At 62.7% G+C, this 57,671-nt stretch carries 40 protein-coding genes and 3 pseudogenes (2 of these 43 cut by a window edge); 27 read left to right on the top strand and 16 right to left on the bottom strand.

Annotated elements, in window-relative coordinates; all coding sequences use genetic code 11:
• Positions 1–1,289, bottom strand: the 5' portion of a protein-coding gene (nifD, locus tag AC15MQ_RS05760) for a nitrogenase molybdenum-iron protein alpha chain (protein ID WP_483079603.1). Its footprint begins 196 nt before the window's first position; the window shows 1,289 of its 1,485 coding nt (coding positions 1–1,289); it begins with the start codon at positions 1,287–1,289; the stop codon falls past the left edge of the window.
• A gap of 91 nt (positions 1,290–1,380) precedes the next feature.
• Complete coding sequence (nifH, locus tag AC15MQ_RS05755) at positions 1,381–2,280, bottom strand: nitrogenase iron protein (RefSeq protein WP_287655631.1); 900 nt, start codon at positions 2,278–2,280, stop codon at positions 1,381–1,383.
• Positions 2,281–2,460: 180 nt separating this feature from the next.
• Here nifH and AC15MQ_RS05750 point away from each other — a divergent pair, with 180 nt between their 5' ends.
• A complete protein-coding gene (locus AC15MQ_RS05750) occupies positions 2,461–3,330 on the top strand; it encodes an NAD(+)--dinitrogen-reductase ADP-D-ribosyltransferase (protein WP_483079602.1) in 870 nt (289 codons plus the stop codon).
• Positions 3,331–3,924: 594 nt separating this feature from the next.
• Here AC15MQ_RS05750 and AC15MQ_RS05745 read toward each other — a convergent pair.
• Positions 3,925–4,257, bottom strand: coding sequence for a hypothetical protein (locus AC15MQ_RS05745; RefSeq protein ID WP_483079601.1), 333 nt, complete (start codon positions 4,255–4,257; stop codon positions 3,925–3,927).
• Between the two features lie 607 nt (positions 4,258–4,864).
• Between AC15MQ_RS05745 and AC15MQ_RS05740 the strand changes: the two genes are divergently transcribed.
• Together AC15MQ_RS05740 and AC15MQ_RS05735 are read left to right on the top strand one after the other, a co-directional pair.
• The gene (locus AC15MQ_RS05740; RefSeq protein ID WP_483079600.1) at positions 4,865–5,137 is read left to right on the top strand and encodes a hypothetical protein; all 273 of its coding nucleotides are present in this window, start codon (positions 4,865–4,867) and stop codon (positions 5,135–5,137) included.
• 34 nt (positions 5,138–5,171) lie between these two features.
• A complete protein-coding gene (locus AC15MQ_RS05735; protein ID WP_483079599.1) occupies positions 5,172–13,010 on the top strand; it encodes a Calx-beta domain-containing protein in 7,839 nt (2,612 codons plus the stop codon).
• Between the two features lie 56 nt (positions 13,011–13,066).
• Here the strand turns inward: AC15MQ_RS05735 and AC15MQ_RS05730 are convergent, their stop codons facing one another.
• The gene (locus AC15MQ_RS05730) at positions 13,067–13,507 is read right to left on the bottom strand and encodes a hypothetical protein (protein WP_483079598.1); all 441 of its coding nucleotides are present in this window, start codon (positions 13,505–13,507) and stop codon (positions 13,067–13,069) included.
• Positions 13,508–13,995: 488 nt separating this feature from the next.
• Between AC15MQ_RS05730 and AC15MQ_RS05725 the strand changes: the two genes are divergently transcribed.
• The 11 genes from AC15MQ_RS05725 to AC15MQ_RS05675 all read left to right on the top strand — a co-directional run bounded on the left by AC15MQ_RS05725 (position 13,996) and on the right by AC15MQ_RS05675 (position 32,135).
• Positions 13,996–18,105, top strand: a complete 4,110-nt coding sequence (locus tag AC15MQ_RS05725) for a Calx-beta domain-containing protein (protein WP_483079597.1) — start codon at positions 13,996–13,998, stop codon at positions 18,103–18,105.
• Positions 18,087–18,341: a Calx-beta domain-containing protein gene (locus tag AC15MQ_RS05720; RefSeq protein WP_483079596.1), complete on the top strand. Its 255-nt coding sequence runs from the start codon at positions 18,087–18,089 to the stop codon at positions 18,339–18,341. The genes AC15MQ_RS05725 and AC15MQ_RS05720 overlap by 19 nt, the downstream gene beginning before the upstream one ends.
• 175 nt (positions 18,342–18,516) lie before the next feature.
• A complete protein-coding gene (locus AC15MQ_RS05715) occupies positions 18,517–18,906 on the top strand; it encodes a Calx-beta domain-containing protein (RefSeq protein ID WP_483079595.1) in 390 nt (129 codons plus the stop codon).
• Positions 18,812–19,144, top strand: coding sequence for a Calx-beta domain-containing protein (locus tag AC15MQ_RS05710; protein ID WP_483079677.1), 333 nt, complete (start codon positions 18,812–18,814; stop codon positions 19,142–19,144). Before AC15MQ_RS05715 ends, AC15MQ_RS05710 begins: the two co-directional genes overlap by 95 nt.
• A 117-nt stretch (positions 19,145–19,261) precedes the next feature.
• Complete coding sequence (locus AC15MQ_RS05705; RefSeq protein WP_483079594.1) at positions 19,262–19,522, top strand: hypothetical protein; 261 nt, start codon at positions 19,262–19,264, stop codon at positions 19,520–19,522.
• A 70-nt stretch (positions 19,523–19,592) separates the two neighbouring features.
• A complete protein-coding gene (locus AC15MQ_RS05700; protein ID WP_483079593.1) occupies positions 19,593–23,087 on the top strand; it encodes a beta strand repeat-containing protein in 3,495 nt (1,164 codons plus the stop codon).
• Between the two features lie 149 nt (positions 23,088–23,236).
• Positions 23,237–27,565: a DUF4347 domain-containing protein gene (locus AC15MQ_RS05695; RefSeq protein ID WP_483079592.1), complete on the top strand. Its 4,329-nt coding sequence runs from the start codon at positions 23,237–23,239 to the stop codon at positions 27,563–27,565.
• 64 nt (positions 27,566–27,629) lie between these two features.
• Positions 27,630–27,890, top strand: a complete 261-nt coding sequence (locus tag AC15MQ_RS05690) for a hypothetical protein (protein ID WP_483079591.1) — start codon at positions 27,630–27,632, stop codon at positions 27,888–27,890.
• Between the two features lie 408 nt (positions 27,891–28,298).
• Entirely contained in the window at positions 28,299–29,102 is an 804-nt protein-coding gene (locus AC15MQ_RS05685) for an ABC transporter substrate-binding protein (RefSeq protein WP_483079590.1), read from the top strand.
• Entirely contained in the window at positions 29,099–31,456 is a 2,358-nt protein-coding gene (locus AC15MQ_RS05680; protein WP_483079589.1) for a bifunctional diguanylate cyclase/phosphodiesterase, read from the top strand. The genes AC15MQ_RS05685 and AC15MQ_RS05680 overlap by 4 nt, the downstream gene beginning before the upstream one ends.
• Complete coding sequence (locus AC15MQ_RS05675; protein WP_483079676.1) at positions 31,338–32,135, top strand: CZB domain-containing protein; 798 nt, start codon at positions 31,338–31,340, stop codon at positions 32,133–32,135. The genes AC15MQ_RS05680 and AC15MQ_RS05675 overlap by 119 nt, the downstream gene beginning before the upstream one ends.
• 126 nt (positions 32,136–32,261) lie before the next feature.
• Here AC15MQ_RS05675 and AC15MQ_RS05670 read toward each other — a convergent pair whose 3' ends face one another.
• Together AC15MQ_RS05670 and AC15MQ_RS05665 are read right to left on the bottom strand one after the other, a co-directional pair.
• Positions 32,262–32,531, bottom strand: coding sequence for a DUF4351 domain-containing protein (locus AC15MQ_RS05670; RefSeq protein WP_483079588.1), 270 nt, complete (start codon positions 32,529–32,531; stop codon positions 32,262–32,264).
• Positions 32,532–32,545: 14 nt separating this feature from the next.
• A pseudogene (locus AC15MQ_RS05665) lies at positions 32,546–32,689 on the bottom strand (ISL3 family transposase); the annotation flags it as partial.
• 4 nt (positions 32,690–32,693) lie between these two features.
• Here AC15MQ_RS05665 and AC15MQ_RS05660 point away from each other — a divergent pair.
• Positions 32,694–32,831 (top strand): annotated as a pseudogene (locus AC15MQ_RS05660) (IS110 family transposase); the annotation flags it as partial.
• On the opposite strand, the gene AC15MQ_RS05655 reads toward AC15MQ_RS05660, so the two are convergent.
• On the bottom strand, positions 32,765–32,941 hold the full coding sequence (locus AC15MQ_RS05655) for a hypothetical protein (protein WP_483079587.1): 177 nt from the start codon (positions 32,939–32,941) through the stop codon (positions 32,765–32,767). The pseudogene AC15MQ_RS05660 and the gene AC15MQ_RS05655 overlap by 67 nt on opposite strands.
• Positions 32,942–33,016: 75 nt before the next feature.
• On the opposite strand from AC15MQ_RS05655, the gene phoU reads away from it, so the two are divergent.
• The 7 genes from phoU (at position 33,017) to AC15MQ_RS05620 (ending at position 41,377) form a co-directional block, all read left to right on the top strand.
• The gene (gene phoU / locus AC15MQ_RS05650) at positions 33,017–33,718 is read left to right on the top strand and encodes a phosphate signaling complex protein PhoU (RefSeq protein ID WP_483079586.1); all 702 of its coding nucleotides are present in this window, start codon (positions 33,017–33,019) and stop codon (positions 33,716–33,718) included.
• A complete protein-coding gene (phoB, locus tag AC15MQ_RS05645) occupies positions 33,715–34,440 on the top strand; it encodes a phosphate regulon transcriptional regulator PhoB (protein WP_287654756.1) in 726 nt (241 codons plus the stop codon). The genes phoU and phoB overlap by 4 nt, the downstream gene beginning before the upstream one ends.
• Positions 34,441–34,448: 8 nt before the next feature.
• On the top strand, positions 34,449–35,801 hold the full coding sequence (gene phoR, locus AC15MQ_RS05640) for a phosphate regulon sensor histidine kinase PhoR (protein WP_483079585.1): 1,353 nt from the start codon (positions 34,449–34,451) through the stop codon (positions 35,799–35,801).
• An 89-nt stretch (positions 35,802–35,890) separates the two neighbouring features.
• Positions 35,891–36,934: a hypothetical protein gene (locus AC15MQ_RS05635; RefSeq protein WP_483079584.1), complete on the top strand. Its 1,044-nt coding sequence runs from the start codon at positions 35,891–35,893 to the stop codon at positions 36,932–36,934.
• A gap of 34 nt (positions 36,935–36,968) precedes the next feature.
• Entirely contained in the window at positions 36,969–37,700 is a 732-nt protein-coding gene (locus tag AC15MQ_RS05630) for a S1 family peptidase (RefSeq protein WP_483079583.1), read from the top strand.
• Positions 37,701–37,744: 44 nt separating this feature from the next.
• Complete coding sequence (locus tag AC15MQ_RS05625; protein ID WP_483079582.1) at positions 37,745–40,273, top strand: ABC transporter permease; 2,529 nt, start codon at positions 37,745–37,747, stop codon at positions 40,271–40,273.
• Between the two features lie 132 nt (positions 40,274–40,405).
• Positions 40,406–41,377: a histidine phosphatase family protein gene (locus tag AC15MQ_RS05620; protein WP_483079581.1), complete on the top strand. Its 972-nt coding sequence runs from the start codon at positions 40,406–40,408 to the stop codon at positions 41,375–41,377.
• An 84-nt stretch (positions 41,378–41,461) separates the two neighbouring features.
• Here AC15MQ_RS05620 and AC15MQ_RS05615 read toward each other — a convergent pair whose 3' ends face one another.
• From AC15MQ_RS05615 to AC15MQ_RS05605, 3 genes are all read right to left on the bottom strand, one after another.
• Positions 41,462–41,620: a hypothetical protein gene (locus AC15MQ_RS05615; protein ID WP_287654763.1), complete on the bottom strand. Its 159-nt coding sequence runs from the start codon at positions 41,618–41,620 to the stop codon at positions 41,462–41,464.
• Positions 41,621–41,789: 169 nt separating this feature from the next.
• Positions 41,790–42,962, bottom strand: coding sequence for a phosphoglycerate dehydrogenase (locus AC15MQ_RS05610; RefSeq protein WP_483079580.1), 1,173 nt, complete (start codon positions 42,960–42,962; stop codon positions 41,790–41,792).
• A gap of 43 nt (positions 42,963–43,005) precedes the next feature.
• Complete coding sequence (locus tag AC15MQ_RS05605) at positions 43,006–44,121, bottom strand: phosphoserine transaminase (RefSeq protein WP_483079579.1); 1,116 nt, start codon at positions 44,119–44,121, stop codon at positions 43,006–43,008.
• Positions 44,122–44,367: 246 nt separating this feature from the next.
• Here AC15MQ_RS05605 and AC15MQ_RS05600 point away from each other — a divergent pair, with 246 nt between their 5' ends.
• The 4 genes from AC15MQ_RS05600 to AC15MQ_RS05585 are packed head-to-tail and all read left to right on the top strand — an operon-like array spanning position 44,368 to position 50,060.
• Complete coding sequence (locus AC15MQ_RS05600; protein ID WP_483079578.1) at positions 44,368–46,602, top strand: CHASE domain-containing protein; 2,235 nt, start codon at positions 44,368–44,370, stop codon at positions 46,600–46,602.
• Positions 46,599–48,230, top strand: coding sequence for a sensor histidine kinase (locus tag AC15MQ_RS05595; protein WP_483079577.1), 1,632 nt, complete (start codon positions 46,599–46,601; stop codon positions 48,228–48,230). Before AC15MQ_RS05600 ends, AC15MQ_RS05595 begins: the two co-directional genes overlap by 4 nt.
• A 25-nt stretch (positions 48,231–48,255) precedes the next feature.
• Positions 48,256–48,705 carry a response regulator gene (locus tag AC15MQ_RS05590; protein ID WP_287668780.1) on the top strand — a complete coding sequence of 150 codons (450 nt, stop codon included), beginning with the start codon at positions 48,256–48,258 and terminating at the stop codon, positions 48,703–48,705.
• Positions 48,706–48,740: 35 nt separating this feature from the next.
• Complete coding sequence (locus tag AC15MQ_RS05585) at positions 48,741–50,060, top strand: diguanylate cyclase domain-containing protein (protein WP_483079576.1); 1,320 nt, start codon at positions 48,741–48,743, stop codon at positions 50,058–50,060.
• Between the two features lie 33 nt (positions 50,061–50,093).
• On the opposite strand, the gene AC15MQ_RS05580 is transcribed toward AC15MQ_RS05585, so the two are convergent.
• The 5 genes from AC15MQ_RS05580 to AC15MQ_RS05560 form a co-directional block, all read right to left on the bottom strand.
• Positions 50,094–51,590, bottom strand: coding sequence for a metallophosphoesterase (locus AC15MQ_RS05580; RefSeq protein ID WP_483079575.1), 1,497 nt, complete (start codon positions 51,588–51,590; stop codon positions 50,094–50,096).
• 39 nt (positions 51,591–51,629) lie between these two features.
• Positions 51,630–52,205, bottom strand: coding sequence for a DUF4337 domain-containing protein (locus AC15MQ_RS05575; RefSeq protein WP_287654772.1), 576 nt, complete (start codon positions 52,203–52,205; stop codon positions 51,630–51,632).
• A 51-nt stretch (positions 52,206–52,256) separates the two neighbouring features.
• Positions 52,257–53,069, bottom strand: a complete 813-nt coding sequence (locus AC15MQ_RS05570) for an SIR2 family NAD-dependent protein deacylase (protein ID WP_483079574.1) — start codon at positions 53,067–53,069, stop codon at positions 52,257–52,259.
• Complete coding sequence (locus AC15MQ_RS05565; protein ID WP_483079573.1) at positions 53,070–53,969, bottom strand: radical SAM protein; 900 nt, start codon at positions 53,967–53,969, stop codon at positions 53,070–53,072.
• 133 nt (positions 53,970–54,102) lie between these two features.
• Positions 54,103–55,848, bottom strand: a complete 1,746-nt coding sequence (locus tag AC15MQ_RS05560) for a cation:proton antiporter domain-containing protein (protein ID WP_483079572.1) — start codon at positions 55,846–55,848, stop codon at positions 54,103–54,105.
• 279 nt (positions 55,849–56,127) lie between these two features.
• Here AC15MQ_RS05560 and AC15MQ_RS05555 point away from each other — a divergent pair, with 279 nt between their 5' ends.
• Complete coding sequence (locus AC15MQ_RS05555; RefSeq protein ID WP_483079571.1) at positions 56,128–56,577, top strand: hypothetical protein; 450 nt, start codon at positions 56,128–56,130, stop codon at positions 56,575–56,577.
• Between the two features lie 188 nt (positions 56,578–56,765).
• Here AC15MQ_RS05555 and AC15MQ_RS05550 read toward each other — a convergent pair.
• Positions 56,766–57,671 (bottom strand): annotated as a pseudogene (locus AC15MQ_RS05550) (ISAzo13 family transposase) (it continues 209 nt past the right edge of the window).

The raw sequence follows: 57,671 nt of genomic DNA, 5'->3' as shown, positions 1-57,671 counted from the left end.
AAGACGTATTTCTCCTTGATGCCGGAACCGACCAGGTCGGGCTTGATGCGCTTGATGAACTCTTCGAGCTCGAAGCCGGTGGCATCGTCGTAGAGTAGCGTGGCGTTGCCCATTTCCTTGATCGTGCGGTCGTAGTCGTCGTTGTGCGCGAACTCGTAGCCGGTGCCGATGACCTTCATGCCGAGGTCCTCGTAGGCGCCGATGACGTGCCGCGGGCGCAGCCCGCCGACGTAGAGCATCACCGTCTTGCCCTGCAGGCGCGGCTTGTACTTGGCGATCACCGCCTCCATCATCGGCTGGTACTTGGCGATCACCCGCTCGGCACCTTCCTTGATGGTGTCGTCGAAATGCCCGGCGATGGCGCGCAGCGACTCGGCAATCTTGGTCGGGCCGAAGAAGTTGTACTCCAGCCACGGAATGCCGTACTTTTCCTCCATGTGCCGGCTGATGTAGTTCATCGAGCGGTAGCAGTGCAGGAGGTTGAGCTTGACCTTCGGGGTCTTTTCGATTTCCGCCAGCGTGCCGTCACCGGACCATTGCGAGACCACGCGCAGGCCCATCTCCTCGAGCAGGATGCGCGAAGACCAGGCGTCGCCGCCGATGTTGTAGTCGCCGATGATCGACACGTCGTAGGGCGTGGCTTCGAAGGGCTGGCCGTCGCGCTTGTCGAGGACCCAGTCGCGGATCGAATCGTTGGCGATGTGGTGCCCGAGCGACTGCGAAACGCCGCGGAAGCCTTCACAGCGTACCGGCACGATCGGCTTGTTCATTTCCTTGGCGCCCTTCTTGGCGACCGCCTCGATGTCGTCGCCGATCAGGCCGATCGGGCACTCGGACTGTACCGAGATGCCCTTGTGCAGCGGGAACAACTGCTCGATTTCGGTGATCAGCTTGGCCAGCTTCTTGTCGCCGCCGAAAACGATGTCCTTCTCCTGGAAGTCCGAGGTGAAGTTCATGGTGCCGAAGGTATCGACACCGGTGGTGCCGACGTAGTAATTGCGGCGTCCGGCACGTGAATACTGGCCGCAGCCGATGGGACCGTGCGAGACGTGGATCATGTCCTTGATCGGACCCCAGACCACGCCCTTCGAACCGGCGTAGGCACAGCCGCGGACGGTCATCACGCCGGGCAGCGACTTGCGGTTGGAGGTGATGCACTTTTTCGATTGCTCGACCGACTGGTCGTTGACCGCCAGGTGCTTGGCGCGGTCCTTCCTGGCCTTCTCGGGATAAACCTCGAGCACTTCCTGAATCAGGGCCTCGGTTTCTTCGCGTGTCAATTCAGACATCCTGCTTCTCCTTGTGGGGTGCCGGCACTCATGCGTACACGGCACCCGAGGGTTGCGATGGTGTTGCCGGGTCAAACCCGTGCGCGACGACTCAAGCGGCGGCGAGGGCTTCGGCGGCGAGCTGCGCCGCGGTCTTGCCGATGATCGACTCGTCGTCGGCTTCCATGATCCCGAACTCCATCAGCAGTGCTTCGAGTTCGTCCATGGTCACCGGCGTCGGGATGACGAAGTTCTTGTTGTCGACGATCTTCTTGGCCAGCGTGCGATACTCGTCGGCCTGCGGCGCCGTCGGGTCATACTCGATCACCGTCATGCGGCGGATTTCGGCGTGCTGCACGATGTTGTGGCGCGGGATGAAGTGGATCATCTGGGTGCCCAGCTTCTCGGCCAGCGCGATGATCAGCTCGTCTTCGCGGTCGGTGTTGCGGCTGTTGCAGATCAGGCCGGCGAGGCGCACGCCACCCGAGTTGGCGTACTTCACGATGCCCTTGGCGATGTTGTTGGCGGCGTACATGGCCATCATCTCGCCGGAGCAGACGATGTAGATTTCCTGGGCCTTGTTCTCGCGGATCGGCATCGCGAAACCGCCGCAGACGACGTCGCCGAGCACATCGTAGAACACGAATTCGAGGTCGTCGTCGTAGGCGCCTTCCTCTTCGAGGAAGTTGATGGCCGTGATCACGCCGCGACCGGCGCAGCCGACGCCGGGCTCAGGACCACCGGACTCGACGCACTTGATGCCACCGTAACCGACCGACATCACGTCTTCGAGTTCGAGGTCCTCGACCGAACCGGCTTCGGCGGCCAGACCCATCACCGAGTTCTGCGCCTTGCTGTGCAGGATCAGGCGGGTCGAGTCGGCCTTCGGGTCACAACCGACGATCATCACCCGCTTGCCGATCTCGGCCAGGGCGGCGACGAGGTTCTGGGTGGTGGTAGACTTACCGATACCGCCTTTGCCGTAGATGGCGGCCTGACGAAGTTTTGCCATGATGCAATCTCCTTTGTTGAAATGCTGCGTTGAACTCATGTGAAGCAAGGAAAAATCCCGCGCTCCTGACAGGGCTTGTGCACGGAGCGTGCCAGCTTCCGAAAAAATGCCTGAAAGCCAGACGTGGCCAGCCTTTCAACGATTTCTGCAGGGCTCCGGCGGGAGCCCGACGAGGCGCCGATGTCTGACATTTCCGCGAATGTTTGTCGCGCTCCCGACAAGGAGGAGGGCGACGGCGCCCCGACGCTGCCGCGCCTGGCCCGCCTGCCGATCAACCGCTGCAACCTGCCGGCGGCGATCCTCGGCGGCCTGACCTACCAGCGGCACCCGACGCCGCTGCAGATCGACGGCGTCGCCGACCTGCACAAGCCGCTGTGGGCGCTGCTCGACGACATCCCCGAGGCCCCCGAGCGCGCCGCGCGTTTCGTCGGCTACATGCAGAACCACTTTCGCCTGCAGCAGCCGGAAGACGCCGGGCTCGCTGCCGGCCAGGCCGGCGCCCGCGCCCGCGCCACCTACCTGCGCGTCGTGCGCGGCTGGGCCTTCGACGCCGAAAGCCGCGAGGCGGCGGTGTTGAAGGGCTGGGTCGAATCGCGCTTCGGCCTCTGCCCGCGCCATCACGGCGAAGCGCTGCGCGAACCGGGCAGCCGCGCCTGGCAGCGCTACGTCGAGAGTCGCGCGCAGGGCCTGCGCGGCACCAACGCCCTGGAGGCGCAACTCGACCTGCTGTATGCCTACAGCCAGTACGAACTGGCACGGCAGTTCCCGCTGCGCACCCACCTGCGGCTGTACCGGGGCGTCAACCGCCTCGCCGAGCACGAGACCATCCACCACGACCCGGGTGGCGACAAGGTGCTGCTGCTGAACAACATCAACTCCTTCTCACGCTCGCGCGAGCGCGCCGGCGAATTCGGCGACGACCTGCTGGCCGTCGACGTGCCGCTGCCCAAGCTCGCCTTCTTCAGCCACCTGCTGCCCGGCATGCTGCGCGGCGAAGATGAATACGTGGTCATCGGCGGCCTCTACCGGGTGCGGCTGGCGCGCTTCTGAAGCGCGCATCGCGAGGCGAGGTCTGTGGCGATCGGACACGCTGTTCGCGCGCGCCGCCTCGCGTCCCAGCCCTGGAGGCTGGCGGGCTAATCAAGGGATCATCTGGATGCGCTTCGCAGCGACGCGGCCAGGGCTCGGAGAGTCGTGCGCGAGGCTCGCAGCCTCAGTGTCGAGATTCAGGGACTCGGGCACGTGGCGCGCAGACTCTTCGTCGAACTTCGGAACGTCACGCGTGAACCTCGAAGAGTCAAGGTCGAGGTTCGAAGCGTCGTTGTCGAGGTTCGGCGAGTCAATGGCGAGGTTCAAAGCGTCGCGCGTGAACCTCGAAGACGCGCGTCCGAGCTTCGGAGACTCAAGGCCGAGTTCCGGAGACTCGCATGTACGTCGCGAAGACTCAAGCTCAAGGCGCGGAGAGTCATGCTTCTCTCCCCAGGACTCAAGGCCGGGGATCCAAGACGCGTGACTGCGCCGCGGGGGATCAACACCGAACCTCGATGAGTCGTCGTCGAGCCGCAAAGCCTCGCCGACACGGCGCAGAAGCTGGCGCGCCCGCATCAGCGGCGGGCGTGCGTGCAAGTGGGTGCGGCGCAGCGCTCAGCCAGCGGCGACTTCGCTGCTGCGGCGTCGGCGGCTGTAGCGGCTGCCCATCGATTCGCGCAAGGCATCGAGCGCCGCGCCCTTGCCGATCGCCTTGGCCAGCGCATAGCCTTCGAGCGAGGCACTGAGAATGTCGCTGCAGAGCGCCATCTCGGTGTCGTCACCCCGGGCGGCAAGCTGCCGGATGCGCGCGAAAACCGGCCGCAGTTGATCGAGCGTGGCGAGGTCGCGTTCGGCTTCGGGGAGATCGAAACCCGGCGGCAGGAGCTGCCGATTCTGTGCCAGCACGATCAGCGTCTGGCGACACGCCGCTTCGGTCTTGTCCCCCATCTTGTTGAGACGGCGGCGCTCATCGACCGACAGTTCGATGAGCGCCGCCAGTTGTTCTTCGAGGGTCCTGACGGCGGCGTGGATCGCCGCGAGGACTTCGGCTTAGAAAGTCAGCGAGATCAGATTCTGGGTCATGACGGAGTTTCCTTGGCATAAACAGTCATCAGAAAATGCGCGGAAAAGGATCGCGCCGCGGAATCAGGCCTGTCAATCGGCAGGGGCAGTCTGCAATGAAGTCAATGCGATGCGGTGCCGAAAATTGAGCAAGCATCGCCTGCCTGCCGATCTAACCGTACGCGATCTGTGCCGCTGCACGGTGTTTTCTCGACGAGTGTTGCACGCCGGCCTCGTCTTCAGATTTGAGTCATCCCGGATCCGATGCCTGAACCGCGTCGCGAGTGTCTCGCGGTACGCATCAAACACGAATTTTCTGAAACAAACTTGATTTAGATCAAAAGTTTGCATTATATTTTCGGTCAATCTATGGGTGTAGGAAAAGGGGCGGGAGACCGACGGGCCATAGCCTGGACATGGCTATGGCTGTGATGAATAAAGGGATGTAACCCCGTCGATTGTCGCCGTTTCGACTCCTCAGGGAGTATCTGGGATGGCAAAGCGCGATCCGGACTTGATAAACAACCTGGCAGTGATGACGAAGAACATGGTTTTTATCAATAAGGGCAATTTTGAAAACCAGATCGGCGAACTGGCGAAAATCAAACTGTCGCTGGACAGCGCGTGCGCTATGCAGCGCTATGCCCGCGAAGTGGGCCAGGTTGGCGCCGGACGCTCCTGCGCGCGCTTTGCCATTTCCCTGAGTAACCCCGGAGGATATTTCAGCCCGGCAGAAATGCCCATCGGCTCAAATCCAAGACAGTAAGCCATATGAATCCCACCAATCGTTGGAGAAGGTCATGCCCATCGTCATCACCGTCAGCCACATCGTCGTCAGCGAATACAACACCAACGCAGTGTTCACGGTTCGGCTTTCCGAAGCCGATCCGCTGAACCTGGTGACCGTCAACTGGAGCCTTTCCGGGATGACCGCAGACAGCGGCTCCGATTTCACGTACCTGTCCGGCTTGCTGAGTTTTGATCCAGGGGTCGTTGAACAGACCATTTCGGTTCCGATCATCGACGATGCCTTTGCCGAGTCGCCGGAGACATTTCAACTCAATCTGTATGCCCCGAGCACCAATGCGGAAATTGGCAATTCGGTCGCAGTGGCGACGATCATCGACAACGACGCGGCGGCGGGGACGCCGGTGGTACAGGTTGGCGATGCGGTGGTTGACGAAGCCACCGGACTGGTGCAGGTCGCGCTGCTGCTCGATAGACCCAGCCTCGATGCGGTGACAGTGAACTGCGCCGTGCAAGAAGCCACGGCGGCCGCGGCCTCGGATTTCACGGTGTTCCCGGCCGCAACCATCGCCTTCGCACCGGGCGAAACGGTCAAGCTGGTCACCGTCGGCATCCTCGACGATGCCACGGTCGAGTCGACCGAAGTCTTCGACATCGTCCTGAGCAACGTGATTGGCGCCACTGTCGGCGACGGCAGGGGCCACGTTTTCATCAACGGCAACGACCAGCAACCGGAGCTCTCGCCCGTCGTCGATCTCAGGAACGCGGTGGCGGTTGAAGGACAGGGCTATGTGGATTTCCTGGTGACCCTGTCCTCGCCAGGCGCAAGCGTGGTCTCCGTCAATTACCAGACCGTCGCGGGCACCGCCGCCAGCTATGATGACTTCATCAGTCAAGCGGGCACATTGACTTTCAGTCCCGGCGAAACGATCAAGACCGTCAGGGTGAGCACCGTAGACGACGCTGTGGTCGAAGGGCAGGAAGCCTTCACGCTGCAACTGTACAGCCCGACCAACGCGACCCTGGGCTCCGCCGTCGGCACTGCCACGATCCTCGACAACGACGGCCCACCGCCGTCGTCGGCAAACCTCGACGGTGGCACCGCCGCCGACATTTTGCGAGGCACTTCCTTCGCCGATGCGATCACCGGCGGCGATGGCGACGATGTCCTCGACGGTGCCGGTGGTGACGACAGCCTGAGCGGTGGAGCGGGCGACGACACTTACCTCATCGAAGACGCCGGCGACAGCTACAGCGAAGCCGTCGGCGAAGGCACGGATCTGGTGATCAGCTATCTGCCCACGCTGACCCTGGGTGCCCACGTCGAGAATCTGCAACTGGCCGGCAGCGCGGTGACCGGCATTGGCAATGCACTCGACAACCGAATGACCGGTTCCGTCGCCAACAACACCCTCGAAGGCGGAGCGGGTAACGACACACTGGATGGCGGGGCCGGTCTGGATACCGCATCGTATGCCGGTGCGGCCGGCGGCGTGAGCGTCACCCTGGCTTCGCCGGGAGTTCAACAGAACACCATCGGTGCCGGCCTGGATACGCTGCTCAGCATCGAGAACCTCACCGGCAGTGCCCTCGATGACCAGCTCACCGGCACCACCGGCGCCAACCGCCTCACCGGCGGTGCCGGCAACGACCTGCTCGACGGAGGCAGCGGAGCAGACAGCCTGCTGGGCGGTCTCGGCAACGACACCTATATCGTCGATGACGCCGGCGACGTCGTCGTCGAAGATCCCGGCGCGGGGACGGACACCGTCCAGAGTTCGGTCGGCAGATCGCTGGGCGCCAATCAGGAAAACCTCACCCTGACCGGCGTCGGCGCCATCAACGGCTTCGGCAACAGCCTCGACAACCTCCTGCAGGGCAACAGTGCCGCCAACTATCTCGATGGCGGCACCGGCGCCGACACGATGGCGGGCGGCCTGGGCAACGACACCTACATCGTAGACAACGCCGGCGACGTCGTCACCGAGAGCGACAGCGCAGGTACCGACACGACCAGGACCTCGGTCGACGGCTACACCCTCACCAGCAACGTCGAATGGCTGGTGCTGACCGGCACGGCCAACATTTCCGGAAACGGCAACGGCCTCAACAACTACCTGATCGGCAACACCGGCCACAACACCCTCGATGGCGGCGTCGGCGCCGACACCATGTCCGGTGGCGCGGGGAACGATACCTACCTCGTCGATAACGCCGCCGACGTCATCAGCGAACTCTCCGGAGAAGGGACGGATACCGTGCGCAGTTCCGTCACCAGAACCCTGGGTGCCTATCAGGACAACCTGATCCTCACCGGCAGCACTGCCATCGACGGCTCGGGCAACAGCGAGGCCAACGTCCTGACCGGCAACGCGAACAACAACGTCCTCGACGGCGGCGCCGGCGCCGACACGATGACCGGCGGCGCGGGCGACGACACCTACGTCGTGGACCACACCGGCGACGTGATCACCGAATACGTCGGGCAAGGCATCGATACGATCCAGAGCACGGTCAGCCGCGGCCTGGGGTCGTACCAGGAAAACCTCACGCTCACCGGCAGCAGCGCGACCAACGGCTATGGCAACAGCCTGGCCAACGTGATCACCGGCAACGGCGCAGCCAACTACCTGGACGGCGGCACCGGCGCCGACACCCTGTCGGGCGGCCTGGGCGACGACACCTACATCGTGGACCACGTCGGCGATGTCGTCACCGAAAACAGCGGCGCCGGCAAGGACACCGTCCGGACCGCACTGGACGGCCATCTTCTGGAGAACAACGTCGAATGGCTGGTGCTGACCGGCACGGCCCACCTTTCCGGATACGGTAACGGCCTCAACAACTACCTGATCGGCAACACCGGCAACAACACCCTCGACGGCGGCGTCGGTGCCGACACGATGACCGGCGGCATCGGCGACGACACCTACTTCGTCGACAACACCGGCGACATCATCAGCGAACTGGCCGGACAGGGAATCGATACCGTCCGCAGTACCATCAGCCGATCCCTGGGATCGAATCAGGAGAACCTCACGCTGACCGGAGCGAGCGCCATCAACGGCTATGGCAACACGCTGGCCAATACCCTGATCGGCAACGACGCGGCCAACTACCTGGACGGCGCCACCGGCGCCGACACGATGTCGGGTGGCCTGGGCGACGACACCTACATCGTGGACAACGTCGACGATGTCGTCACCGAAGGCAGCGGCGCCGGCAAGGACACCGTCCGGACATCGCTCACCGGGTATATCCTGACCGATGATGTGGAGTGGCTGGTTCTGACAGGCACAGCCCACATTGCCGGCTTCGGTAACGGGCTCAACAACTACCTGATCGGCAACACCGGCAACAACACCCTCGACGGCGGTGTCGGAGCCGACACGATGACCGGCGGCGTCGGCAACGACACCTACTTCGTCGACAACACCGGTGACATCATCAGCGAACTGGCCGGCCAGGGCACCGACACCGTGATCAGTTCGGTGACCCGATACCTGGGGTCCAATCAGGAGAACCTCACGCTGACCGGGGCCAGCGCCCTCAACGGCTACGGCTCGAACGACGACAATTTCCTGCAAGGCAACAGCGCCGCCAACCTGCTTTCCGGAGGGGGCGGGGCGGACACGCTGGCGGGTGGCGCGGGTAGCGACACCATTGATGGTGGCAGCGGTGACGATCGGGGGGTTTACAAGCCTTCGGCAGCCGGTGAGGGCGATACCGACACCTACAAGGGCAATGTCGGCAGCGATACACTCTCGCTGGAACTGACGCAAGCCGAGTTGAACAGCGTCGAAGTGCAGGCGGATCTGCGCGCCTATGAAGAATTCCTCAGGCTGAATGCCAATGCGGCGGTAGCGTCCGGCGCCGAATTCCAGTTCACCGCCTTTGCACTCAAGGCGAGTGGGTGGGAGCATCTGGAGGTGACGGGCATTGACGGCATGGTCTGGCGGAACGGGACCGCCGGAGTGACCATCGGCAGCGCGGCGGCACCGACGAGCTTCGACATCGGGACCAACGCGGGAACGCCCACCGGGGACATCTGGACAGGCGCCTTGCCGAGCGGCAACGACAACTGGAGCATTCTCGACAACTGGCAGGATATCAGCGTCCCGTCCGAGACCGAAACGGTCATCTTCAACGCGATTGACTCCGGCGGTCGCAGTGTGGTCGATCCGGCGTTTCAGGGGACCATCGCCGGCCTGGTGGATACCGGCGAAGCGGCGCACGCCCTCGAATTCGAGAGGATGTTTCAGGTCAATGGGCCGGTTTCGATTCACACCGCGAACGCCGAGGGTACAGGAGCGCTGACGGTCCTTGATACCCAGGTCACTCTCCATTTGACGGACTTCAACGTCGGCTATAACCCTGCGGGGTCCGGTACGGCAACGGGCTACTTGATACTCAATGGCGGCGCGGTCATTGATGCGACGGATGTCGACGTGCTTTCCATCGGCCGCGAGGCTGGGGCGTCGGATTGGAGCGGGACGACCGCCAACGGCAGCCTGACGCTGGCAAGCAACTCGGCGTTACATCTGGGCACTGCGGCATCGTTGGCGATGCTCAATATTGGCTGGAGCCAGAACGGCAACACCTACTACGCCAGCGGCAGTGCCACCGGCGTGCTCGATGCACTGGTCAGGGAGGCCGATGTCGACCTACATCTGAGCGAACTGAATGTTGGCCGTGGCAGCTTCAACGGGTTCGGGACAGGTACGCTGAAGTGGGATCAGACTGAAGTTATCGCCGCACAGGACGTTTATTTCGGACGCGGCAATGCCACAGGCAATCTGGAAGTGGCAGCGGGAGGCGAATTCCACTTGGGGACCGACACCGAATGGATTGCCAATTTGTGCATCGCCTACAACGACGCTGCCAGGGGAACCGCTACGGCCGACCTTGACTTCTCGGTCAGCAACCCGACCGTCACGGCGTTCGTCTTGGACGATCTGTCGATCGGTCGTGAAACCGGGGCGGCGGATTGGAACGGGACGACCGCCAACGGCAGCCTGACGCTGGCAAGTAACTCGACGTTGCATCTGGGCACTGCGGCATCGTTGGCGACGCTCAATATTGGCTGGAGCCAGAACGGCAACACCTACTACGCTGGCGGCAGTGCTACCGGCGTGCTCGATGCAAGTCAAGGCAGTTTCACCGCAGACCTGAGTACTCTCATTGTTGGCCAAACGGCCAATGTGGGTACCGCTTCTGGAACATTTGTCATGGGAGCGGGATCCTCAGTCAACACCAATGTCGCGAATATTGGTTTGGGCGCTGGCGCCAGTGGAACCCTAAGGGTGGAAGGGGGCGCTCTCAACTTTACCGGTACCGACTCGGCTTTAAACTTCGGTACTGCCATTCTGCAGGTACCTAGTGCCTATTTTGAAATAGGGTCTGCGGCCGCTCCTATTTCCAATCTACGCATTGGCTACAACGCGGTGGCTACCGGTACGGCTACTACCCACATCAACTTCGCCACCACAAATCCGAGTTTGGCTGCCTTCGTCGCCAGCGATTTATCAATCGGTCGTGAAACCGGGGCGGCGGATTGGAACGGGACGACCGCCAACGGCAGCCTGACGCTGGCAAGCAACTCGGCGTTACATCTGGGCACTGCGGCATCGTTGGCGATGCTCAATATTGGCTGGAGCCAGAACGGCAACACCTACTACGCCAGCGGCAGTGCCACCGGCGTGCTCGATGCACTGGTCAGGGAGGCCGATGTCGACCTACATCTGAGCGAACTGAATGTTGGCCGTGGCAGCTTCAACGGGTTCGGGACAGGTACGCTGAAGTGGGATCAGACTGAAGTTATCGCCGCACAGGACGTTTATTTCGGACGCGGCAATGCCACAGGCAATCTGGAAGTGGCAGCGGGAGGCGAATTCCACTTGGGGACCGACACCGAATGGATTGCCAATTTGTGCATCGCCTACAACGACGCTGCCAGGGGAACCGCTACGGCCGACCTTGACTTCTCGGTCAGCAACCCGACCGTCACGGCGTTCGTCTTGGACGATCTGTCGATCGGTCGTGAAACCGGGGCGGCGGATTGGAACGGGACGACCGCCAACGGCAGCCTGACGCTGGCAAGCAATTCGGCGCTACATCTGGGCACTGCGGCATCGTTGGCGACGCTCAATATTGGCTGGAGCCAGAACGGCAACACCTACTACGCCAGCGGCAGTGCCACCGGCGTGCTCGATGCACTGGTCAGGGAGGCCGATGTCGACCTACATCTGAGCGAACTGAATGTTGGCCGTGGCAGCTTCAACGGGTTCGGGACAGGTACGCTGAAGTGGGATCAGACTGAAGTTATCGCCGCACAGGACGTTTATTTCGGACGCGGCAATGCCACAGGCAATCTGGAAGTGGCAGCGGGAGGCGAATTCCACTTGGGGACCGACACCGAATGGATTGCCAATTTGTGCATCGCCTACAACGACGCTGCCAGGGGAACCGCTACGGCCGACCTTGACTTCTCGGTCAGCAACCCGACCGTCACGGCGTTCGTCTTGGACGATCTGTCGATCGGTCGTGAAACCGGGGCGGCGGATTGGAACGGGACGACCGCCAACGGCAGCCTGACGCTGGCAAGTAACTCGACGTTGCATCTGGGCACTGCGGCATCGTTGGCGACGCTCAATATTGGCTGGAGCCAGAACGGCAACACCTACTACGCCGGCGGCAGCGCTACCGGCATGCTCGACGCCGCCGAAGGTGCGATGACCGCTCATCTTTCCGATCTCAATGTCGGTATCACCGCCAGCGCCGGAACGGCAAAAGGTACGCTGGTAATGGGCAGCGGCACCTCGGTCGACGCCCAGTCCGTAAACATTGGCGTTGGCGCCAGCGCCACCGGCCTTGTCGACATTGTTGGCGGTACCCTGCAAGCGACGACGCTGACCCTCGCCAGCGGCACCCTCGATCTGAACGCCAATCCGCTGACGGTCGGCGCCACCGGTACGCTCAATGCACAGACGCTCGACCTTGCGGGTGGCCTGCTCACCGGTCAGTCGGTCTCTCTCAATGGCGGTACATTCAACTTCTCGGGTGGCGTCTTGTCGGTCGATACCTTCAACGGCCTGCTTGACCAGAACGGCGGCGTACTGGCCCCCGGCAACTCGGTCGGCCAGACCACCGTCAACGGCAACTATGATCTGGCGTCAGCGGGAACGGTGAAGATCGAAATATTCGGCAGCACCTTCAACACCACGACCAAGCTGTACGATCGCCTGGCGGTGAACGGTACGGTCAATCTGAATGGCGACAGCAACCCTGATGGTGGCGGCACGCTGGACGTGGATCTCGGTTACAGCCCGAGCGTCGGGAGCAACTTCACCATCCTCGACAACAATGGCACCGATGCGGTCAGCGGGCGGTTCAACGGTTTGCTTGAGGGAGCGAGCTTCAATACCGCCTATGGCAGCCAGACGGTGACCTTCCAGATCTCGTACTCGGGAGGAACCGGCAACGATGTCGTGCTGACGGTCACCGGCAAGACCGGTGTCGCGCCGACCGGCCTGACGATCGACGGGTCGGCCGACAACGATCTATTGAGCGGCAGTGTGGGTGCGGACACGTTCACGGGTTTCGCCGGAAACGATATCTTCACCGGGGGCGCTGGCAACGATCTGTTCATTTTTGATGTCGGTTGCGGTTTCGACCGCATCAACGACTTCAGCCCGGGCGGCGACGACATCCAGTTGAGTCTGGCACTCGCTGCCGACTTTGCTGCGCTCGACAGCAACGGCAACAGTGTGCTCGATGATGCGGATGCCAACGTGATCGTCGCCGGCAGCGATACGATCCTGCTGTTCGGCAGCGATCAGATCGATATCGTGGGGCAGACCGCGCTGCACAGTAGCGACTTCGTCTTCGTATGATGGGTGCTTGAGGTGAGGTGGCCATGGCGCGACGTTTCGCTCAGGTCGCCATGGCTCTACCTCAAGCCCCTGGACGACAGGATCTGGTAGTACCCGCAGTTCAACGCAGGTTCTCCTGCAACATCTGCACAGTCCTGGTGGACAGATTTCGGAGCTTCGCCTGACGACACGCTTTTCGACCCGACCCGTCGGTAGGCCAGACGTGCGTGCGCGATGCTGGCGAGTATGACTTTGATCGCCGTGAGGACTTTGGTCGAGCAAGTCAGCGCATTCCGATTCTGAGTCATGGCGGAGCCTCCCTGACGTAATCGACCACCCGACAACGCGATGAACACCGCATCGCGCTGCGGGTTCGGGGTTTTCTGTCGGCCGGGGCAACAGACAACCAGGATGATGCGTTGAGGCGCCGAACGCTCACCAAGCTTTGCCTGCTTGCCGATCGAACCGTAGTCGGCCGGCGTCGACGTAACGGCATGTTCCTCGCCGGGAGTCTGCATCCTCCTCGTCTACAGCTTCCATTCGTCGCAGATCCGAAACTCGGACAGCGTCGTGAGAGACTTGCTGTACGGTTCGGACACTGGTTTTCTGGAACAAACTTGACTCAGATCAAAAGTTGACAATCTATTCTCGGTCATTCTGCCCGCGCGAGAAAGGAGGGGTAGACAGACGGGCGAAAGCCTGAATGCAAAGCGATAGCCCTCACGCTGGAGGCGGTGCTACCGCGTCGGTTGTCGCCAAAACGATTCCACCGGGAGTTGTTGAAATGGCGAAGCGCGATCTCGACTTGATAAGGAGCCTGACACCAATGACGAAATTCGTGGTCTTCATCCGGCCTCACCGTCGCCGAGGGCCATATGGGTAATCCGACATGACTTGAGCCCTCTCTTGAGCGGCTCCCAGAGCTATTCCAGCCGGGCAGAAGTGCCCATCGGCTCAGACCCAAGACAATAACCAATACGAATTCAAGCAATCCTTGGAGAAAGTCATGCCCATCGTCATCACCGTCAGTCACATCGTCGTCAGCGAAAACAACACCAACGCCGTATTTACAGTTCGGCTTTCCGAGGCCGATCCGCAGAGCCTGGTGACCGTCAACTGGAACCTTTCCGGGATCAGCGCAGACAGTGGCTATGATTTCACATACCTGTCCGGCTTGCTGAGTTTCAATCCGGGGATCGTGGAACAGACCATTTCGGTCCCGATCATCGACGATGCGCTCGCCGAGTTGCCGGAGACATTTCAACTCAATCTGTATAGCCCGAGCGCCAATGCAGAAATTGGCAACTCGGTCGCGGTGGCGACGCTGATCGACAACGACGCGCCGGCGGGGACGCCGGTGGTGACGATCAACGACTTCGTGATCGACGAGACGACGCAGGAAGCGACATTCGTGGTCGTGCTGGACCGGCCGTCGGCGGGGATGGTGTCGATGAACTACGCCACGCAGGACGGCGAAGCGCTGGCCGGTTCCGACTTTGTCGCGACGAGCGGCAGCCTCAACTTTGCCGCGGGTGAGACGGTGAAGACGGTCAAGGTGTCGCTGCTCAACGACACCGTGAGCGAAGCTTCGGAAGCGTTCAACCTGGTGCTGTCGTCGCTGACTGGGGCGACGAGTCTCGACCCGGTCGGGACGGCGATCATTGCCGAGAACGACGCGCCGGCGGTGTCCACGTCCCTGATTCTGGTGGACGACATCGTGGTTGATGAAACCCCGACCTACGCCGATTTTCTGGTGCGGTTGGATCAGCCGAACACGGCGGCGGTCACGGTCTACTACGACACCTATCAAGGAACGGCAACCGGCTACTATGACTACGGTTACCAATCCGGCACGCTGACCTTTGCGCCGGGCGAGATGGTCAAGACGGTGCGGGTGACGCTGCTCAACGACAGCAACGTGGAGCCGGTCGAGAACTTCAACCTGCGGCTTTCCAGCCCGAGCGCCAATGCGACTCTGGCCCGGACCTTCGCGACCGCGACGCTGATCGACAACGACGCGGCGGCAGGGACGCCGGTAGTGACGATCAACGACTTCGTGATCGACGAGGCGACGCAGGAAGCGACGTTCGTGGTCGTGCTGGACCGGCCGTCGACCGGGATCGTCTCGATGAACTACGCCACGCAGGACGGCGAAGCGCTGGCCGGTTCCGACTTTGTCGCGACGAGCGGCAGCCTTAACTTTGTCGCGGGCGAGACGGTGAAGACGGTCAAGGTGTCGCTGCTCAACGACACCGCGAGCGAAGCGTCGGAAGCGTTCAACCTGGTGCTGTCGTCGCTGACTGGGGCGACGAGTCTCGACCCGGTCGGGACGGCGACCATTGCCGAGAACGACGCGCCGGCGGTGTCCACGTCCACGATTCTGGTGGACAACATCTTCATAGACGAGACCCCGACCTACGCTGATTTTCTGGTGCGGCTCGATCAGCCGAACACGGCGGCGGTCACGGTTCATTACAACACCTATGGAGAAACGGCCTCCGATGGTACCGACTTTCTTTCCCAGTCCGGGATTCTGACCTTTGCACCGGGCGAGATGGTCAAGACGGTGCGAGTGACGCTGCTCAACGACAGCGATGTGGAGTTGCCGGAGACATTTCAGCTCAATCTGTATAGCCCGAGCGCCAATGCAGAAATTGGCAACTCGGTCGCGGTGGCGACGCTGATCGACAACGACGCGCCGGCGGGGACGCCGGTAGTGACGATCAACGACTTCGTGATCGACGAGGCGACGCAGGAAGCGACGTTCGTGGTCGTGCTGGACCGGCCGTCGGCGGGGATGGTGTCGATGAACTACGCCACGCAGGACGGCGAAGCGCTGGCCGGTTCCGACTTTGTCGCGACGAGCGGCAGCCTCAACTTTGCCGCGGGTGAGACGGTGAAGACGGTCAAGGTGTCGCTGCTCAACGACACCGTGAGCGAAGCTTCGGAAGCGTTCAACCTGGTGCTGTCGTCGCTGACTGGGGCGACGAGTCTCGACCCGGTCGGGACGGCGATCATTGCCGAGAACGACGCGCCGGCGGTGTCCACGTCCCTGATTCTGGTGGACGACATCGTGGTTGATGAAACCCCGACCTACGCCGATTTTCTGGTGCGGTTGGATCAGCCGAACACGGCGGCGGTCACGGTCTACTACGACACCTATCAAGGAACGGCAACCGGCTACTATGACTACGGTTACCAATCCGGCACGCTGACCTTTGCGCCGGGCGAGATGGTCAAGACGGTGCGGGTGACGCTGCTCAACGACAGCAACGTGGAGCCGGTCGAGAACTTCAACCTGCGGCTTTCCAGCCCGAGCGCCAATGCGACTCTGGCCCGGACCTTCGCGACCGCGACGCTGATCGACAACGACGCGGCGGCAGGGACGCCGGTAGTGACGATCAACGACTTCGTGATCGACGAGGCGACGCAGGAAGCGACGTTCGTGGTCGTGCTGGACCGGCCGTCGACCGGGATCGTCTCGATGAACTACGCCACGCAGGACGGCGAAGCGCTGGCCGGTTCCGACTTTGTCGCGACGAGCGGCAGCCTTAACTTTGTCGCGGGCGAGACGGTGAAGACGGTCAAGGTGTCGCTGCTCAACGACACCGCGAGCGAAGCGTCGGAAGCGTTCAACCTGGTGCTGTCGTCGCTGACTGGGGCGACGAGTCTCGACCCGGTCGGGACGGCGACCATTGCCGAGAACGACGCGCCGGCGGTGTCCACGTCCACGATTCTGGTGGACAACATCTTCATAGACGAGACCCCGACCTACGCTGATTTTCTGGTGCGGCTCGATCAGCCGAACACGGCGGCGGTCACGGTTCATTACAACACCTATGGAGAAACGGCCTCCGATGGTACCGACTTTCTTTCCCAGTCCGGGATTCTGACCTTTGCACCGGGCGAGATGGTCAAGACGGTGCGAGTGACGCTGCTCAACGACAGCGATGTGGAGTTGCCGGAGACATTTCAGCTCAATCTGTATAGCCCGAGCGCCAATGCAGAAATTGGCAACTCGGTCGCGGTGGCGACGCTGATCGACAACGACGCGCCGGCGGGGACGCCGGTAGTGACGATCAACGACTTCGTGATCGACGAGGCGACGCAGGAAGCGACGTTCGTGGTCGTGCTGGACCGGCCGTCGGCGGGGATGGTGTCGATGAACTACGCCACGCAGGACGGCGAAGCGCTGGCCGGTTCCGACTTTGTCGCGACGAGCGGCAGCCTCAACTTTGCCGCGGGTGAGACGGTGAAGACGGTCAAGGTGTCGCTGCTCAACGACACCGTGAGCGAAGCTTCGGAAGCGTTCAACCTGGTGCTGTCGTCGCTGACTGGGGCGACGAGTCTCGACCCGGTCGGGACGGCGATCATTGCCGAGAACGACGCGCCGGCGGTGTCCACGTCCCTGATTCTGGTGGACGACATCGTGGTTGATGAAACCCCGACCTACGCCGATTTTCTGGTGCGGTTGGATCAGCCGAACACGGCGGCGGTCACGGTCTACTACGACACCTATCAAGGAACGGCAACCGGCTACTATGACTACGGTTACCAATCCGGCACGCTGACCTTTGCGCCGGGCGAGATGGTCAAGACGGTGCGGGTGACGCTGCTCAACGACAGCAACGTGGAGCCGGTCGAGAACTTCAACCTGCGGCTTTCCAGCCCGAGCGCCAATGCGACTCTGGCCCGGACCTTCGCGACCGCGACGCTGATCGACAACGACGCGGCGGCAGGGACGCCGGTAGTGACGATCAACGACTTCGTGATCGACGAGGCGACGCAGGAAGCGACGTTCGTGGTCGTGCTGGACCGGCCGTCGACCGGGATCGTCTCGATGAACTACGCCACGCAGGACGGCGAAGCGCTGGCCGGTTCCGACTTTGTCGCGACGAGCGGCAGCCTTAACTTTGTCGCGGGCGAGACGGTGAAGACGGTCAAGGTGTCGCTGCTCAACGACACCGCGAGCGAAGCGTCGGAAGCGTTCAACCTGGTGCTGTCGTCGCTGACTGGGGCGACGAGTCTCGACCCGGTCGGGACGGCGACCATTGCCGAGAACGACGCGCCGGCGGTGTCCACGTCGCACGATTTCTGGTGGACAACATCTTCATAGACGAGACCCCGACCTACGCCGATTTTCTGGTGCGGCTCGATCAGCCGAACAGCGGCGGCGGTCACGGTTCATTACAACACCTATGGACGAAACGGCCTCCGATGGTACCGACTTTCTTTGCCCAGTCCGGGATTCTGACCTTTGCACCGGGCGAGATGGTCAAGACGGTGCGAGTGACGCTGCTCAACGACAGCGATGTGGAGTTGCCGGAGACATTTCAGCTCATATCTGTATAGCCCGAGCGCCAATGCAGACAATTGCGCAACTCGGTCGCGGTGGCGACGCTGATCGACAACGACGCGCCGGCGGGGACGCCGGTAGTGACGATCAACGACTTCGTGATCGACGAGGCGACGCAGGAAGCGACGTTCGTGGTCGTGCTGGACCGGCCGTCGGCCGGGGATGGTGTCGATGAACTACGCCACGCAGGACGGCGAAGCGCTGGCCGGTTCCGACTTTGTCGCGACGAGCGGCAGCCTCAACTTTGCCGCGGGTGAGACGGTGAAGACGGTCAAGGTGTCGCTGCTCAACGACATCGTGAGCGAAGCGTCGGAAGCGTTCAACCTGGTGCTGTCGTCGCTGAGCGGGGCGACGAGTCTCGACCCGGTCGGGACGGCGATCATTGCCGAGAACGACGCGGCACAAGAGAGCACCTCGAACATTGCCGTAGACGACATCGTGGTGGGCGAGAGCCAGACCTACGCCGATTTCCTGGTGCGGCTGGATCAGCCGAACAGCGGCGGCGGTCACGGTCTACTACAACACCTATTCCTATCCAGGAACGGCGAGCGGCTACTATGACTACCGTGACCAATCCGGCACGCTGACCTTTGCGCCGGGCGAGATGGTCAAGACGGTGCGGGTGACGCTGATCAACGACAGCAACGGTGGAGCCGGTCGAGAACTTCAACCTTGTAGGCTTTCCAGTCGCGAGCGCCAATGCGACGCCTGGCCCGTACACTTCGCGACCGCGACGATCATTGGCAACGACGCGCCGGCGGGGACGCCGGTGGTACAGCGTTGGCGATGCGGTGGTTGACGAAGCCACCGGACTGGTACAGGTCGCGCTGCTGCTCGATAGACCCAGCCTCGGATGCGGTGACAGTGAACTGCGCCGTGCAAGAAGCCACGGCGGCCGCCGGCCTCGGATTTCACGGTGTTCCCGGCCGCAACCATCGCCTTCGCACCGGGCGAAACGGTCAAGCTGGTCACCGTCGGCATCCTCGACGATGCCACGGTCGAGTCGACCGAAGTCTTCGACATCGTCACTGAGCAACGTGATTGGCGCCACTGTCGGCGACGGCAGGGGCCACGTTTTCATCAACGGCAACGACCAGCAACCGGTAGCTCTCGCCCGTCGTCGATCTCAGGAACGCGGTGGCGGTTGAAGGACAGGGCTATGTGGATTTCCTGGTGACCCTGTCGCTCGCCAGGCGCAAGCGTGGTCTCCGTCAATTACCAGACCGTCGCGGGCACCGCCGCCAGCTATGATGACTTCATCAGTCAAGTCGGGCACATTGACTTTCAGTCCCGGCGAAACGATCAAGACCGTCAGGGTGAGCACCGTAGACGACGCCGTGGTCGAAGGGCAGGAGGCCTTCACGCTGCAACTGTACAGCCCGACCAACGCGACCCTGGGCACCGCCGTCGGCACCGCCACGATCCTCGACAACGACGGCCCACCGCCGTCGTCGGCAAGCCTCGACGGTGGCACCGCCGCCGACATTTTGCGAGGCACTCCCTTCGCCGATGCGATCACCGGCGGCGATGGCGACGATGTCCTCGACGGTGCCGGTGGTGACGACAGCCTGAGCGGTGGAGCGGGCGACGACACTTACCTCATCGAAGACGCCGGCGACAGCTACAGCGAAGCCGTCGGCGAAGGCACGGATCTGGTGATCAGCTATCTGCCCACGCTGACCCTGGGTGCCCACGTCGAGAATCTGCAACTGGCCGGCAGCGCGGTGACCGGCATTGGCAATGCACTCGACAACCGAATGACCGGTTCCGTCGCCAACAACACCCTCGAAGGCGGAGCGGGTAACGACACACTGGATGGCGGGGCCGGACTGGATACCGCATCGTATGCCGGTGCGGCCGGCGGCGTGAGCGTCACCCTGGCTTCGCCGGGAGTTCAACAGAACACCATCGGTGCCGGCCTGGATACGCTGCTCAATTTCGAGAACCTCACCGGCAGCGGCTTCAACGACAATCTTGCAGGCAACGCCGGCAACAACGTTCTCGACGGAGGTGCCGGCACTGACACCGTCTCCTACGCCGCTGCCGCCGCCGGCGTCACCGTCAGCCTCGCAATCGCCGGGGCTCAGGCCACTGGTGGCTCGGGGAGCGACACGCTGCTCAACTTCGAAAATCTCACCGGCAGCACCTTCGACGACAACCTGACGGGCAATGCCGGCAACAACGTTCTCGACGGTGCCGGCGGCACCGACACCGTCTCCTACGCCTTTGCCGCCGCCGGCGTCACTGTCAGCCTCGCAGTCGCTGGAGCGCAAGCCACCGGCGGTTCCGGTTCCGACACCCTGATCAGCATCGAGAACCTCACCGGCAGTGCCTTCGATGACCAGTTCACCGGCACCACCGGCGCCAACCGCCTCGCCGGCGGTGCCGGCAACGACCTGCTCGACGGAGGCAGCGGAACGGACAGCCTGCTGGGCGGTCTCGGCAACGACACCTACCTCGTCGATGACGCCGGCGACGTCGTCGTCGAAGATCCCGGCGCGGGGACGGACACAGTCCAGAGTTCGGTCGGCAGATCGCTGGGCGCCAATCAGGAAAACCTCACCCTCACCGGCGTCGGCGCCATCAACGGCTTCGGCAACAGCCTCGACAACCTCCTGCAGGGCAACAGTGCCGCCAACTATCTCGATGGCGGCAGCGGCGCCGACACGATGGCGGGCGGCCTGGGCAACGACACCTACATCGTAGACAACGCTGGCGACGTCGTCACCGAGAGCGACAGCGCAGGTACCGACACGACCCGGACCTCGGTCGACGGCTACACCCTCACCAGCAACGTCGAATGGCTGGTACTGACCGGCACGGCCAACATTTCCGGAAACGGCAACGGTCTCAACAACTACCTGATCGGCAACACCGGCAACAACACCCTTGATGGCGGCGTCGGCGCCGACACCATGTCCGGTGGCGCGGGGAACGATACCTACCTCGTCGATAACGCCGCCGACGTCATCAGCGAACTCTCCGGAGAAGGGACGGATACCGTGCGCAGTTCCGTCACCAGAACCCTGGGTGCCTATCAGGACAACCTGATCCTCACCGGCAGCACTGCCATCGACGGCTCGGGCAACAGCGAGGCCAACGTCCTGACCGGCAACGCGAACAACAACGTCCTCGACGGCGGCGCCGGCGCCGACACGATGACCGGCGGCGCGGGCGACGACACCTACGTCGTGGACCACACCGGCGACGTGATCACCGAATACGTCGGGCAGGGCATCGATACGATCCAGAGCACGGTCAGCCGCGGCCTGGGGTCGTACCAGGAAAACCTCACGCTCACCGGCAGCAGCGCGACCAACGGCTATGGCAACAGCCTGGCCAACGTGATCACCGGCAACGGCGCAGCCAACTACCTGGACGGCGGCACCGGCGCCGACACCCTGTCGGGCGGCCTGGGCGACGACACCTACATCGTGGACCACGTCGGCGATGTCGTCACCGAAAACAGCGGCGCCGGCAAGGACACCGTCCGGACCGCACTGGACGGCCACCTTCTGGAGAACAACGTCGAATGGCTGGTGCTGACCGGCACGGCCCACCTTTCCGGATACGGTAACGGCCTCAACAACTACCTGATCGGCAACACCGGCAACAACACCCTCGACGGCGGCGTCGGTGCCGACACGATGACCGGCGGCGTCGGCGACGACACCTACTTCGTCGACAACACCGGCGACATCATCAGCGAACTGGCCGGACAGGGAATCGATACCGTCCGCAGTACCATCAGCCGATCCCTGGGATCGAATCAGGAGAACCTCACGCTGATCGGTGGCAGCGCCATCAACGGCTATGGCAACACGCTGGCCAACACCCTGATCGGCAACGACGCGGCCAACTACCTGGACGGCGCCACCGGCGCCGACACGATGTCGGGTGGCCTGGGCGACGACACCTACATCGTGGACAACGCCGGCGATGTCGTCACCGAAGGCAGTAGCGCCGGCAAGGACACCGTCCGGACCGCACTGGACGGCCACATTCTCGAAAACAACGTCGAGTGGCTGGTGTTGACGGGCGTCGCCCACATTACCGGCTTCGGAAACGGACTCGACAACTACCTGATCGGCAACACCGGCAACAACACCCTCGACGGCGGCGTCGGCGCCGACACGATGACCGGCGGCGTCGGCAACGACACCTACTTCGTCGACAACACCGGCGACATCATCAGCGAACTGGCCGGGCAGGGCACCGATACCGTGATCAGTTCGGTGACCCGGTATCTGGGGTCCAATCAGGAGAACCTCACGCTGACCGGGGCCAGCGCCATCAACGGCTATGGTTCGAACGACGACAACCTCCTGCAAGGCAACAGCGCGGCCAACCTCCTTTCCGGTAGCGGAGGGGCGGATACCCTGGCGGGCGGCTTGGGCAACGACAGCCTGACCGGCGGCAGCGGTGCCGACAAGTTCCTGTTCGACACCACGCCCGGGGCGGGCAACGTCGATACGCTCAGCGATTTCCTCTCGGGGACGGACATCGTGCAACTGGCGCAGGCGAACTTCGGTGCTCTTGCAATCGGGGCGGTCGCGGCGGGTGCCTTTATCGCCGGTGCCGGCTTCACCACCGCTGCCGATGCCGATGATCGCCTGATCTACAACACCAGTGACGGCGCGCTGTACTACGATGCGGACGGCCTGGAGGGCGACGCGGCCGTGCAGTTTGCTGTTCTGACCGGTCATCCCACTCTGCTCTCGACGGATTTTCTCGTCTTGTGATTGGAAGGAGAGAGCACCCTGGCCGACGCTGATCTTTCCGATCCAGCACGACATTTGTCACAAGAGGTTGCTCTTCCCGCTTTTCAACAAGTTTGCACTGGCCGCTCAAAGCGCCAGATCGTTGCGACCTGCTCACCGAAAGAATGACCATGTTCAAGCACCTTGTTTACATCGATAGCCGAGTGGCTGATCAATCGACGCTGATCATTGGCCTGAGCGCCGATAGTCAACTGGTGTGGCTCAATGCCACGCAGGACGGGCTGGAGCAGATGCAGGCCGCACTGTTAGATCGGCGCGACCTGGCGTCGATTCGCATCCTGGCGCACGGTAGGCCGGGTGCGCTGATGATCGGTCCAGTAGAGCTCACCTACGAGAGTATCGATTCCCATGCCGCGGAACTTGCGGCGATCGGCCTTTCGCTGGGCACTGACGGCGACGTGCAGATCTACGGCTGCGAAGTCGGAAAGGGAAGCGAAGGCCGCGCTTTCGTGCGCGCGCTGTCGGAAGCCCTCGGCGCCGCTGTCTCGGCTTCCTCGATGCCGGTGGGCCATGCCGACCTCGGGGGAGCCTGGCAGCTCGATGTTGGTGTGCTGCGCACCCCGCCGCTCGACAACCCGCAATGGTACGGGCTGCTGGGCCTGACGATCACACCGCTAACTCCATCCTTCCCGGGCCACAGCGCCAGCGAGTGGCGCAACGGTGGTGCTTTTGCCGCGCTGCGCGCCGATGGCTCGGTGGTGACCTGGGGATATCCGTCCTGGGGTGGCGATAGCAGCGCCGTGGCTGCATTGCTCGATGGCACGAACGACGTGACGCAGGTGTTTTCGACCGGGCAAGACTTTGCCGCGCTGCGTGCCGATGGCTCACTGGTGACCTGGGGATATTCTTTCTACGACAGCAGCCCTGTGGCGGAACTCGACGGCACGATCGACGTCACGCAGGTGTTTTCGACGGCATATGCCTTTGCCGCGCTGCGCGCTGATGGCTCGGTGGTGACCTTGGGCAGCGACAGCAGCGCCGTGGCCGCGGCGCTCGATGGCACGATCGACGTCACGCAGGTGTTTTCGACGGAAGCAGCCTTTGCCGCGCTGCGCGCCGATGGCTCGCTGGTGACCTGGGGATATGCCCCCTATGGCGGCGACAGTAGCGCCGTGGCCACAGAACTCGATGGCACGATCATCGACGTGACGCAGGTGTTTTCGACGAGCACAGCCTTTGCCGCACTACGCAACGATGGCTCGGTAATCACTTGGGGTCTGTCCTGGGCGGGCGGCGACAGCAGCGCCGTGGCCACAAAACTCGATGGCACGTTCATCGACGTGACGCAGGTGTTTTCGACGCCCTCTGCCTTTGCCGCGCTGCGTGCCGATGGCTCGGTGGTGACCTGGGGGTGGCATGGCGGCGACAGCAGCGCCGTGGCCGCCGCGCTCGACGGCACGATCGACGTCACGCAGGTGTTTTCGGCGGCCAATGACTTTGCCGCGCTGCGCGCCGATGGCTCGGTGGTCACTTGGGGAGATTCTGGCTATGGCAGCGACAACAGCGCCGTGGCTGCGGCACTTGATGGCACGATCGACGTGACGCAGGTGTTTTCGACGGAAAATGCCTTTGCCGCGCTACGCGCAGATGGCTCGGTGGTGACCTGGGGGTTGTATGGCGGCGACAGCAGCGCCGTGGCGACAAAACTCGATGGCAGCATTGACGTGATACAGGTGTTTTCGACGACTCGCGCCTTTGCCGCACTGCGCGCCGATGGCTCGGTGGTCACCTGGGGAGATGAGTTCTGGGGAGGTGACAGCAGCGTCGTGGCGGCGGCCCTCGACGGCACGGTCGACGTCACGCAAGTGTTTTCGGCCAGCAAAGCCTTTGCCGCGCTGCGTGCCGATGGCTCGGTGGTGACCTGGGGCAGTCCCATTGATGGCGGCGGCGACAGCAGCGCCGTGGCGAGCCAGCTGTACGATGTGGTGAGCATGGCCAATCCGTTCACCAACGATGTTTTCACTTCCACGATGACGGGAAGGATCATCACCGGAACCTTGGGAAACGATTCCGCGCTGACCGGCGGGACGGGCGATGACCGAATCTACGGCATCGACGGAAACGATACGCTCAATGGCGGCGATGGCAATGACAAGCTTGATGGCGGCGCAGGTGCAGACAGCCTGCTGGGCGGACTCGGCAACGACACCTACATTGTCGACGACGCCGGCGACGTCGTCGTCGAAGATCCCGGCGCGGGGACGGACACCGTTCAGAGTTCGGTCGGCAGATCGCTGGGCGCCAATCAGGAAAACCTCACCCTCACCGGCGTCGGCGCCATCAACGGCTTCGGCAACAGCCTCGACAACCTCCTGCAGGGCAACAGTGCCGCCAACTATCTCGATGGCGGCAGCGGCGCCGACACGATGGCGGGCGGCCTGGGCAACGACACCTACATCGTAGACAACGCTGGCGACGTCGTCACCGAGAGCGACAGCGCAGGTACCGACACGACCCGGACCTCGGTCGACGGCTACACCCTCACCAGCAACGTCGAATGGCTGGTACTGACCGGCACGGCCAACATTTCCGGAAACGGCAACGGTCTCAACAACTACCTGATCGGCAACACCGGCAACAACACCCTTGATGGCGGCGTCGGCGCCGACACCATGTCCGGTGGCGCGGGGAACGATACCTACCTCGTCGATAACGCCGCCGACGTCATCAGCGAACTCTCCGGAGAAGGGACGGATACCGTGCGCAGTTCCGTCACCAGAACCCTGGGTGCCTATCAGGACAACCTGATCCTCACCGGCAGCACTGCCATCGACGGCTCGGGCAACAGCGAGGCCAACGTCCTGACCGGCAACGCGAACAACAACGTCCTCGACGGCGGCGCCGGCGCCGACACGATGACCGGCGGCGCGGGCGACGACACCTACGTCGTGGACCACACCGGCGACGTGATCACCGAATACGTCGGGCAGGGCATCGATACGATCCAGAGCACGGTCAGCCGCGGCCTGGGGTCGTACCAGGAAAACCTCACGCTCACCGGCAGCAGCGCGACCAACGGCTATGGCAACAGCCTGGCCAACGTGATCACCGGCAACGGCGCAGCCAACTACCTGGACGGCGGCACCGGCGCCGACACCCTGTCGGGCGGCCTGGGCGACGACACCTACATCGTGGACCACGTCGGCGATGTCGTCACCGAAAACAGCGGCGCCGGCAAGGACACCGTCCGGACCGCACTGGACGGCCACCTTCTGGAGAACAACGTCGAATGGCTGGTGCTGACCGGCACGGCCCACCTTTCCGGATACGGTAACGGCCTCAACAACTACCTGATCGGCAACACCGGCAACAACACCCTCGACGGCGGCGTCGGTGCCGACACGATGACCGGCGGCGTCGGCGACGACACCTACTTCGTCGACAACACCGGCGACATCATCAGCGAACTGGCCGGACAGGGAATCGATACCGTCCGCAGTACCATCAGCCGATCCCTGGGATCGAATCAGGAGAACCTCACGCTGATCGGTGGCAGCGCCATCAACGGCTATGGCAACACGCTGGCCAACACCCTGATCGGCAACGACGCGGCCAACTACCTGGACGGCGCCACCGGCGCCGACACGATGTCGGGTGGCCTGGGCGACGACACCTACATCGTGGACAACGCCGGCGATGTCGTCACCGAAGGCAGTAGCGCCGGCAAGGACACCGTCCGGACCGCACTGGACGGCCACATTCTGGAGAACAACGTCGAATGGCTGGTGTTGACGGGCGCAGCCCACATTGCCGGCTTCGGTAACGGACTCGACAACTACCTGATCGGCAACACCGGCAACAACACCCTCGACGGCGGCGTCGGCGCCGACACGATGACCGGCGGCGTCGGCAACGACACCTACTTCGTCGACAACACGGGCGACATCATCAGCGAACTGGCCGGGCAGGGCACCGATACCGTGATCAGTTCGGTGACCCGGTATCTGGGGTCCAATCAGGAGAACCTCACGCTGACCGGGGCCAGCGCCCTCAACGGCTACGGCTCGAACGACGACAATTTCCTGCAAGGCAACAGCGCGGCCAACCTGCTTTCCGGTAGCGGCGGGGCGGATACGCTGGCGGGTGGCCTGGGCAACGACAGCCTGACCGGCGGCAGCGGTGCCGACAAGTTCCTGTTCGACAGCGCGCCCGGGGCGGGCAACGTCGATACGCTCAGCGATTTCCTCTCAGGGACGGACATCGTGCAACTGGCGCAGGCGAATTTCAGCGGTCTGGCGGTCGGGGCAGTCGCAGCGGATGCCTTTATCGCTGGGGCGGGCTACTCCACCGCTGCGGATGCCGATGATCGGCTGATCTACAACACCAGTGACGGCGCGCTGTACTACGATGCGGACGGCCTGGAGGGCGACGCGGCCGTGCAGTTTGCTGTCCTGACCGGTCATCCCACTCTGCTCTCGACGGATTTCCTCGTCTCGTGATTGGAAGGAGAGAGCACCCTGGCCGACGCTGATCTTTTTCTCTGACCATACAAAAGGACAATACATGCAGACTTATTTCGCAGACGGCATTCTCAATATCGCCATCACCGGTTCGCTGGTGCGCATCGATTTCGGTACGGCGACGCCGGTGACCAACGCCGAGGGCAAGCAGGAAGTTCGGCTCATTCCCTCCCAGCAAGTGGTCATACCGATGGAGGGGTTTGTCCGCGCCTTCGAGGCGCAGGAGCAACTCATCAAGAAGCTGATCGCTGATGGTGTGCTGAAGGTTAAGGGTCAACCATCGGCCGTGGCCGGCAACGGCTGACTTTCGACGATAAATTTGTAATTCACCAGACCTGTGCCTTAACTCGCGGCCAGGTCTGGCTGCCATGCACAGCAAGGGGCAACGGCTACACGAGTGGGGATTTGAGCAGATGCTCATCTTGCGACCTGCCCACGCCGCCGTTTTCGTAGGGGAGGGCGGCAAAGTGAATCTTCGGGCACGTCTGCCCTGCGCCCCGGTTCACCTGTAAAGCCGACGTACTTTCCCTCAAATCGAGAAGCTTTTTGGCACCATGCCAAAGCAGTTGCCCTACAATCCACAAGGTTTGGAACCGTTTGCGAACGACGGGTTGAGCAGGGGGAACGAAGGATTGCCTGAGCAGCCACGGATCGTCATACCGGTGCTGCCCCCGCCGCGGTTATGCGGCCATATACCTTTCAGGAGATCGCGATGCGCATTCTCGGGCTGGTCGTGGTGCTTCTTGCCACCGCCATGGCACTGCCTGTGCTGGCAACGGCGGCAGACAGTGCTGCAGGGCGGCTTGATCGCGTCAGGGAGGCCAGGGTGGTGCGTGTCTGCATCTGGCCCGATTACTACAGCATCACCTACCGCAACCCGAAGACGCAGTTGCTGTCGGGCATCGACATCGACCTGGCTGCGGAACTCGGCAGGGACCTCGGGGTGGCGGTGCAGTTCGTCGACAGCTCGTTTGCCAAGCTGATCGATGACGTGACTCAGGACCGCTGCGACCTGGCGATGTTTGCGGTCGGGGTGACGCCCCTGAGGGCGGAGAAGCTGCGGTTTACCCGCCCCTATCTGGCCAGTGACATTTATGCGATCACCACCCGGAGCAACCGCCGGATCAAGGACTGGGAGCAGATCGACACCCCCGGCTCGGTGGTGGCCGTGGCCAAGGGCACATTGCACGAGTCGATCATGAAGGAGAAACTCAAGGCGGCGCAATTGCTGGTGCTGGACACGCCGTTCGCCCGCGAGCAGGAAGTCCAGGCGGGTCGCGCCGACGTCTTCCTGACCGATTATCCCTACAGCCAGCGTTTTCTGGCGACCACCGACTGGGCGCGCCTGGTGGCTCCGCCCAGCACCTACCACATCACGCCCTACGCGTACGCGATGAAACCCGGTGACGACGCCTGGGTGGCGCGCATCGAGCGCTTCGTCGGCGATATCAAGCGTGATGGGCGTCTGCTTGCCGCGGCCAGACGCCACAAACTCGAAGCCATCGTGGCCCCATGACACGGCGCGCCTGGCAAGCACGCACGACCTTCGTGTTTGTCCTGGCGCTGTTTGTGGGTGGATTGCTGGCCATCACTGCGTATACCCTGTGGCGGTTGCGCGGCGATGCGGTGGCCAACGGTCTCGGGATCGCCGCGATGCATGCGCGCGGCTTCGAGGACTTCCTCACCCAGAGCCTGCACGTCACCGAACTGCTGGCCGCCAACACCCTGGCGCAGGTTGCGCGCCGCCCGCAACCCCACGAGATTGAGCGAACCTTCGTCGCCAGCTTGCGGCACTCGCCGTTCCTGCGCTCGATGTCACTGCTCGATGACCAGGGGCGCATCGTCGCCAGTTCGAATCCGGCCAACGTCGGGACAACCGTGGCGACGGGGAACTTCCTGCCGCCGGCCGGCGAGAACCTGCAGATCCTGCGCATCGGCACGCCCTGGAGCGGGCGCGACTTCGTCGGCGGCCGGCCTTCGACGAGCGCAGCGCCGGTTGCTGGCGATCAGCTCAGCTTCATTCCCGTCTCTCGCCGCATCGGCGTTGCGGGACAGACGGTCACGCTGGTCTTTGCACTGAACCCGGACCACTTCAACAACTACATCCTGCAGAGGCTCGGCGCCGTCGAAGGATCGGTCGAGGTGTTGCGTTACGACGGTACGCTGCTGATGGACAGCAGCCCCGGCGGGCAGGCCGGCTCGCTGCGCGAGTACGTGCTCCGAGACCTGCGCCTGGCCGAGGTCGAGTTCGGCCAGTTCGAGCAAGGCCCAGACAAGGATCGGCACGCGTTGACGGCCTTTCGGGCATCGCATCTGTACCCGTTCGTGGTCTTCGTCCACCTCGATCGCCAGCACGCGCTGCGCCCCTGGCGAACCGAGGCGGGCACCGTGCTTGCTGTGGTGTTGTCGGCAGCGCTGGTGATCGTGCTGCTGGCCATCGGTATTTACCGTCGCCAGAGGCAAGTGGCCGAGCAGCACGCTCGCGCCGAGCGCTTGCAGCAGATCAACGCCGCGAGTGTCTTCACCAATGCGCGTGAGGGAATCATGATCACCGCGCCGGACGCAACGATTATCGATGTCAACGAGGCGCTGTCCCGCATCAGCGGCTACCCGCGTGAGGAACTGCTCGGCCAGAACCCGCGCATGTTCCGTTCCGATCGTCAGGAGAAGGCCTTTTTCACCAGCATGTGGAGCGAACTGCACGGCAACGGGCATTGGAGCGGCGAAATCTGGAACCGCGCCAGGAACGGTCAGTTGTATGCGGCGATGCTCACCATCAGTGCCGTTCGCGATGACGAAGGCAACACCCGACAGTACGTGGCCCTGTTCACGGACATCACCGTGCTCAAGGAGCACGAACGAAAGCTCGAAAGGACAGCCCACTACGATGCCTTGACCGGTTTGCCGAATCGCGTGCTGCTCGCCGACCGCCTGCATCAGGGTATGGTGCAAACGCAGCGGCGGGGGCAGCGCCTGACCGTTGCCTTTCTCGACCTCGACGGCTTCAAGGCGATCAATGACCAGCATGGTCACGAAGCCGGTGACCAACTGCTGATCGCGGTGGCCGGGCGCATGAAACAGGCCTTGCGCGAAGGCGACACGCTGGCGCGCCTCGGCGGCGACGAGTTCGTCGCGGTCTTGCTCGATCTGGCGGATGTTGCCACGTGCGCACCGATGCTCGACCGACTGATTGCGGCCGCGGCCCAGCCGGTGCAGTTCGGTGATCTGGTCCTGCAGGTATCGACCAGCCTCGGTGTCACCTTCTACCCGCAGTCCGAACTGATCGACGCTGATCAACTCCTGCGCCAGGCCGACCAGGCCATGTACCAGGCCAAGCTGGCCGGCAAGAACCGCTACTGCGTTTTCGACGCCGAGCAGGACCGCAGCGTCCGCGGCTTGCACGAAACCCTCGAGGAGATCCGCCGCGCCCTGTTGACGCAGCAGTTCGTGCTGTACTACCAACCGAAGGTGAACATGCGCACCGGTGCGGTGATCGGTGTAGAGGCCTTGCTCCGCTGGCAGCATCCGGAAAAAGGATGGTTGCTGCCGGCGGCATTCCTGCCGCTGATCGAAGCACACCCGCTGGCCGTCGAGGTCGGTGAATGGGTCCTCGGCAACGCGCTGGCGCAGATGTCGCAATGGCATGCCGAGGGGCTGCACATCGCGGTGAGCGTCAATGTCGGTGCTCGGCAACTGCAGCCAGCGGGGCTTCGTCGAACGCCTCGCCGAGTTGCTGGCCGCGCATCCGACGCTGGCACCAGGCGATCTCGACCTCGAGGTGATGGAAACCCGTGCCCTGCAACAACTGGCCAGCGTCTCCGCGATCAACATGGCCTGCCGGGAGATCGGGGTGTCTTTTGCCCTGGATGATTTCGGCACCGGCTATTCGTCGTTGAACTACCTCAAGAACCTGCCGGTTTCGCAGATCAAGATCGACCGGAGCTTCGTCGGCGACATGCTCGAGGGGGGCGACAACCTGGCCATACTCGAAGCGGTGATCGGCCTCGCCGCCGCTTTTCACCACCAGATCATTGCCCAGGGCGTGGAAAGTGTGGAGCAGGGCGAGATGCTGCTGCAACTCGGATGCGAGCGCGCACAAGGTTTCTTCATCGGCCGCCCGATGCCGGCCGACGCGATCCCGGCGTGGGTTGCCACCTGGCATCCCGATCCGGCCTGGGTCGGGCGACCGGCAGTGGGTCGCCACGACCTGCCGCTGATCTGCGCGAGTGTCCAGCACCGTGCCTGGGTGATGGCCATCGAGAGCTATCTCAAGGGAGCGCGCGCGACTCCACCGGTGCTCGATCACCGACAGTGTCACTTCGGCCGGTGGCTGTATTCGGAGGCCGCGGCCCCCTATCAGGGGCAGCCGGTGCTGCAGGCCATCACCACCCTGCATCGGGAAGTGCATGAACTGGCAGTGTCGATGCTCGTGGTCAACGCGGGTGGTGACGGGAACCGCGAGGCGCTGACAAGGCTCGACGAACTGTACGCGCTGCGTGATCGCCTGCTTGCGCAATTGCAACTGCTGGTTTCTACGCGCGAGTTGTAGTCAAGGCTGCACGCACGTTGCCGACGCCCCGCGCGTGCAGCTTTGACCTGCGGCCCAACTGGCCGAGCATGCGGGCAAGCGTCCGCCATTTCCGTAGCTGTCTGCGAACCGGTGTTGTGACGGCGGTCAGCCGGCAGGGAAAATGTCTTCAAGATTGGCAGCATCGAGCAGATCGAGAGCCCAGGCCTCCAGTTGCGCGTGATCCGCTTGCGCCAGGCGTTCGCTGACCCATGTCGGCAAGGCGCCATAACGGCGTTCGAGCTGCTTATGCAACAGCACGCGCTCTCCTCGCAGAAGCCCTTGTTGTATCCCTTCCTGCAATCCCTCCTGCCGTCCCTGCTGAAGGCCATCGGCCTTCCATTGCCTGGTCCATTCCTCTACGGTTTCGGCGAGCATGGTGTCAATCGGGTTTACTCCGTTTTGTGTGGAACGAGGGCCATCTGGGCAAACGGCGGGGAGGGCAAGTGAGTGAGTTTTCCGGCCACGAGATAGGCCATGGCGATGAAGTTTTCGACGCGGCGGTAGCCGCGAGCACGGGCGCGCGCTTCCTGGAGTGTAACCCTCTACTTCATGATCAAACGGCGCGAACACTACCGCGATTCCGCCACCGACTATGACGCCCTGTCCGTTCAACGCAATGCCCCTCGCTGGATCAAGGCGCTGACTCGCTTCGGCTTCATCCCCGCCGCAGCCTGATTCACCATCACCTCAAGCCCATGTCCTTCAGTGGGTAGGTACTCGGGCGCCTTTGAGGTGGTTTCTTTCACGTTAAAGTCGACCGCTGCTTCGTCATCTTCCCGTAACATTTCGTCACTACTCTCCTCTTATTCGTGGCCTGTTCTTCTTCAGCGAATCCTGTTCACAATTCCGAACGCCGCCTCATGAATGATCACCTCAGTAAACAGTTCGATCTCGAGCTTGAAAGCATCCGCACCCGCATCCTGCAAATGGGAGGGCTGGTCGAAAGGCAGGTTCTGGCGGCGATCGACGCCTTCAGTTCCGGCAACATCGAGGAAATGGAGAAGGTCATTCGAGCCGACAGGGACGTGGACGCCTACGAAGTGGGCATTGACGAAGACTGCACACTGCTGATTGCACGTCGGCAGCCTACGGCGCGCGATCTGCGCCTGGTGATGGCCATCTCGCGGATCGTCACGGATCTGGAGCGCAGCGGCGACAAGGCTGCGAAGATTGCCAACAAGGCGCGCAAACTGCACCGGGCCGGCGGTCAGCGGATTCCAAGGCTTTCCGATGTCCAGCATTGTGGGCGCCTGGCGACCGACATGTTGCAGGCTGCGCTCGACGCGCTGGCGCGCATGGATGTGGACGGTGCCCGCCAGGTCATCGGTGCGGACAAAGCGATCGACGCTGCATTCAACGCCATCCTGCGGCAACTGGTGACCTACATGATGGAGGACCCACGTACCATCGGCGAGGCGCTGGACATCATCTGGATCGCCAAGGCCCTCGAGCGCGTCGGTGATCACGCGACCAACATTGCTGAAAACGTGATCTATATCGTCAGTGGCGTCGATGTTCGACACACCGGCACTGCTACGCATCAGGCGACCAAGAAGACATGACACGGGCGATCTCCACTCTACCGCTGGTGCTGGTTGTCGAAGACGACAAGGGCATTCAGGAACTGTTGCGCTTCACACTGGTCTGTGGCGGCTATCAGCCGCTCTGTGCCGACAGCGCTGAACAGGCCGAAAGAATCCTGCGCGAGACTCTGCCCGACATCGCGCTGATCGACTGGATGCTGCCCGGCAGATCGGGCCTGGCACTGACTGGCACGCTGCGCCATGACCGGCGTACGCGTGCGCTGCCGATCATTCTGTTGACTGCCCGCGGCGAGGAAAGCGATCGTGTTGCCGGGCTTGAAGGCGGTGCCGACGACTACATTGTCAAACCCTTCAGCCCCAAGGAAGTGATCGCGCGCGTGCAGGCAGTACTGCGCCGCTGCGCGCCGGAGTTTGCCAAGGGCACGCTCAGCGCCGGTCCGATCGCGCTTGACACGGTCAGCCACGAAGCGCGAGTCGACGGCCGGCGGATCAACCTGACGCCGACCGAGTTCCGGCTGTTGCGCTTCCTGATGGGCAACCCGGGGCGAGTGTATACGCGCCAGCAACTGCTGGACAACGTCTGGGGGGATCATGTGTATATCGAGGACCGCACCGTCGATATCCACATCCGGCGCCTGCGCGTCGCCCTTGGGCCGACTGCCGAGCAGATGGTCGAAACCGTCCGCGGCGCCGGCTACAAGCTGGGCACCCATTCCGAGTCACAGCATACGGCGCAATGAGCTGCGGCGTGCCGAGGCTCGCCAGCATTCTGTTCGGCTGTCTGCTGCCCATCGTTGGCCTCGCGGTGGTCGCCGGTGTGCTGCATGGAGCCGCCTGGGGTTGGGCAGCCGCGGCGCTGGGTTTCCTGTTACTGGTCATCGCGCAGGCCAAGCGCCTGTCGGTGCTGTTGGCATGGCTCGATGCCCCGGATACCGCTGAATCGCCCGATGCCCGCGGCGCCTGGGGCGAGGTCTTTCTCAAATTGTCGCGCCGGTTGCGCCACGACACGCGCCGGATCGAGGATGCCGAAGGGGCACTGACATCGTTCAGAAATGCGATGGACGCGGTTCCCGACGGCCTGGTGATCCTCGATGCCCATCACCAGATCCAGTGGAGCAATCGTGCCGCCGCCGGCCACCTGGGAATCCAGCTGTCGCGCGATCACGGAGCAATCATCGAACAGTTGGTCCGTACGCCGGGTTTTGCCGAGTATCTCGATGACCCGCACGCACAGGCGCCCCTGCTGTTGCAGTCGACGGCCGTGCGGACGCGTGTTTACGCCCTGCGGGTGGTGCCTCTCGACGAGCACAACAAATTGCTGGTCAGCCTTGATGTGACCGATGCCCGGCGGGTCGAGGCGATGCGCAGCACCTTCGTTGCCAACGTCTCGCACGAGCTACGTACACCCTTGACCGTAGTCAGCGGATTTCTCGAGCACTTTGCCGACGATGGCGCAATGAGTCCCGAGCAGCGCCGGTACTTTACACGCCTCATGAGCGACCAGACCGCACGCATGTTAAGCCTGGTAGACGATCTTTTGATGTTGTCGCGCCTCGAATCCGAGGACGCGCCAGCGACTGAGGAGGACGTCGATATGGCCGACCTGCTGGCGCAACTGCATTCCGAAGCGCAGAGCCTCAACGAGGGCAGGCATCGTATCGAAGTCATCTGCGAGGGGCCGGGGCTGTGGGGAAACCGCAAGGAATACCACAGCGCCTTCGGCAACCTCGTTTCGAACGCCATCCGCTACACCCCGGCAGGCGGCGAGATTGGCATCGAATGGCTGGTCCGTGATGGAGCAGGCGTTTTCCAGGTGCGTGATTCGGGCGTCGGCATCGCGGCCGAACATCTGCCGCGGCTGACCGAGCGCTTCTACCGCGTCGACCGCGGACGTTCGCGTGACACCGGCGGTACGGGCCTTGGCCTGGCAATCGTCAAACACATCCTGCTGCGCCACCAGGCGGCCTTGCGCATCGAATCCAGGGAAGGCCAGGGCAGTACCTTCCGCGTCGAGTTCCCGGCCTGGCGCCTGCGACCGGAAGGGGCAGCTGGGCCCCGGCATGGCGGCGAAGCTATTGGGATGCAGGGCGAAACGGGGTAGGATTCATTACGGCCAGCGTGGATAGCCAGTGTTCCGGGCCGTACACCATACCCCTGATCACAGGCTTTTCTTTTCTGGAGGAACCTGTCATGTATCGCAAGTTGCTGAATGTCCTTTTGTTTCTGGTGTCCTGCATGGCCTTTGGTGCCGTCGCGGCGGGTAACCCCCCAGCCGCGATCGAGTCCGGAATTGTCAAGGCCCGGGTCACGGCAGTGGCCAGCAACTACACCAGTTTCACGGTGAGAATCGGTGATGGCGAAGAGAAGCTGGTACTTGACGAAGTGGCAGCGAAAGCATTGCAGGCCAAGCTCCGCATCAACCCGGGCGACCGCATATCGGTGATCCTGGGAGCACCGGAGGCAGCGGGTGGCACTTCCGTCAAGGAGTTCATGGGGCTCGAAAAGCAGGTTGGCGTGGGTTACCGGGTGCTCTTCCTGTTCATCGGTCTGGTGGTGATACTGGCTTGCTTCGCAGTGTTCTCGACAGGCAATCTGCGTGGTTTCGTGATCGGGGCGGACAATCGCTACAGCAACTCGAAGATTCAGATCGTGTTGTGGTTCGGGAGCCTGTTTGTGATCTATCTGGGAACGCTGATGCTGCGGGTCTACGTTTATGGCTGGGATTTGCTTGGAGGCGTCGGGATTACCGAAAACCTGCTGGCGCTCAGTGGCCTGAGCGCGTTTACCTATGGCTCGGCAAAAGCGATAACCTCCAGCCAGCACGAAAATGCCAAACAAGGGCTTGAAAAGGCAAAGGGCGAGGCCCGTGTCGCACAAGGAAACGCCGATGCTCCCGGTGCAGCGGCAGGTTTGCAGGACCTCGCGGCGGATGCGGCAGGTCTCCAGAGTCAGGCCCAGCAGCAGGTAGACTTGAAGACCAAAGGTACGCCGGAGATGAAGAATCTGTTTTGCGATGACCTGGGCAATCTCGATTTCGGCGACAGTCAGATGTTTTTCATCGTCTTGCTGACCGTTGCGATCTTTATCCTCACCTCGTTTCATTTTCTTGAGTGGGTAGCCTACTCGCCGCAAATCATCCTGCCCGACCTCGATACTACGCTGCTGTCTACTTTCGGACTGGGGCAGGGCGCGTATCTGGTGAAGAAGGCCGCCAGCCCATTGGGCAAGGGCTAGGGAGTCATCACCTTTCCACCGACCCTTTGACCTGATGATCGATACCATCCTGCTGACCGCTGCGCGCATCTGTACGTTCGCCCAGCAACGCGCGCTGACCAATGCCAGCGGTTTTTTTTTCGAGCGTGCCGGCCGGCTGTTTCTGGTCACCAGCCGGCACGTGATGCTCGACAAGCCGAGCCGGCACTTTCCCGACCGCCTCGAGATCGAGTTGCACATCGACCCCGACAACATGGCCGGCTCGACGGGCTTTTCGATTCCGCTGTACCGCGAGGGAAAGAGTCTCTGGCGCCAGGGCCTGGACACGGCCGGAGACATTGACGTGGCATTAATCGAGATCGACCGCTACGCGCTCCCGCCGAGTACGGTTTATCGCGCCTTTACCCCCGAGCATCTACCCGGCCCCTTCGACCAGGTCGAGGTCGGCAGTTCGTTGCTGGTTGTCGGTTTCCCGCTCGGTTTCCACGATACGCTGCATCACATGCCGGTGGTTCGCCAGGCCGTGATCGCCTCCTCATTTGGTCTCCGTTTCAAGGGCGAGGGCTACTTCCTTACCGATGCGCGTACCCACCGGGGGACCAGTGGCGCGCCGGTGGTGATGCGTGTTCCCGGTCACGACCACAGGCGAAGGGACTTGCCGTGGATGCTGCTCGGAATCCATTCCGCCCGGCTCGATGTCGGGACCCGCGATCGCAAGCTCGATGAAGCCCTTGGCCTGAACAGCGCCTGGTATGCGGACATCCTGATGACCCTAAGCGCAGCTTGATGAGTTCGTTCCCGCTCGCGCCGAGATATCGTCAGACTCTTCAAATGCTGTCCTTTGCCTGGCGAATGTTGCGCCGTGACGCACGCGGCGGTGAGTTGCGCTTGCTGGCGGCGGCGCTGGTGGTCGCCGTCGCCGCCCTGACGGCGGTCGGCTTCTTCGCCGACCGGGTGCGTCAGGCACTCGACCGTGAGTCCCATCAGTTGCTCGGTGCCGATCTGTTGCTGACCGCCGACCATCCCTGGCCTGAAAAGCTGGCCGGGGATGCGCGGGCACGTGGTCTGCAGGTCGTCGAGACACGTACCTTTCCGAGCATGGTGACACGCGGCGAGGGTGACGAGTTGCGGGCACAACTGGCGGAGATCAAGGCCGTTGGCACCACTTATCCGCTGCGTGGTGCCCTGCGCATTGCGCCGGCGCTGAACGTCGCCGATGCTCCGGCGGTTGGCGTGCCGGGTCCGGGCACGATCTGGGTCGACGAGCGTCTGGCCTCGTCTCTGGGTGCGCGCGTTGGTGATCCGATCGTTGTCGGGCAAAGCACGCTGCGTGTCGGTGCGGTGCTGACCCTGGAACCTGATCGCGGCATCAATTTCTTCAGCGTCGCGCCGCGCCTGCTGATGAACCTCGAAGATCTGCCGGCCACGGCGCTGCTGCAAGTCGGCAGCCGCGTCGCTTATCGGCTGCTGGTAGCCGGCGACCTGTCGGTCGTCAAGCGCTTTCAACGCGAAGTCGAACCACAGTTGGTGCGCGGGCAACGGCTCGAAGACCCTCAGAACGGTCGCCCTGAGATCCGCACCGCGCTCGATCGGGCGCAGAAATTCCTGGGTCTCTCGGCACTGCTGACGGTCGTTCTGGCGGCGGTGGCGGTCGCCCTCGCCTCGCGACGCTATGTGCAGCGCCATCTCGATCCCTGCGCCGTCATGCGCTGTCTCGGTGCTACCCAAGCTCTGCTGTTGCGCCTGTATCTGGCACAGTTTGTGGTTCTCGGAGTGCTCGCCGCAGCCGGTGGCTGTGTACTCGGCTACCTCGCTCATTTCGCGCTGCACGCCTGGCTGGCGCAGCTTCTGGCGACGCCATTGCCACCTCCCGGACTGTTGCCTGCGGCACAGGGCGTACTGGTCGGTTTGCTGCTGCTGTTCGCCTGCGCCGTGCCACCGCTGCTGCAGCTGAAAAGGGTCTCGACGCTACGGGTTCTGCGTCGCGAATTGGGAAGTCCACGCGTTGGTCTGCTCGGTGGTTATTTGTCGGGTTTCGCGGCACTGGCGGTGCTGATGTTCTGGGTTGCCGGCGAGATCGCGCTCGGTGCCTATGTGGTCTCGGGCTTCAGTGTGGCCCTGTTCGTCTTTGCGCTGCTTGCCCGCATCGTCGTCAGGCTGGCAGCCGCGGCGCGCGGCGGTGTGAGTGCAGGAAGGTCGGCGGGGATCGGCTGGCGCTACGGTCTGGCTAGTCTGGAAAGGCGGGCAAGCACCAGCGTCGTTCAGATCGTCGCTCTGGCGCTGGGCTTCATGGCGCTGTTGCTGCTGACCGTGACGCGCGGCGATCTCCTCGACGCGTGGCAGCGAGCGGTTCCTCCCGATGCGCCCAATCGCTTTGTCGTCAATATCCAGCCCGAACAAGTCGAAGAGGTACGCGCGTTAATGGTGGCGCAGGGCTTGTCGCCCGAGTTGGCGCCGATGATTCGCGGTCGCCTGACGACCATCAACGGCGTCGAAGTCAGTGCTGCAAGCTACACCGACGATCGGGCACAGCGCCTGATCGATCGCGAGTTCAACCTGTCGGTGCGCGCGGATCTCCCCGAGGGCAACAGACTCAGTGCCGGGCGCTGGTTTTCACCTGCCGATCTTGGCGGCAAGGGAGACTCCGCGGTTGCTTCCGTGGAAGAGGGCCTGGCCACCACCCTGGGCCTGAGCGTCGGCGACCGCCTCGAATTCGTTGTCGCCGGTGACAGAATCGGCATGACGGTGGTCGGTTTGCGCAAGGTCAATTGGGATACGATGCGTGCAAATTTCTTTGTCCTGACGCCGCCGATGGTCCTCGAGGGGTATCCGGCAAGCTGGATCACCAGCTTTTATCTGTCACCCGAGAAGGCGGACTTCGTCAACCGCCTGATCCGCGAGTTTCCCAATCTGACGGTCATTGACGTTGCCGCGATCCTGCGACAACTGCAGGCGATCATGGAGCAAGTGGCACGCGCAGTACAGTTCGTTTTTCTATTTACACTGGCTGCCGGAGTCATTGTGCTCTACGCGGCGCTGGCATCGGCAGCCGAGGAACGGCGCTACGAACTGGCGGTCATGCGTGCGCTCGGCGCACGCCGGGAGCAGTTGCGACGCGCCTTGCTGGCCGAGTTCGCAGCGATCGGTGCGCTTGCCGGCCTGATTGCCGCCGCGGGTGCGATCGGCGTCGGCCAGTTTCTGGCGCGCCAGGTTTTCCGGTTCGAGGTCGAGGTCGATCTGTGGCTGTTGCCGACAGCGACCTGCTGCGGGGCTCTGCTGGTTACCGGCGCCGGGTGGTTGGCTGTGGCCAGACTGTTGCGGACGGCGCCACTTGAGGCGCTGCGGGGCGGCAGTTCCTGAGCGGCAACCCGCGCTGTCGACGACGCGTCATCGTTTATCATACGGGCTGCGGCGAGGTGCGACCGGGGAGAGGTGTTTCCCCGGGTTGCGCTTGGGGTATTGACCAACACGGCGGTGAGGAGGAGTTTTACCATGAAGGGAAAGACATTGCTGATCTTGCGGCACGGGAAATCGGACTGGGACACCGGTCACGAAGACTTCCACCGACCGCTGGTCGATCGTGGTCGACTCGGCAGCCAGAAAATGGGGGCGTGGATCAAGCATCGGAAGCTGGTGCCCGACACGGTGCTCAGTTCCCTGGCCGAGCGTGCCCGTGCCACCACCGAAACGGCCTGCAAGGCAATGGGCCTGCCCCTGAAGAAGGTGCTCTGGGATGAACGGGTATATGCGGCACCGGTCGCAGACCTGCTGGCGACTCTGGCCGATTGCCCGAAAAACGCACGGCGCGTGATGTTGGTCGGCCATAATCCCGGGCTCGAAGAGCTCATTGATTACCTGACCGCCGGTCGCGTCGAGATTCCCGCCGATGGCAAGGTCTTGCCCACCTCGGCACTCGCGCAACTGGAAATGGTCGAGGACTGGGCCAGTCTCGGGCGCGGCTGTGCCACCCTGGTCTCGGTTACCCGGCCTGGTGAAGTGCCGGAACAACCGCCGATCCAGGTAGTCAATGACACCGAACTGGGCCCCGTTCCGGACTATTTCTTTACCCAGTCGGCGGTACTTCCCTACCGGCAGGTTGACGGCAAACTGGAAATCATGGTCATCGCCTCGCGCAAGGGCACACGCTGGGTCATTCCCAAGGGGGTCAAAGAGCCCGAACTCTCCTTGCGCGATTCAGCCGGCAAGGAGGCGCTTGAGGAGGCGGGGGTGCATGGCCGTCTTGACGATGAGCCGATCGGCCACTATGACTACGAGAAGTGGGGCGGCGTATGCCATGTCGCGGTTTTTCCGATGGACGTCAACGAAAGCGTTCCCGAAGACGAATGGGAGGAAAGTCACCGCGAACGGCGCTGGCTCAATCCCAGGAAAGCCAGGCGCCTGCTCGACGAGCGTGCTTTGCGCAAGTTGGTAGACAAGCTGGCAAAACGGCTTGGTAAGCGCTGATTGGGTGGTCATGTGCGCGCCAGCCTGTAGGGTTCCGGGGCTGGCGGTCTGTTCAGCGCGGCTGAAATTGTTGGCGAAAAACCGCTAGAATCCGGGTTTCTCTTCCGACACCCAGGCGGCGATTTCCAGAAAGTCCTTCTGGTTCTGGCGGATGACCAGGAACATGACGAGTGCCAGGAGCAGCGCGAAGATCAGGATCGGAAGCTCTTGCCAACTCAGGTTTTCGAGCAGTTGAAGATGCATGGCTTTCTCCAGTCGTCGATGCTGAAAACTGCGGAAGCACGGGTTTGGGCTACATTAGCCGATTTATGACCGGTGACCTGCGCGAATGGTTCCGGTGCGGAAACCGCGAAGTCGATCTGGCCGCGCGCATCCGGCAAGTTGCCGAGGCTCGCCGGATGCGCGCCCAGGCTCAGATCACACGTACTCGGATCACGTGATCCACCGCCTTGATCGCGTCGATCACCGCGTTGCCAGGGACCCGTTCGACGTCCATGATGTTGAATGCCAGTTCGCCACGGCTCTTGTTGACCATGTCGACGACGTTGACCTTGTTGTCGGCCAGGACCGACAGGACGTGGCCGAGAACGCCGGAAACATTGTCGTTCGAGAAAGTGATCCGCGACGTGCCACGGCTTCGTTCCATGGTGATCTTCGGAAAGTTCACCGAATTGACGATATTGCCGTTTTCCAGGTAGTCGACCAACTGGTTGGCGGCCATCACCGCACAGTTGTCTTCGGATTCCTCGGTGCTGGCACCGATATGCGGCATGGCAATGATTTTCGCGTGCCCCAGGAGAACAGGCTCGGGAAAATCGCAGACGTACTTGCCGAGGCGCCCGGCATCCAGGCTGCGCAATACCGCGGACGAGTCCACGATCGCATCACGGGCAAAGTTGAGCAACACCGCACCTGGCTTGATGACCGCCAGGGTGTCGTCGTTAAGCATGTGCCGCGTGGCGTCTATCGCGGGTACGTGCAGCGAGACATAATCCGAGCGAGCGAGCAGCGACTGCAGGTTCTCCATCCGGCTGACTTCGTTGGACAGACGCCAGGCGGCGTCGATCGACAGCAGCGGGTCGAATCCGACCACCGTCATCCCCATGGCCAGAGCCATATCGGCGACCATCGAGCCGATCGCTCCGAGACCGACGATCCCCAGCGTCTTGCCCTTGATCTCATGGCCGGCGAAGCGGGATTTCGCCTTCTCGACGAGGGGCGACATTTCTGCAGGCTCCTTGAGATCGACAAGCGACTGCACATAGTTCATGCCGTCGACAATACCGCGCGCGCTGAGCAGCATGCCCGCCATCACCAGTTCCTTGACGGCATTGGCATTGGCTCCGGGAGTATTGAAGACGACGATACCCTGTTTGCCATACTCGGCGACCGGGACGTTATTGACGCCCGCACCAGCACGCGCGACGGCCAACAGCGAGCCGGGTACTTCGACGCCCTGCAGCTTCTGACTGCGCAGGAGAAATGCGTCGGGGTGGGCAATGTCACCGCCAACTTCATAGGATTGACGCGGGAAACGATCCAGGCCCTTGATCGAGATCTGGTTGTAGGTTCTGACCTTGTACATGGCAATGTAACTCACTTAGGGAGGGTGACGACGACGCGGAGAATCAGGCGGTGACCTGTTCGTAAGCCCAGGCCAACCAGGGCATCAGCGCCTGCAGGTCGGAGGTTTCAACGGTGGCCCCACACCAGATGCGAATCCCAGCCGGCGCATCCTTGTACGAGCCAATGTCAAAGGCAACGCCTTCGCTGTCGAGCAGTTTGACCAGCTTCTTGACCTGTTCTGCGTCGAGCTTCACGCTCAGGCAGACGCTGGTGTTCGAGCGCGTTGCCGGGTCTCTGGCCAGGAAGGAAATCCAGTCGTTGGCGGCGACAAAGTCGGCGATCACCGCCAGATTGGCCTCGCTGCGCGCCGTCGCCGCCTTGACACCGCCAATCAAATCGATCCATTGCAGGGCGTCGAGATAGTCGGCGACGCACAGCATGGACGGCGTATTGATTGTCTCACCACGGAAGATGCCTTCGCTCAGCTTGCCGCCGGACACCAGTCGGAAAACCTTGGGCATGGGCCATGGCGGACTGTAGCTCTCAAGCCGGGCGACCGCGCGTGGGCTGAGGATGAGCATGCCGTGGGCACCTTCACCACCCAGGACCTTCTGCCAGGAGAAGGTGATCACATCGAGTTTGTCCCAGGGAAGGTCCATCGCGAACACTGCCGAGGTCGCGTCGCAGATGGTCAGGCCAGCGCGATCATCCGGGATCCAGTCCGCATTCGGCACCTTGACACCCGAGGTCGTGCCGTTCCAGGTGAACACCACATCGTTCTCGAAATCCACCTGCGAGAAGTCCACGATATCACCGTAGTCGGCCTTCAACACTCTGGCGTTGGCAAGCTTGAGTTGCTTGACCACATCGGTAGCCCAGCCAGCGCCAAACGATTCCCACACCAGCACGTCAACCCCGCGCTGACCAAGCAGGGACCACATCGCCATCTCCACCGCGCCGGTATCCGATCCCGGCACGACGCCGACGCGGTAGCCCTCGGGCAGGCCGAGGATACGGGCGGTCTCCGAACACGCCAGCGCGAGTGCTTTCTTGCCTGTCGCCGAACGATGCGAACGGCCCAGCGTGTTGAGCTGCAGGGCACTGACGTCATAGCCCGGGCGCTTGCTGCAGGGGCCGGATGAAAAATTGGGGTTCTTGGGTTTTGCTGTGGGTTGCATGATTGCCTCTATCTGGGAAAAAGGAACCTGGGGATAGCGCCTCCCCGAAAGTCGGATGACCGCATCGGACAGCCACGGATTGTAACAGACTGCCGAGCGGCTTTTTGCTGGCCGCACGTCAGGCAGGCGCTACCTTCGAGGTGCAGCCGTCCTCGGTTCATAGCGCTAAAGTAAACCCGGCTGGTGCCGTATTGCAATGTGAAACCACAAACCCGCGGCGACCACTGGCCGGCTCAACAGGAGGAAGTGCCCATCAAAGCAGTCGACCAAGCCAGCATGCTGTCCATCAGTCAATGGCGACGCTTGGCCAGGGTACTGCCGTGGTTGTTGCTCGCGGTCGGGTTGTCGGCGACCTGGCTTGTGGCAGGGATTGCCCTGCGCGCAGCGCAGGAGGCACAGGCGGAGAGCTTCGCCTACCAGACACGCGAGATCCTGTTGCGCATTGAGCAGCGACTGGCGGCGTATCGTCAGGTTTTGTATGGCGCCCGGGGATTGTTCGCCGCTTCCGTGGATGTCAACCGTGACGAGTTTCATGCCTATGTCGCCAGCCTGCGGCTGGAGAAGGACTACCCGGGAATTCAGGGGGTGGGATTCGCGTTGCTCGTTCCGGCTTCGGGAAAGGCGGCGCATATCGAGGGCATCCGCAAGACAGGCTATCCCGATTACACGCTGCGCCCGGAGGGAGAACGGGAAATCTATAGTTCGATCATTTTTCTTGAGCCGTTTGCCGATCGCAACCTGCGCGCTTTCGGTTACGACATGTATTCCGAGGCAGTGCGCCGCAAAGCCATGCAGCGCAGCCGCGACCTCAACGAAGCCGCGATGTCGGGCAAGGTCAGACTGGTGCAGGAAGATGGGGAACGTGTGCAGGCGGGATTCCTGATGTACGTGCCGGTGTACCGCAATGGCCATCCGCATGCCACACAGCCCGAGCGGCGCGCGAACTTACTGGGCTGGGCCTATTCGCCATTTCGCATGGATGACCTGATGTTCGGCATCCTTGGCGAACGCCGTCGCGACCTCGAACTCGAGATCTTCGACGGGGAGGACTTGTCGCCGGAAACCTTGATGCACGATTCCGGCGATAATCTTGGCACGGCGCAGGGCGTTGGCGGTTTGTACCACAGCAGCCAGAAGCTGGACATCTTCGGGCATCGATGGACTGTCGTCCTGCGCTCGCTGCAGCCGTTCGAGGCCAGCCTGGATACGCGCCTGGCGCGTTCGATTCAAGCGGCTGGTGTGCTGACCAGCGTGCTGCTGGCGTTGCTCGTCTGGCAACTTGCCAATAGCCGGGTGCAGTTCGCGCTGGCCCTGGAGATGGCTCGCGAACTGCGGATCAGTGAGGAACGATGGAAGTTCGCGCTACAAGGCGCGGGAGAGGGAGTCTGGGACTGGAACATCCAGACCGGCGAGGCCATGTACTCGCGCCGCTGGAAGGAAATGTGGGGCTATGCAGAGCACGAGATCGGCAATTTCTCCGAGGAGTGGGCCAGGCGTGTCCACCCTGAGGACATGCCGCGTGTGATGGCCGAGCTGCAGACCCATCTCGACGGCCAGAAGGTCTCTGCCGCAGTCGAGTTCCGCATGCTCTGCCAGGATGGCAGTTGGCGCTGGACGCTGGGTAGGGGCATGGTCGTTCGCCGCGATGCCGCCGGTCAGCCCTTGCGCCTGGTCGGCACCAACAGTGACATCAGTGAGCGCAAGGCCCGCGATGAAGCGCTGAAACGCTCCAATGCCGAACTCGAGCAATTCAACTACGCGATTGCGCACGACATGCGCCAGCCCCTGCGGATGATTTCAAGTTACCTGCAACTGCTCGAAATGAGTCTTGCCGAAAGTCTCGACACCGAGCAGAGCGAATGCCTGAATTTTGCCATTGACGGCGCGAAACGCCTGGATCAGATGCTGGTCGGCCTGCTCGCCTTCGCGCGCGTCGGCCGAAATGGCGAGGTGGCCCCATCCTCCAGTCGGGCAGCGCTGGAAGAAGCGCTGCACGTCGTCCGGTCGGCAGTCGCCGAGGCACACGCCAGCATCAGCGTCGAAGGTGACTGGCCCAGGATCGCCGTCCAGCACGACGAAACGCTGCGTTTGCTGCAGAACCTGATCAGCAACGCCGTCAAATTCCGAATCCCTGAGCGCACGCCGGAAGTGCGGATTACCGGCACGACGATCGACACGGAGTGGCGGCTGGTGGTTGCCGACAACGGTGTCGGCATTCTTCCCGAGCAGCTGGGCCGACTGTTTCAGGTCTTTCAGCGCTTGCAGAGTCGTGCGCATTACGAAGGCACGGGGATCGGCCTGGCATTGTGCCGCAAGATTGCCGAGAGTCATGGGGGAAGGATTTGGGCCGAGTCCGCCGGAGAAGGCCTGGGGAGCTGTTTCCATGTGATCCTGCCGCTCGCTGTCGATGCAGCGCCCGCCGGCGGCGACATCGTCGACGGTTCCGGGTATGCGCATTTCCGCCTGGAGAGCTCAAGATGAGCGGGAGGATCGAAGATCCGGAGTTGTTTCAGGACCTGTTTGCCCCCGAAAGCTCCGAAGAGGCGGCTGCGCCCAGCGGCAACCCTTGGAAGGTTCTGTTGGTCGACGATGAAGATGATGTCCGTGCGGTTTTTCATCTGGCACTGCAGGACGTGCTGATCGAAGGTCGCCAGTTGTTGCTGCTCGATGCACGATCGGCAGGCGAGGCGAAGGCGGCACTCGCGACCAGTCCCGACATTGCCCTGATGCTGCTTGACGTGGTCATGGAATCTGACCAGGCTGGCCTCGAACTGGTGCACCAGGTGCGCAACGGGTTAGCCAACCGCAGCGTCCAGATTGTCCTGATCACCGGACAACCGGGTTATGCGCCTCACCGGAAAGTAGTCAGCGACTACGAGATCGATGGCTACCAGCTCAAGTCGGAGTTGAACGCGGAGCGTATATTCGTTTCCGTCTCATCGGCGTTGCGTACCTATCGGCTGCTGCGCGAGCAGGAGAGCCTGCGGCGCGATCTCGAGCAGAAGGTGCAGGAACTGGACCAGACCCTGCAGGCACTGCGCGAGAGCGAGGCCAACTTCATTCGCGCACAGTCGGTCGCCCATGTCGGAAGCTGGACCTACGATCTGGTGACCGACGAGATGCTGCTTTCCGCGGAAACCTGCCGAATCTTTGGTTTGCGCGAAGGCTCGGTCGGTAACTACAAGACCTACCTGGAGCGCGTCTTTCCAGAAGACCGCAGCGAACTGCAGCAAGCCTGGCAGGCAGCCCTCGACCGTGGGACTTCCTTTGAACATGAACACCGCATCATGGTCGGTGCGGCAATTCGCCACATCCGACAGAGGGCGGACCTGACCTGCGACGCGGCCGGCAAACCCGTGCGCAGCCTCGGTACCACGCAGGACATTACCGAGCGCAAGCAGGCCGAGGACGAACTCAGACGCTCCAACGGCGAGTTGGAGCAGTTCAGCTACGCCATCTCGCATGACCTGCGGCAGCCTTTGAGAATGATCTCGTGTTACCTGCAACTGCTCGGTATGAGTCTCGCGGAGCAACTTGATGCCGAGCAAAGCGAGTATGTAAACTTTGCCATCGATGGCGCCAAACGTCTGGACCGGATGTTGGTGGCGCTCCTCGAATACTCGCGCGTTGGACGCATGGGCGAACCGCTGACTTGGATTGAAAGCCGCGCGATAGTGGACGAAGCTTTGCTCTTCCTGCAACCGGCAATCGCCGAGGCAGAGGCAAACATCAGCATCTGCGGCAATTGGCCGCGGGTTTACGTCCGTCCGGACGGAATGCTGCGCGTAATGCAGAACCTGATCGGCAACGCCATCAAGTTCCGTGTCGCCGGACGCACGCCGCAAATCACGGTGGCCAGCACGGTCGCCGGTGCCGACTGGTGTCTGTCGGTTGCCGATAACGGTATCGGCATCCCTGCCGGGCAACTGAGCCGCCTGTTTCAGGTCTTCCAACGCCTGCAAAGTCGAGTGGCTTTTGAAGGCACGGGAGTCGGGTTGGCCCTGTGCCGCAAGATTGTCGAGCACCATGGGGGGAGGATCTGGGCCGAGTCCGCCGGCGAAGGGCAGGGCAGCCGTTTTTCCCTGACGCTGCCGCAGGAGGGTTCATGATGCCCAGAGGAACGGAGCGACGCGCATGAATCAGACGCCACGAGTCCTGCGCATCCTGATGATCGAGGATGAAGCCGGCGATGCCCGCCTGATGCAGGTGGCAATACGCCGGAATGGCTTCGTCGCCGAGACGCATGAGGCACACGATGGGCACGAGGCGTTATGCTTCCTGCGCAAGCAGGAACCGTACTGGCGCGGCGCGGTGCGCCCAGACCTGATTCTGCTGGACCTCAAGATGCCCGGGCAGGGTGGACTTGAGTTCCTGGCGACTATCAAGGCAGATACCGAACTGCGAGCCATACCGGTTGTCGTCGTGACGTCTTCCCTGCTCGACGCCGATGTCCGGGCCGCCTATCAGCTCGGAGCGGCCGGGTACTTGCTGAAACCGGCGGACTTGCGGGAATTCATCGCCAAGGTGCGCACTTTGGGTGAGTACTGGTTCAATCTGGTGCGCTTGCCGCACAATGCGGGTTGAACCCTGGAAACACGGGGCACTAAGGAGCAATGGGCATGAGCACGGCAATCCAGCAGCGCATTTCGATACTGGTCATCGAGGACGATCTCGGCGATCTGGGATTGATTCAGGCCAACGTACGGTTGGCCGGAATGCGGCGGCTTGGCGACCAGGATCCCGTGGTTTGTGCGCCGACCCTGGCGCTGGGCGTCGCAGCAGCAGCGGCCAGGAAGCCGGATGTCGTGTTGCTCGACCTGTCCCTGCCCGATTCGACGGGTGTGGCGACGGTCGAGGCGATCCGCGTCGTGGTGCCGGATGTTCCGATCATCGTGCTTACGGGTCAGGATGACCATCAGCTTGCCGAGGCGGCGCTGAAGGCCGGTGCGCAGGACTACCTGGTCAAGGGACAGTTCGAGCACGATGCTCTCGGACGTGCGATACGGCACGCGCTGGTACGCCAAAGACTCGAATCCCGTCTGCGCTTGTTCGGGGCTGCGCTGAATTCGGTGGCCAACGGCATCGTCATCACCGACGTCAATGCGACGATCGAGTGGGCCAACCCGGCATTCACCAGGATGACCGGCTTCCTGCTTGCCGAGGCCCTGGGCCACAAGCCGAACGAGTTGCTCAATTCCGGGAAGCAGGATGCGCAGTTCTACCAGCGGATGTGGGAAACCATTCTCGCCGGGCGTGTGTGGAGCGGTGAACTGATCAACCGCCGCAAGGACGGCACGCTCTATGACGAGTTGCTGACCATTTCGCCGGTGACCGACGTCAACGGCAACATTCAGCATTTCGTCGCCGTCAAGCAGGATATTTCGGAACGCAAGGCCACCGAAGAGCGTGTGCAGCACCTGGCCCATCACGACCAGTTGACCGACCTGCCAAACCGTGTGCTGTTCAGCGACCGCCTGTTTCAGGCCATCGCGCAGGCGCGCCGCGACCGAGGTACCCTGGCACTGATGTTCCTCGATCTGGACCGCTTCAAACCGGTCAATGACAGCCTTGGCCACGACATCGGCGATCTGTTGCTGAGGGAAGTCGCGCTCCGCCTGCAGGCGTGTGCGCCGAGATCCTCGGATACCGTGTCGCGCCTCGGTGGCGATGAGTTTGTCATTCTGCTGGCGCAGATCGACAAGGCGATGGATGCAGTGGTCGTCGCTGGCAAGGTTCTGGCTGCGCTCGGTCGTCCTTTCCGGATCGGTCCTCACCAGATTGAAATTTCGGCCAGCATCGGTATCGCGGTCTATCCGCAACATGGTGACGACGTCCACAGTTTGCTCAAGAACGCAGACACCGCCATGTACCACGCCAAGAAAGCGGGTCGCAACTGCTACCGCTTTTTCCGGGAGATCAACACCGAGGCTGCCGTCTGATCCGTCAGCCGACCTGTCAGGCCGCCCAGCCCATCACGGGTTCTGGACGCTGCAGGCGATCTCCTTGCGCTCTCCATCGAGTCGGCAACGGCTGATGCTTTTCCCTTCGGGATCGAGCAGGGTACCCGCCCAGCCCGCATCGTCGCGCTCCAGCAACAGAAAGCTGTAGCGATTGAGGACGATGCCGCTGCCGGCGGTAACGCCGTCGTAAAGTCGCCCGTCGGGATGCGCTCTTTCGCGGCTGTCGGAACCACTGCTGCCTTGATAAAGGGGGGAAGACGGATCGAAAGCTTCAAGCTGCGTGCCACTGGCGCCGACCACGACTTGCGCCGGCCGCCCCGCCGGGTAGTTGACGGTGTCGCTTTCGGGCGCAAAGTTGATCGTTTGAAAGGCGTGCTGGTGACCGGCGAAGGCGAACTGGACGTTCGCCGGCATTTGCCGTGCCAGGGCAAGCTGCAAGGCGTTGGGCTGCACCGGCGCTTCGAGCAGGTCGTACCAGATCGGGCGATGCAGTAGCAGCCAGACCTGATGCGTCTCCGGAACCGTCTGCAGCGCCGCCAGGGTGCGCTTGAAGATCGCGACATCCTGTGCGGCCTTGCTCGCCGGACGGTAGTCCTCATGACCCGCGTTGTCGACGACGACCACGCTGAGCGCGCCGCCGAGGTCGATGGTATAGGCGTCGGCAGTGCGGTTGTTGTCGAGCACCGAGCGGCTGTCCGTCTTGTACAACTGGTTAGCGCAAGCCTGGTAAGGCACCGGGGAAAGGAAGCGCATCCAGCCTTCGCCCCCGCGATCACAATCTTCATGGTTACCGCGCACGACGATCCACGCGGCGGCGTTCAGCAGCGGCTTGGCCGGGACAAAGAAATCGGCGTTCCAGCCGGACCAACCGTAGTCGATGACCACTCCCCGCTCGCGTAGTGGCCCGCAGAGTGCCGGCTGGTCGCAATATTCACGGTAGTGGTAATCGCCGAGATGAATCACCAGATCGGGACGCGTGCGCGCCGCGGCTGCGGCCACCCGCTGCCAGGGCCAATCGACCGGATTGTTGCAATCCTGGATCGGATCGCCCGAACCGCTGGCCGGAACCTTGATTCGGCAGCCAGTGTCTCCGACCACCACGATGCGTCGAATGTCGGTGCCGGGGAGCGCCACGGCCTGGTCGCCGATGCTTGCCTGACGTGCTGATCTTGGCAGGGTGAGTTCACAGGAATTCACCGCAAACCCGGCCTCGAATGCCGGGTTCCCGTTCGCCACGTTGCGGTCTGTTGCCAGCGGCGTGGCGCCGGCGCGCGTCAGCAGGGGAAGCGTGACGCCATCGACGACCGCCGTCGGACACCCGTCACTGGCGGCAACGATCGCCCGCAGGCTGATCTCCCCACGCGGGCCCAGTTGCGTCCAGTGCGCGATTGCGGCGCCGTCGCTGGCTGGCTGGCTGGCGCAGCCTGACAGCCAGGCGAGCACCGCCAACAGTGCGCCGCTACGGCGTGGAGAGCGTATTCTGAGCGGCGGGCAGTGTACGTTTGGCATCGGTGTGCATCTCCTGAATACTGCAGCCTGCAGCGTGGATCAGAGGTGAAGGTAACCGGCCGTGCCGGCCAGCAGTCCGAGAGCGGTCGCACCATAAACACCGAACAGCATCCAGCGCTTGCGCGTCAGCAAGGTGATTGCGGCCATCGCGATGGCAACCTGGAGCAGGGTGGTCGCCAGAGCCCAGCGTTCGTGCACGTGCATCTCCAACTCGCTCTTCTGGTCAGCCGCCTTGGCGACCGCTTCGAGCTTGTCTGCTTCGATCTTGATCTCCTGCTTTTCCTTTTTGTAGCGCTCCACTTCCTGTACGTATTTCTCGCGCGCATCACCACTGGTCAGAGTGATCGACAGTTCGGCCAGGTTCTGCTTGTTGCTCTTGGCCTGATAGTAGTTCCACTGGTTCGAGGCTGCCGTCTTCTGGATCGCTGCCTCGTTCTTGTAGAGCAGGGCCGCATTCTGCGAGTGGCCGCCGAGATAGCCAAAAATGGCACCAACCGTTGACAAAACGGCGGTCAATACTGCCACGCGCGAGGTAAAGCCGTCGCCACCATGCTGGGCGACGTGTTCGACTTCGTGATCGTGCGGGCCATGTACATGGAATCCGTGACCGGACATTGCTGGTTCTCCTTGATGCGTTTGCGTTGTTCACCCTCTGGGGCGCGAATTCTATACCAGACAGCTGTCGATCGCGCGCAGTGCGGCCAGGCCGCCGGCCGCAATCGAAACTCCCTTGCCGTGCGGCAATTGCGGTTCGGTCGGGTTGATGCGAATCAGTGGACCGGGCACCCGCTCCCCCAGCAGGCGTGCGGTCGGGATGTTCGTTCCGGCGCCCACCTCGATTACCAACGGCCGTTCGACCTGACGCAGCCAGGCTTGCAGCCCTTGTTCCTGGCTGTCGCTGCGCGCGCTGAGCCAGTCCCAGTCGCCGAACATCAGGATATTGGGTCGGGCCAGGTCATGACAACGCGGGCAGATCGGAAAATCCGAGGTCAGCAGACAGTGCTCCTCGTCGATCTCGGGGTGGAAGTCGTCGGCCGTCCAGATGCCTCGGTGACAGCGGTGGACACACTGCAGGTGATGGATCGATCCGTGGCACTCGGCGATTCGGTCCTCGGCAAACCCCGCTATCTGGAACTGGCCATCGACGTTGCTGGTGAAGACGTAGGCACCGTGTGGCAGGCGTTCGCCGATTCGCTGCAGGATCCGGAAACCCTCGTGGGGCACCGTCCGCCGGTAGAGGTTCAAGCGATGCCCGTAGAAACCCCAGGCCAGGCGGGGCTGCGAGGCGAAGGCGGCCGGATTGGCGATCGCCTCGAAGGCGATGCGTGCGCGACCGAGTGCCGGGTAAGCGCCCCAGAACCCCTGCGGTCCACGAAAATCCGGTAGTCCGGAGTCGACCCCGATGCCCGCCCCGGCGGTGATCAGCAAGCCGTCGGCTTGACGGATCATTTCGGCGCAGCGCCGATAGTCGTCAGTCACTTACAAACCCCTTGCCCACGCCGATCGTAGTGCAGCCGTTTCCGGGTGGGCAATCGCCTGCTGCAGTTGATGCAGCAGACGCTCCTTGTCGGCGCCGAGAGTACCCCTGAGCACCAGCCAGTTCGAGGCGTGATCGCTGCGGAACAGGGTACGTTCGAGGGTGAGCCGTTCGACAAAACGTGCCATTTCGACAAACAACTCGTGCTGACGCAGGGGCCGCCAGCCGGGAAAGCCTGCGCGGAAGCGCTGCTCGCCAAGGGGAAAGCTGACGACCAGCGTCGCCAGGAACTCGGGCTGGGCGGCGTTGAGCAGGCGCGCCGAGTTGTCGGCGTGCTGCAGCGAAAGTTCGGGACCGCCGAGACCGTTGAGAATCATCACCGAGCGCTTGATCCCAGCGGCGCCGAGTTTGTCCAGGGCGTCCAGTGTCGAAGCCGAGGTTTCACCCTTGTTCACCCGTTCCAGCACTTCGTCGTCGCCCGACTCGGCTCCCACATACGCGATCGACAGGCCCGCCGCGGCCAGTTCGCGCAGTTCCTCGACCGTCTTCCGGCGCAGGTTGCGCGGCAGGCAGTAACTGGATACCCGGTGAACCGCCGGCAGGTGAGTACGGATGGCAGTGAGGATATTGAGCAGGCGACGCGTCGGCAGCACAAGTGCATCGCCATCGGCCAGGAAGACGCGCCGAACGGCGTTGCCGAAGCGTGCCCCCGTCTCCTGGATACCCTGCACTACCTCGGCCTCGTCGCGGGCGCGAAAGTGCTTCTGTTCCGAGGTATACATCTCGCAGAACGTGCAATGATTCCATGAACAGCCGTCGGTTACCGGCACGATCAGTGACTCCGCTTCGCTGGGTGGGCGGTATACTGGTTCGACGTAGCGGATGGGAATGGCGTTCAGCATGGCGTCGGGGAAGCGGGCGAACAGGCGAATAGTAGCGCGCTTTTGCCGCTGCGGCGCTTTGTCCGGAGCGGTCCGCGAGCGGGAAGCACCCCGGCGGCGCGGCGGCGGGACGCGTGGCTGGCGGTGCGGTGCGTCAGCCCTGGCGCTCGCCGTTCGTCCCTGTTGCCCCTTCCGGGCCGCAGCGTACCAAGGAATAATCCGTGCTTCGCACGCCGCGCAGCAAGGTGTCGGTGTCACTGCTGGAGGTGCCAAGCGCCTCAAGGGTTTCCGCCGCCAGTCGCAGGCTGGCCTCGAGAGTTTCCGGAAAGGCCTTGTTGACGCCAGCCCGGAGCAGAGCGTCGCAGCTTGCCAGGTCACGCGCACGGGCCACGATGCCGAGCTGCGGAGCATGCGCGCGGACCATCACCGTGGCTCGGACGGCGGCGTTCTCGTCGTCGATGGTCAGGACCAACAGTTCGATGCTCTGGAGCGGTCCGGTGGCGAGCAGTTCCGGGTCACCGACATCGCCGTAGAACACCGGATGACCCTCGCTGCGCCATCTGGCGACCAAGGCGGCGTCGGTGTCGAAGGCGATGAAGGCGATGCCGCTATTGGCCAGGATAGTGCCGACCGTATGGCCGACGCGGCCGTAACCGCCGATCACCACGCGCGCTCCGGATTCTGCCTCCCGCTCCGTGTAAAGCAGATGTTCATGGCCCTCTGCGACGGCGTCGCTCGCTCGCTGTGCCAGGTGATTGCCGAGCTTCGCCAGCAGCGGGGTGAGCAGCATGGTCACTGAAATGATCGCCACTCCCATCGCGAACACCAGATCGTCGATGACCGCCAGCGCCTTGGCGGCCCCGAACAGCACGAAGCCGAACTCGCCACCCTGCGAGAGCATGCAGGCGACCTTGAACGCCGTGCCGCGGGCGCTGCCGAAGCACCGGCACAGCCCGTACAAAACGGCTACCTTGATCGCCAGGATTGATACGACATGCGCCACGAACAGGAGCGGGTGCTGCGCGAGGGTGCCGACGTCGACCGACATGCCCACGGCAACGAAAAACAGGCTCATCAGCAGCCCTTTGTGAGGTTCCATGCTGGCCTCAATCTGAATACTGTAGCGCGATGTCGAGAGCATCATCCCGATCAGGAACGCTCCCAGCGCCATGGACATGCCGGCATGTTCCATGGCGCTGGCGGCAATGAATACCGCCGCCATGGTGGTCAGCAGGAAAGCCTCGCGGTTGTTGCTGCGTGCCAGATGATCGAGAACTCGCGGCAGCAGGTAGCGGCCACCAAGCAGCACCAGGGCAACCATGGCCACCGCCCCGGTCAGTTGCTCCCACAGCGGCAAGCCGGCCGGCAGCGGTCCGGCGTCCGCGAGAATCGGCACCAGCGCCAATAGCGGGACTACGGCAAGGTCCTGCATCAACAGCACGGCGAAAGCGGTCTGGCCGTGACGGCTGGCCATCTCGCCCTGATCCTTGAGCATCTGCACCACGAATGCAGTGGAGGACAGCGCAAAACTTGCGCCGATGAGCAGGGCCGTGGACCAGTTGTCCTGAAAAAGTCGGAAATAAGCGCTGATCACCACAGCCGACAGAATGATCTGCAGCGAACCCAGCCCGAAAAGCGTACGCCGTAACTCCCACAAGCGGCGTGGCTTCATCTCCAGGCCAATCAGGAACATCAGCAGTACCACCCCGAGTTCGGTGAAATGGCGTACGCCCTCGACTTCGGTGGTCACGAAGGGACCGGGCGTGTGCGGCCCGACGACTACGCCGGTGACCAGCAGCCCGAGGATCGAGCCCAGGCCGAAATGCCGGAACACGGTCACCGCAATCGCGGCAACGACCAACAGCAACACTGCGGAGTCAACGAAAGATTTGGGGTCCATGGCACGCGTTGGTAAGGGTAGTGGGTTTGCTCCGGGGCATCGGACACTGGCCGGAGAGGGGAATACTAGCGTGCTTTCGAAGGCCTGGCGTATGCCGCAGTACGGGCGAAGCTCGCCTGCTGCCGTCAGCAACCAGAATCACGAGGGCCCCCACTTCGGCAACAGAGCGATTCCCGAGCCGCTCAGCCGACTTTCGCATTAACATCGGCGCGAGCCTGGCGGTGCACGGTGTTGCGGCACGCCGGCCTTCGAATACCAGTCTCGCGAGGAGAGTTTCTGATGCAGAGCACAAGAATGCTGGCGGCCGTCTGGCTGCTCCTGGCCATGCCCGCGCTGTCGCTGGCGCAAAGCAGCCTGCAACTGCCGAGTGACGAGGAGGATTATCGCGTGTTGCTCGAAGAACAGCGCAGCGGGCCATGCGAGCGCTGCGGCGTGGTCACCGGAATACGCACGCAGAACCGCGAGCCCGCGCGCGGTCGCAACCCTGCCGCCGTTCCACGGGGCGAGATGAACGGGATGGGCGGCAGCTTGACGACCACGCCGATCATCGGCAGCGGCAGCAGCGTTCGGGATGCGCGCAAGGCAGGGGCCCCGCTTGTCAGCTACGTGATCACCGTTCGTTACGATGACGGCAGTTACGCCTTCATCGAGCAGGCGGACGAGCCGGTGCCGCGCAAGGGTGACCGGGTACAGGTCATCGACGGTCGCGTGGAGTTGCGCAAGGACTGACAGTAACCGGCTGCCTGGTTGGTGATGCTGTTCGTTTCGGTAGCCAAGGATGCCATCCGAGATTTCACCTATGGCAAGCTGTGGACAGCCTGTGGATAGCCGTTCCTGTCCCCAGAACCCGCTGGCAACCCTGTTAGTAAGCTGTGAACAAGCCGTGGACAGTGACCTTAGGTGATTTCTACGATAGTTCATACCGTGCCGACTGGTCGGATCAAGATGTCCCACTTGGGTAGGAGCGGGTGACGTTCCAGACGGGACTCGACCGCTTGCATAGCCTCCTTGGCCACCGTGACTCCTTTCTCGTAGACCGTGCGGCTCAGTTCGACGACGGGATGAACGCCTTTCCAGGTCATGGTCTTGGCCCACTCCAGCATCGTTTGGGTATCGGTCAACTTGGCACCGTTCCAGTGCTTTTCCAGGATTCCCCAGCAACGCTCCACCGGATTGTATTTGCTGTGGTATGGCGGATAGTAGAGGAGGCGGATGGACTTGCCGATGTGATCGGCGAACTGGACCATGCGCTTGAGGAATTGCGTACGCCGGCCATTGCTCTCCGGTCCGTTATCGGCCTTGATCTGGAGGTGTGTGACGCGAGCACGCTCCTCGGGTGCTTGACGCTCCCACCAGGCGTAGAGACTGTCGATGATGAAATCGCTGGTCTTCGCCGAGCTTCCGAAGGACAGATGGAGAGACCCACTGTCTTCATTGACGACACCAAACGGCGTGTGTTTTTCCTCGCACCCCATGTCGTGGTCGGCAGCCCGGTGGTCACCCCGCGTCTTGCCGCCACGCGAGTAGTCGCCAATCTTCACCGTCGCCTTGCAGTCCATGCTCAGGCGCATGACGGCTTCGTCTTGGCTATCGCGGTCACGTTCCCGGATGTTGGCGAAAATGGCGTCGGTTTCAGGGACTTTTTTTGGGGTTTGGCCTTGAGCACCGGGCGCAACCGGTACCCGTTGCGGTTCAACACTCTCGACATACCGCTTCGGGAAGGCAGGACATCGTCCGCAAATCCCTGCGCTCGCAACTGCTTGATGGCTTCCTCCGCGGTCAGGCGGGTGAACGACAAGGTCGTGCGAAAAGTCGGGTCTTGT

Source organism: Candidatus Accumulibacter propinquus, assembly GCF_056856495.1.
This window is presented reverse-complemented; position numbering and strand designations above follow the sequence as displayed.

What these genes read in the sequence shown, in the direction of transcription:
- phoB (WP_287654756.1), top strand. Translation starts at nt 33,715, where the DNA reads ATGACACGGGCGATCTCCACTCTACCGCTGGTGCTGGTTGTCGAAGAC.
- nifH (WP_287655631.1), bottom strand. Translation starts at nt 2,280, where the DNA reads ATGGCAAAACTTCGTCAGGCCGCCATCTACGGCAAAGGCGGTATCGGT.
- AC15MQ_RS05615 (WP_287654763.1), bottom strand. Translation starts at nt 41,620, where the DNA reads ATGCATCTTCAACTGCTCGAAAACCTGAGTTGGCAAGAGCTTCCGATC.
- AC15MQ_RS05740 (WP_483079600.1), top strand. Translation starts at nt 4,865, where the DNA reads ATGGCAAAGCGCGATCCGGACTTGATAAACAACCTGGCAGTGATGACG.
- AC15MQ_RS05575 (WP_287654772.1), bottom strand. Translation starts at nt 52,205, where the DNA reads ATGTCCGGTCACGGATTCCATGTACATGGCCCGCACGATCACGAAGTC.
- AC15MQ_RS05595 (WP_483079577.1), top strand. Translation starts at nt 46,599, where the DNA reads ATGAGCGGGAGGATCGAAGATCCGGAGTTGTTTCAGGACCTGTTTGCC.
- AC15MQ_RS05655 (WP_483079587.1), bottom strand. Translation starts at nt 32,941, where the DNA reads ATGTTACGGGAAGATGACGAAGCAGCGGTCGACTTTAACGTGAAAGAA.
- AC15MQ_RS05555 (WP_483079571.1), top strand. Translation starts at nt 56,128, where the DNA reads ATGCAGAGCACAAGAATGCTGGCGGCCGTCTGGCTGCTCCTGGCCATG.
- AC15MQ_RS05620 (WP_483079581.1), top strand. Translation starts at nt 40,406, where the DNA reads ATGAAGGGAAAGACATTGCTGATCTTGCGGCACGGGAAATCGGACTGG.
- AC15MQ_RS05635 (WP_483079584.1), top strand. Translation starts at nt 35,891, where the DNA reads ATGTATCGCAAGTTGCTGAATGTCCTTTTGTTTCTGGTGTCCTGCATG.
- AC15MQ_RS05605 (WP_483079579.1), bottom strand. Translation starts at nt 44,121, where the DNA reads ATGCAACCCACAGCAAAACCCAAGAACCCCAATTTTTCATCCGGCCCC.
- AC15MQ_RS05715 (WP_483079595.1), top strand. Translation starts at nt 18,517, where the DNA reads ATGAACTACGCCACGCAGGACGGCGAAGCGCTGGCCGGTTCCGACTTT.
- AC15MQ_RS05580 (WP_483079575.1), bottom strand. Translation starts at nt 51,590, where the DNA reads ATGCCAAACGTACACTGCCCGCCGCTCAGAATACGCTCTCCACGCCGT.
- AC15MQ_RS05630 (WP_483079583.1), top strand. Translation starts at nt 36,969, where the DNA reads ATGATCGATACCATCCTGCTGACCGCTGCGCGCATCTGTACGTTCGCC.
- AC15MQ_RS05690 (WP_483079591.1), top strand. Translation starts at nt 27,630, where the DNA reads ATGCAGACTTATTTCGCAGACGGCATTCTCAATATCGCCATCACCGGT.
- AC15MQ_RS05695 (WP_483079592.1), top strand. Translation starts at nt 23,237, where the DNA reads ATGTTCAAGCACCTTGTTTACATCGATAGCCGAGTGGCTGATCAATCG.
- AC15MQ_RS05590 (WP_287668780.1), top strand. Translation starts at nt 48,256, where the DNA reads ATGAATCAGACGCCACGAGTCCTGCGCATCCTGATGATCGAGGATGAA.
- AC15MQ_RS05670 (WP_483079588.1), bottom strand. Translation starts at nt 32,531, where the DNA reads ATGCTCGCCGAAACCGTAGAGGAATGGACCAGGCAATGGAAGGCCGAT.
- AC15MQ_RS05565 (WP_483079573.1), bottom strand. Translation starts at nt 53,969, where the DNA reads ATGCTGAACGCCATTCCCATCCGCTACGTCGAACCAGTATACCGCCCA.
- AC15MQ_RS05625 (WP_483079582.1), top strand. Translation starts at nt 37,745, where the DNA reads ATGCTGTCCTTTGCCTGGCGAATGTTGCGCCGTGACGCACGCGGCGGT.
- AC15MQ_RS05750 (WP_483079602.1), top strand. Translation starts at nt 2,461, where the DNA reads ATGTCTGACATTTCCGCGAATGTTTGTCGCGCTCCCGACAAGGAGGAG.
- AC15MQ_RS05610 (WP_483079580.1), bottom strand. Translation starts at nt 42,962, where the DNA reads ATGTACAAGGTCAGAACCTACAACCAGATCTCGATCAAGGGCCTGGAT.
- AC15MQ_RS05725 (WP_483079597.1), top strand. Translation starts at nt 13,996, where the DNA reads ATGCCCATCGTCATCACCGTCAGTCACATCGTCGTCAGCGAAAACAAC.
- AC15MQ_RS05745 (WP_483079601.1), bottom strand. Translation starts at nt 4,257, where the DNA reads ATGGGGGACAAGACCGAAGCGGCGTGTCGCCAGACGCTGATCGTGCTG.
- AC15MQ_RS05560 (WP_483079572.1), bottom strand. Translation starts at nt 55,848, where the DNA reads ATGGACCCCAAATCTTTCGTTGACTCCGCAGTGTTGCTGTTGGTCGTT.
- AC15MQ_RS05735 (WP_483079599.1), top strand. Translation starts at nt 5,172, where the DNA reads ATGCCCATCGTCATCACCGTCAGCCACATCGTCGTCAGCGAATACAAC.
- phoU (WP_483079586.1), top strand. Translation starts at nt 33,017, where the DNA reads ATGAATGATCACCTCAGTAAACAGTTCGATCTCGAGCTTGAAAGCATC.
- AC15MQ_RS05685 (WP_483079590.1), top strand. Translation starts at nt 28,299, where the DNA reads ATGCGCATTCTCGGGCTGGTCGTGGTGCTTCTTGCCACCGCCATGGCA.
- AC15MQ_RS05700 (WP_483079593.1), top strand. Translation starts at nt 19,593, where the DNA reads ATGATGACTTCATCAGTCAAGTCGGGCACATTGACTTTCAGTCCCGGC.
- AC15MQ_RS05680 (WP_483079589.1), top strand. Translation starts at nt 29,099, where the DNA reads ATGACACGGCGCGCCTGGCAAGCACGCACGACCTTCGTGTTTGTCCTG.
- AC15MQ_RS05585 (WP_483079576.1), top strand. Translation starts at nt 48,741, where the DNA reads ATGAGCACGGCAATCCAGCAGCGCATTTCGATACTGGTCATCGAGGAC.
- AC15MQ_RS05730 (WP_483079598.1), bottom strand. Translation starts at nt 13,507, where the DNA reads ATGCAGACTCCCGGCGAGGAACATGCCGTTACGTCGACGCCGGCCGAC.